Genomic DNA, 43,720 nt, shown 5'->3' with positions numbered 1-43,720 from the left:
GCTCTTTTTATTTCTCTAGCTTCTTTCGTCTGATTAATAAAATCATTTAACTCAGAAATAATGTCCATGTTCATTTTTAAATTTAGACAACAATTAATATTATACCTGTTTTGACCTATTTAGGATTGCTATAGATATCGTAGGCAGTGCGTTGGAATATGGGGAAGTTTTACAAGACGCTGAGGATAGAGTCATTCCTACCATCACAAGAGCAGTTTAATCGCTGGGAATAATTTATGGGGAGACATAACATCAATAGAAATAGGGGAGGGTTCGGAGAAATACCCCGTAGAATGCCACAGGCTGAGGTTCAGTTTGGAGGCTCTCAAACTATTGAGTTAACCCCTAACGGTTTTAAAGTTGATATGCCGACAACAACAGGCACTATCACAAGATATGAACCTAGCTTACAATCACCGCCACACCAATCAGCATTAGGCGGGCCTATCGGTAACGGCAGTAAAAACATAGGGCAATCAACGCAAACTATCAATTTAAGAAGCCAAGAAACTATAGACGGTCAACAAATATATAAACCTATCATCCCAGCCGGTACTAGAGTGAGAGATACGGCGGCGGGAATAGGAAAAAGTCCGAAATTTAAAAACGGTGTAAAAAATATTGTCACTGACGTTATAGAGGAGGGCTACAGAGAAATAAGAGGTAAATCTATAGCAGAAGATATTACGGACTTTATTACAGACAGCACTCAAAAGGAAAGAGACATTACAAGAGAAAAAACCCAGAGAGAGGTAGATAGAATTAATGGAATAGCAAGAGATACCATAATAGAATACGGAAAAGATTTAATAGATGGAATAGGTAAGGGCGTTGGCATAGCCAATGACATCATAAATAGACGTAAACACAGCACACCAACAGCACCACAGCCTACCCCAAGTCCTAACCCAACACCTTCACCAGATCCAACACCTACCCCAAGTCCTAACCCAACACCTACCCCAAGTCCTAACCCAACACCTACCCCAAGTCCTAACCCAACACCTACCCCTACCCCAAGTCCTAACCCAACCCCAAGCCCCGAACCGGCACCTTCCCCAAGTCCTAACCCAACCCCAAGTCCTAACCCAACCCCAAGCCCCGAACCGACACCAACCCCAAGTCCTAACCCAACCCCAAGCCCCGAACCGACACCAACCCCAAGTCCTAACCCAACACCTTCACCAGATCCAACACCTTCACCAGATCCAACACCAACCCCAAGCCCCGAACCAACACCAACCCCAAGCCCCGAACCGGCACCCGGTGATGGACAAAAACCAGGTGAATATCCCCCTAGAGAAGATCCGTTTAGTAATGTAAGCTGCGGAACGGTTACGCTGTTTTTGAGTGCAGCTTCTAAGGCAAGAGTTTGTCGCAATATTGTTCAGTGGTCAGAGTGGATTCTTGAGAATAAAAGCCACTCCTTGGCACCTTGGTTTGGCCTTAGAAACGTATCTGAAATGATGATCGGCGGGATTTCTGTTGGTAGGGTTTACAATGCCGGCACCGATTATTGGGGTCAACTTTATCATCCTTTACCCCCCGGTGATAATGGCAACCTAAGTGCCAACGTTCAAGAAATCACAGTGCACACTATAGCCGTTTACCGACACAAACATACCATTATGGGATGGTACGGATCTAACTGGGTTGATATACCGGGGGGAACTTGGGTTATATACAAAGGCGGTATTCCTAGGGCTATAGAAGGCGGTTTTGCTGGTATTTTTGCAGGCCAAACTCCAGCACATACTCATCAAAATATTTCGTGTTGGGGCCCTGGTAACACTATTTGGTTAGGAGGTTCGGTGATTAGTTGGACGGCAACCGGCTATCACATAGCCTGCACGGATCACCCTTGGACACTGCCATCAATTGACGACATTAACAGAATAACTAACCCCTCTTATCCATTATTAGAAAATGAGGATGACAATATGTGTGAATGCAGCAATGATTCAAACGCAAGATTAAATGAAGGTATCGAGCTAATTAGAAAGTTTTTAGGGGCCGGTGATAAAATTAATATCCCTAAATATATAATTGATACCGATGGCGATGAAGCCGGAATTTTTGATTTTGTTAATCCACAAGAAATGGTGGATTTAGAGTCGTTACCCCAGATGTTTAAGTGGAGTATCGAAAATTTAACGGCAATGTTGGGTGGCTGGGGTCAACAATTAGAAGTTGACACAGCAGTAACAGAGATGGATTCAAGCGGGACACCTCAAACGATAATCAAAAAAGTGCCAATGTTTATACCTGATCTTGCTACTGGCGTATCTCAAATCATCCTTTTATTATCTCAATTGCAAGATGATGAAATGAGTATTAAAAGAATGGTTTGGAATACTTTGCTAGAAAGTCATGTAGGCAGGCAACAGGCAACAAAAGCAAACTTTTCGCTAGAGGCGATTATTGATGCTATGGGAGGGGCTTTTAAAATAGAACCCAAAAAACGCGAAATACCAGCGACTTTCTTTTTGCCAGACGATGCAATGTCAGGCGCTTTAGCTAACGAAGCTAATTCCGATGAAGAATTAGACGCTCTTATGAAGCCATCCAATCTACCAATAGATTTAAATGAATTCTCGAAAGGTTCCGAAACTTTAACAGAAATGTTAAGGCATATTATAGAGGCGGCTATGGTAACAAAAGCTATTCATACCGTGCAATACAACAAAGATGCTACGGATGCTGAAATAGAAGATATCTTGAAACGTTTAGTTAAACAGGACGCACCGGACAAAGAAAAGAATGATAGAGACTTTGATGATTTTATCGACCAAACAGAATTGCAGTTTGGAAATAGCGGTACAACTGATGGTACTGCTGGAAATCCTTACGGCCAAAGCTTTGATAGTAGACCCCGAATTGTTGATTTAGGGCAAGTTAAAGATGACGGGGTTGATTTGTAATTTGTAATTTTATTTGAAACAGTGAGAGGATTAAGACAATGGCAGCACCAGCAATAGTTTTTGCTATAACAATTGCTTCTAATATCGGTAAAAATATTGCTTTAAGATTAGGCGTTAAAGCTTTATCGCTTGCTTTCAAAGCAGGGGGTGTTAAAGGGTTTTTGGTTGCCCTAACAAAACTTGTAGTTACCGCGTTTGTTAAGGCTTTTACCTTTATTGCAGCAATGCAGTTTATTTTCGGTGCTGTGCGTTTCTTGTACACCTTCAACTGGAATATGTCGGATCAAGCCATAGATGCGAGAATAAGAGGCAATTTACTTGCTTTGGCCGGCATGGCTGGGGGCGCCGTTGGGCAAACTTTAGGGTGGATTGTGTGCGGCGGTCTAGGTTCAGCGGTAGTAGCTAAAATCAACCCTTTAGCTTTAGCTTCTGTAACGGCGGCAGTCACAGAGGAGGCGGTGGATGAAGTTGTAGGGGCGTGGGTAGCGTTACTACGAAACACTTTTATCAAGTTAACTCACAACGTTTTTTTGTGGGGCTTTAAAACTGTTAGGTCATTATTGAAAGAAGTTTTTAGGCCGTTATTTGGCAGTAAAGTTGACGATTGGGGCAAAAAAGGCGGGCCGATTATTAGTGCGGCAAAAATAGTAAATGATGTTATAGAATCCTTGCCAGACGGGATAGAGCAGTTTATAGAGGAAGCCTGGGAAGAAACCTGGGAAAGTTGCGCTGAGGCGTTCTTTGTTATTGCGGGTACTATGGATAATTTCAGAGCGCAAACTAATATTCAAAGACAGCAAATCATCGGCACAGATAGAGTTATTGAGGTAATGCCTAATAGAGAGATTTTGACCGAAAGATATGTGTTAGCCGGCCCTACAGAAATAGTAAAAGCTCAAGCAGTGCAACTAATTACTAATGAGCAGTTTATGCGCTCAAAAGATGTTGGGGTTGTTTTCTCAGATACAGTTGACGACAGGGTGTTGAAAAGAATTCCCCCGACAACTGGATGGGAGGCACATATACAGTTTTATAATTTGCCTATGGGTAAAGCCCCGATTCCTAGACGGGGTAAGATTTCAGGTAATTACAAAATACCTGACTTTAACGTTTTGTATCTAAATGATTTCGACAGAATCAAGCGGCTTGCTGGTACAGGAGGTACTAACGGTTATCTTAATGGCATCTATAGAATGAGCGCTGAATTATCGAACAATGGTCAGATGCAAGTATGGTGTGATAGCGAGGCAAGCGGGAAAGAACTTGTTAACAACCTATTACAGTTATCGGATAATGTAACAGTGAGAAGATTTACCCCCGGTCACAAAACAGATGGGGGTAATATTCCAGCGACCGAAATAAGCCTCTCAAATGAAAGAATGTATCCTTACTCAATACTTTTTATTAGGCATAAAAGAAGCAGCGATCCGAACGTGGGTAAAATTCGATCTTATGATGGGCAAAGGGTTGAAATTTTAAAGCAAAAACTATTTTTGTGGCCTGACCAGAAGCCTAGTAATTGGGATGCTCTTGTAGCTCAGATGATGATAGATTAAAACTATGACAATGACCTATCAACAGCATTTAATCCTTGCAAGTCTATCAACACGCAGTAGACGCTCGTTAAGAAAGAATAGGACGCATCGCAGGTCGTACTTTCCCCGGTGCACTCTCATCAAAAAGGTTATGACTGAGTTCGGAGTCAGTGAAGAGAAGGCCATAGAAGATTTGCTGGCAATCGCAAGAGAAACCAGCCAATATTAAAGATTTTTAAAATCGCTCAAAAAATTTTTGTGCAACGTTCTCCCCCAAAGGGGGGGGAGGTTTGGACTTAAGTTCATTACAGCGGTTTTCAGGGATTGACGACAGTTTGCAGCGTGCTAGGGTGTGGAATGTGAGGTTTAAAGGAGAACAAAATGAGTTTAAACAAACAAAACAAAAAACGCTACATTGTAGACGCAGGTTTGGCGGGTACTTACGTCTTTGACAGTACCGCTTTAGATGCTGTGGGGCAAGGCGTAACCACAACGGCTTTAACTGCCATTGGCGTAACTCTATTAGACGTTGCAACTCCACCGGCTAGGGGCTTTATAGGTGCAAACTCTCCAAAGCCTCCAAAATTCAAACTACCGGGTATTGTGATAGGTCAATCCACTACTACCTTTGGTGCAATAGGTACAACATTGGCAAATGCCAGCGCACAAAACTGGAAGATCACTAAAAGGGCTAGATTTAAGCCCGTTACACTTAGAGGTCAAAGCAGATCCGTCTTTGTAATTGTTGGTGGTATTAACTACGCTTGGAATATGCACGTCGACCAATACGAACAATTGTTAGCGTTAGGTGTATTGACAACTTTAGGTATATCTCTGTGCGACCCAGATCAGGTTCAGACTTATGTTTGGGGTTCTACTATTCCCAAGCCTGCAAAGGTTGGCCTCGTTATTGCATCGGTGGGCATTAACGGAGGTGCTGGCTCAGTTGATACAATAACAACTTTCTGCGCACAAGTTCGAGAAAACAACTTGCCAGAAGGCTGGAAAATAATTAAACCACGCCGTGACTGGTCTGCTGCATAATAAACAGTTTGTCGCTGTTTTCGCGCTAATATGCTACTATTCTTGATTACTTTGGAAGGCAACAATAATGGCTTGGCAAGATGTGCAAGGGATTGGTAACATCCCTGTAGTGATAGAGAATTGCGAATCAATAGCTAAAAGAAACAATTTCCCGGTTGAATCGGTAGAGGCTTATCCCCTAGGTTCTTTGCCATTTAGTCAGTATTCGCGCAAATATACGCAAATCGTCTACCGAATCGTCGACATGCGTACAGAAATGGACGTGAAGAAAGATGGGCGATTGAAAGATGCTATTCCTCATGCTTATATTATTTGGTATGGCGGAAAACCATTAAATGAACAAGAATTTTTAGACGTGGTGAGCAAGCCACTTGTATCGGCCGCGCCAAAAGCATCAGAAGTTTTTGCTCAAAAATTAGCAGAAACGCAGTCTGAAACAACGGTACAACCTCCATCACCGGCACCAGTTCCACCCCCAGAAATGCTAACGCCACCAGTGTTAGTACCACCCCCAGAAATGCCGACGGCTTAACTAAATGTGGGCATATATTGGTTCAGTTAACCCCCAAAGCAATTGGCTTCTCTGGCATTCTATGCCCACAATCAACTCAGCTTTAGCAGATAAGGTCATCGTAAAAGTTGAATTTGCATCGGCTAATTTCGATAAGAATTTCTCTAGCTGTCAAATTAGATTTGACGTTGGCGGTCTAAAGTCTGAATTTAAGACTTTTAAAGTAGAGTCAGTGCCTACAATTACAGTTTTTAATCTTTTCCCCGAAATTAACCAAGACATAACTTTTGAGGCTAAGTGGAAAATGAGTAGTAGGTACTCAGCAGAGCAATTGTGGTCTGTCAACTTAAGTTATTGGAGTATTTAACGATGTGATTAACCACCCCTTATTTCTTGCCGATATCCTATCTAAAATGTCGGCAACTGAATTTTTTGCTTTCATTGTAGGTGCGGCTGCTGTTGTAACTATTATCGTGAACATAGTTAATGCTCAACACCGAAACAAGAGAGACTTAGAGAAGAGCATAGATAATCTAGCAACTGAAATCAACAACCTAGAATTTAAGTTAAAGTCCCTAGCATCTATAGCTAAGTTTAAGCAAGCTGAGAATGCAAGCAAAATAGCAGATATTGAAGGTTTCTTATCAGTACATCACGGGTACATCAAAAGGCAGTCCACTAATGATAGCGGTGATGATTTTACAAGGGCGTTCAGCGATTTTACATAGGTAAGCTTATGGCGATTTTTCAAACACGAAACACAGCCTTTAACAGCACGCAATGGTTTCCCGGCACTACAGCCACAACTTCTGTTAGCGTCACAAACATTGCTGCTGGGGTGGAATTGGTGCCCGCTGTGGCAACGCCTACTGTTCCGAGATTGGTGACAATAACCAACGAGGGAACGTCCGCTATTTTTGTCTTGGTTGGCACTGGTAGCGGGGCAACACCAACAAACCCCAGCGCAACTAACAGCACCTTTGGTCTTGACCCCGGTCTTCAGTGGAGTGATTGGATTACAGGGGACAGAGTTGTTGCCGGCACCACAGCGGGAACAGGTCAGGCAGTGAAAGTCGGTATTGCTCCTGGAATTCGTTTATAGAAAACTTTATGCCGCTTCCTAGTGAGGCGGTTTTATATGCTGAGAAGAGTTAGGGGTCCAATCCCTGAGAATCAGATAGATCCGGCGATTGCTAGAGATAGTGAGTTAACGTGGGAAAGAATTGTAAATAAACCTAGTGTTTTTTTTCAAGATTCTGGATGGATTAACCTAAGTCTTAATTCAGGGTGGAGTCTTCCTTCTGTCAATAGACCAGCTAGATGTAGAAAAATTGGCCAAACCGTGCTTGTAGAGGGATATATTAGCGTTTCAGTTAATTTCAGTGATTATGGGTTTCCGTTAGTTTTGCCGACAGGATTTAGACCGGCTCAAATAGCAGGCTTTATTGCGCCTAGATTTTTAACAAACGGGGGTGTAACGACTTGTCATATAGCTATTAACCCTTCCGGTGCTTTAGGTGTCTCTAGTTTGAGTGCTAACGAAGCTGTGCAACTTTCCCTTTCTTTTGTTGCTGTGGATTAATCAATCTTTTATTTTGTCCTGACTTATTATGCGCCCAACCAAACTCGAATTAACCGACGAACTATCAAACAGATAAGCGCCATTGAGAACCTCTACTGCCTTAGTTTGATTAAGAAGGCAGTAGATGCCGAAATTCTCATTACTTCTGACCGGCCAAAATCTGATGATTTGTTTGATGACCTAGAGTAAGCGAGGGTTGATATCTCGACTTCTGGGAGAATCAATTGGCCCGCCGGCATCCATCAAACAAACTTTTATTCTTGTTGGGGATTTATTTTAACCGCAGGGCCGGTGTATAAAGGTTGTTGTGTGGCATCAATTGCCCAAGTTAATCTCGTCTAGTAAAGTGGCTGTCAAACGCCCTCTCACCCTCTAACAATTTTGGATGAGAAATTTATGGAAGATTTTGGCGTCATTGTCATCTTCAAAAAAAACTCACGGGCAAGTATTAATAGTTAGGCCGGTGGTTGATTTATCAAGTTAGCTTACCGCAGCGGCGCTGTTGGGAAACACTCTATCTTTTATCATTAAAAAAGCTGCCTTCTTCTAGGGCGGCTTTTTGTGCTAAAGTGATCACCTAATTGAGCAATTAAGCCGGCCTCTGACGGGGTTCTTTAATTGACAAAGTTTTAGCCAATAATACCCTCATCTATCATCAGGCACTGCATCGAGGAATTATGGAAGATTTTGGCATCATTGTGGCGTGTTGCCCGTCGGATTATTTGTTTGCTAAAGGGTGCTGTGCGAGTATCCGTCATTTTTTAGGCGAGGTTCCTATTTGCTTACTTTTTGATGGAGTTTTTTCTGATCATTCCATTGAAAAAATGTATAAAGTTAAAATTATTGACCACACCACTGTCAAGTTTGATCTACTGCGGCAAAAAAGTTTTGGCTGGGGGAAAACTAAAATGATTGGTTTTTGGGAAAGCCCCTGGAAGCATTTTTTGATGCTGGATGCAGATACAAATATTTGGGGAAATATTCTTCGTTATGCCAATTTTGCCGAGGCCGATATAATTGTAGATAGGCCGGTGTCGGAGTATTCCGATTTTTCTATTTCTCATTTTTTCTTCGAGATAGGCTTAATAAAAAAATATTTTCCCGGTTTTGTGTGGCAAAAATATCGAAACAATTATTTTTGCACCGGCGTTTTTTTTGGTACACGAGGCTGTTTTAGTCTCGAAGAATACGAAGAAATTTTGCAATTTACCGAAGATCACCCCGATGTTTTTAAATATGGAGAAATGGGATTTCTCAATTTTATGATTTTTCGGGCCGATCAAGAACGCCGACTCCGCATTAAACAAAAAGATATTCAAGTGCTAGTCCCAGACTTCGATCAGCAAGAGATAAAAAACCGCTTTCAACTAAGCAAAACTGGGCCGGTTGTACAGGATAGCTATGCTTCTGTCATCCACTGGTGCGGGCCAAAACCAACGCTTTCAACTTCGCGGGTTTATGCTGAACCAATGACCTATTTTCGCCGGCAATACCTCAAAGATACCGGCCTAAAGACCAGCCTAGCGATAGATGCTATTTTAAGGTTAGAAGACTTAGAACGAAATATTAAGGTCTACGCTAAAAAAATCAATAAAAAGCTAATTTTTTTCAAACTTTAAAACAACCCCCAAAGTTTCAAAACTTTAAGTGTTATTATTTAATTACTCATCATTCACCAAATCTCAAAAAAGTGTCAGAACAAAAACCCACCATTTTAGTCACAGGAGGCGCCGGCTACATTGGCTCTCATGCTGTACTAGCCCTCAAAAAAGCCGGTTATCCTGTCATCATTTTAGATAACCTAGTCTACGGCCACCCCGAACTCGTCGAAAGCGTCCTCCAAGTAGAAATGGTTGTCGGAGATACCAATGACCGGCCCCTGTTGGACAAGCTTTTTTCTACCCATAACATTGCCGCCGTCATGCACTTTGCCGCTTATATCAACGTCGGCGAATCAGTTACCGATCCTGCTAAATATTATCGCAACAATTGCGTGGGAACCCTCACCCTTTTAGAAGCAATGGTTGCCCACAAAATTGATAAATTTGTCTTTTCCTCAACCTGCGCCACCTACGGTTATCCCCAACAACCCCTCCTCACCGAAGACCACCCCCAAAACCCCATTAATCCCTACGGAACCTCTAAATTAATGGTCGAGCAAATGCTCACAGACTTTGATATAGCCTACAACTTAAAATCAGTTCGCTTTCGTTATTTTAACGCAGCCGGGGCAAACCCAGAAGGACTACTCGGAGAAGATCACAGCCCCGAAACCCACCTTATCCCCCTCATTTTATTTGCAGCTTTAGGCAAGCGAGACGCCATTTCAATTTATGGCACAGATTACCCCACACCAGACGGAACCTGCATCCGCGATTATATCCATGTATCCGACTTAGCAGATGCCCACGTTTTAGGGCTAGAATATTTGCTAAAAGGCGGAAAAACAGAAGTATTTAACTTAGGCAACGGCAATGGCTTTTCCGTAAAAGAAGTAATAGAAACAGCAAAAATAGTTACCGGCAAAAACATAAAAGCCATAGAATGCGACCGGCGCCCAGGCGACCCCCCACTATTAGTAGGAAGCAGCGCCAAAGCCAAAGAAATTTTAGGCTGGACTCCCCAATATGCAGACATCAAACAAATACTCACGGACGCATGGCGCTGGCACCAAAAACGCCACAAAATAGACTAAAAATAAGTAACGAGTAACGGCAAAAAACCCTTCTCTCCTCTCTTCAAAAAAGGGTAGGAGAGATATCCGGTTCTAAAAGATTAATTCCAAAAAACCACCGGCCATCCTCTGAATTTCAAAAAACTCTAAACTTAACGTCTAACAAGTGTTACAATAAAAAAAATGCAAAAATAAAACCCTTAATATCCTCCAATTTTCGCTCATGGAATGGCAAAAAGCCCAACTGACAAGCACCATCTCAGAACGTTCTGGGCCCGTAGCAGACTTAACATTTAGCCCAGATGGCCGCTTGTTAGCCTGCGGTAGCTGTGACAGCAGCGTAAAACTATGGGATATAGAAACCGGCCAAAGATTACGGAGCGTCTTTGGTTATCCTTTAGGAGTCAATGCCGTTGCTATCAGTCCCGAAGGAAAAACTTTAGCAGTAGGGGCACCCGATGGAAGCGTTGACCTTTGGGGAATAGAAACCGGCCAACATTTATTAACCTTGCGCGGGAAAGGTCGCATCACTTCCCTCGCCTTTACCCCCCAAGGAAAAACTTTAATTTGTGGTAGCGATCCTTCTTTTTCCGATACCCTTTTTGCATCCCCCAGCGCACAATCTTCTAACAGCATTCATCAAAAAGCAGGGAATATTAATATTTGGCATCTAGCCAGCGCTTCACTGCTGCATACTTTAGGTGAATCAGAAGATACGGTAAACGCCCTCTCAATAAGTGCCTGCGGTAAAATTATCGCCACCGGCCACCGCGATAATACCGTTAAAGTGTGGGACATAAAAGCCCCCGCGCAACCACGCTACATTTTTAACGATCATACCGACGCAGTTTATGGAATTGCTATTAGTCCCGACAGCCAAATTATCGCTTCTGGTAGTGGTGATAAAACCATTAAACTCTGGCATTTGAAAACCGGCACTTACTCTTCATTAATTGGTCATGCTGATGCTATTTATGATGTTATATTTAGTCCAGATGGCAACTTTCTTGCCAGCAGTAGCGGCGATGGTACCATAGTTATTTGGCAACTAAAAACCGGCCAAAAAATCTCTACCCTTAGCGGTTACACCCAGCATTTAAACTCAGTCAATACCATTGCCTTTAGCCCTAACGGAAAAAAATTAGCCAGTGGTTGCGGCGATGGTACGATTAAAATTTGGAACCTTAGCTAATTAAAAATTATTGAATTTCTCAGCCCACTCCGCGTTAGAGTCAACCGGCAAAAACAACGCATCTTGTAGTTACTTAATTTTGCTCAAAAAAAACCGCAAAAAAAGAAGAAATCTTCTTGACAAACGCTATTGGGATGGGGTATGATAAAATTGATAAGGAAGAACTATCTCCAATTTAATAGCTGAGTTAGAAAGGCTGCAAAAAGAAAAAGCAAGACAGAACAGCCTGAGAATTATAAACCATCACAGGCTAAAATAGGGGTTTGATCCGTTAAACTCCAGAGTAAGATGGCAGAAACCCTATTTTTCAACGCCCTGCGGGAAGCCATAGACGAAGAAATGGCCCGCGACCCCTCCGTGTTCGTACTCGGAGAAGACGTCGGACACTATGGTGGTTCCTATAAAGTAACAAAAGACCTTTACAAAAAATATGGGGATCTGCGAGTCCTAGACACCCCCATTGCAGAGAACAGCTTCACCGGCATGGCAGTAGGAGCAGCAATGACCGGCTTACGGCCAATCATCGAAGGCATGAACATGGGATTTTTACTACTTGCCTTCAACCAAATAGCCAACAACGCCGGGATGCTGCGCTACACCTCCGGCGGAAACTACAAAATCCCAATGGTGATACGAGGGCCAGGAGGCGTAGGCCGGCAACTCGGAGCCGAACACTCCCAAAGACTAGAAGCCTACTTCCAAGCCGTCCCCGGCTTAAAAATCGTCGCCTGCTCAACACCATACAACGCCAAAGGGTTATTAAAAGCTGCCATCCGCAACGACAACCCCGTGTTATTTTTTGAGCACGTTTTACTCTACAACCTCAAAGAAAACCTCCCCGATCACGAATATTTAGTACCCCTAGACAAAGCCGAAATTGTTCGCAAAGGAAAAGACGTAACAATTCTCACCTACTCGCGGATGCGCCATCACGTTGTCCAAGCAGTAAAACCCTTAGAAAAAGAAGGCTTTGATCCAGAAGTCATCGACTTAATTTCCCTCAAACCGCTCGATATGGAAACAATCGGCGCCTCAATTCGCAAAACCCACCGCGTCATCATCGTTGAAGAATGTATGAAAACCGGCGGCATAGCAGCAGAATTAACCGCCTCAATAAACGAGCGATTTTTTGACGAACTAGACGCCCCCGTATTGCGGTTATCATCCCAAGATATCCCCACCCCATACAACGGCAACCTAGAACGCCTAACCATAGTACAGCCAGAGCAAATAGTCGAAGCCGTGCAAAAAATGGTAGCAATGCGCGTCTAAAAAAAATTAGATTTTAGATCAGCGGAAATTCCCCCAATCTAAAATCTAATCCCAACCCCAGCTTAAAAAACCCACATCAACCCAGAAACAAGCAGACATCCCATCTGCGTTCCTCTGCGTTCATCTGCGGTTTAAAAAATACCCCATCAAACCTTACAAAATCCAATGCCCCTATAAAACCCCACCTCAAATACAAACAAAAAACTATGCAAAAACAAACACCAACCCTAGTATTAATAGCAGTATTACTACTAGCAGCAATAACCATACTGGTAACAATTCCAATTCGCCTAGGACTAGACTTGCAAGGAGGAGCCCAACTCACCATTCAAATCAAAACCACAAACGAAATCAAACAAATTACCCCAGAAATGTTAGAAGCGGTAGAAAGCGTTGTCAGAAACCGCATTGATGCTTTGGGTGTGGCTGAGCCGGTGGTGCAAACCGTCGGAAAAGATCAAATATTAGTACAATTGCCCGGAGTCAACGACCCCAAACAAGCAGAACGGGTGCTTGGTGGCACAGCACAGCTTGATTTCAGAGAAGAAATATCCAATCCTGAAGTTACAGCCCAATTAAATGTTAGGCAACAAGAATTACAGGAATTATTGGCAAAACAAGTAGAACTGGAAAAGAAAAACGAAGCCGAAGCAACTGCTCAAAACGAAGCAGCTATTAGACAAAAAGCCGACCAAATAAACACCCTTTCCGAACAACTTTACAAATCAGTAGGATTAAAAGGAAATAACCTCAAAGAAGCCTACGCCCAACCGGATCAAACCGGCCAAACTTGGAATGTGGGTTTACGGTTTGATACCGAAGGCGGCGAAAAATTTGCCCAAATTACAAAAAACTTGGCCGGTACCGGCAGAAGAATCGGCATTTTTTTGGATGAGAACCTCATTAGTTCTCCAACAGTTCCCGCACAATTTGCCACTACCGGCATCAGCGGCGGACAAGCAATTATTGAAGGACGTTTTACAGTCGAAACAGCCAATGAGTTAGCGGTACAATTGCGCGGTGGTTCCTTGCCGGTGCCGGTAGAAATTGTCGAAAACCGCACCGTCGGTGCTACGCTTGGACGCGATAGTATTCAAAGCAGTATTTACGCCGGTGTGGGTGGGTTATTGCTAGTGCTGATATTCATGGCAGTTTATTATCGTCTCCCCGGATTAATTGCCGATGCTGCTCTAATTATTTACTCTGTGCTAACGATGGCTGCTTTTGCCTTGCTTGGCGTCACCTTGAGTCTGCCAGGAATTGCAGGTTTTGTTCTTAGTATTGGGATGGCAGTTGATGCAAACGTCCTAATTTTTGAACGTACCCGCGAAGAATTGCGAGCCGGCAAAACCCTTTATCGCTCTGTGGAATCTGGGTTTTATCGCGCTTTTTCTAGTATTTTAGATGGCAACGTTACGACTTTAATTGCTTGCGCCGCTTTGTTTTGGTTAGGGAGTGGTTTAGTTAAAGGCTTTGCTCTGACTCTGGCTTTGGGGGTTGCTATTAGTATGTTTACGGCGCTTACTTGTAGCCGCACGTTTATGTTTGTGGCAATTACTTTACCCAAACTGCGAAAACCAGAACTGTTTTGTCCGAATCTTGACAAATCTGCGGTAAAAAGTTAGAAGGTTTCTTGCTTTTCTGAAGCTCTGCACAATCAACTCAAAATAATGAAAAATGAAACTCAACGTTATTAAAAAGCGGTCACTTTGGTGGGGCATTTCCAGCGCGGTTATTATTGCCGGCATCCTTGCCATGATTATTTCTTGTCTCAATCCTGATATCCGTGCTCCCTTGCGTCCCAGCCTTGATTTTATTGGCGGTACACGCTTACAATTTGAGCTTGATTGTAGCAAACCAAATAACTGTGGTAAACCTATTGATACCGCAACTGTTCGAGAAGTTTTGGCAACGCAAAATCTGGCCGGTAGCAGCATTCAAGTTTTGGGAGATGAAAAGCACGCTCTTTCTATTCGCACAAAAACTTTAAATGTTGAACAACGGGATCAGTTAGAAGAAGCCCTCACCCAAAAACTCGGTACTTTTAACCCCCAAGCTACTCAAATTGATAGCGTCGGGCCAACTTTAGGCCGGCAAATTTTCTCGTCTGGGTTGTTGGCTTTGTTTCTTTCTTTTGCGGGTATTACTGTTTACCTGACGTTTCGTTTTCAGCTTGATTATGCCTTTTTTGCCTTTGTGGCTCTCTTTCACGATGTTTTAGTTACGGTGGGCATTTTCTCGATTCTCGGTTTAGTTTTGGGGGTAGAAGTTGATAGTTTATTTATCGTTGCCCTCTTGACAATTATCGGATTTTCTGTTAATGATACGGTGGTTATTTATGACCGAGTTCGAGAAGTTTTGAAACTGCATCCAGAACTACATATAAACCAAGTTGTTGATGATGCCGTTAATCAAACGTTAACTCGTTCTATTAATACCACTTTTACCACTTTGCTGACTTTATTTGCCATTTTCATTTTTGGAGGCGAAACCTTAAAGTTCTTCGCTTTGGCATTAATTATTGGCTTTGCTGCTGGTGCATATTCAAGTATTTTCATTGCCAGTACGCTGTTAGCTTGGTGGCGCGAACGCATCGGCCAAGCTATTCTTAAACCGGAAATGGCTGCTGATAAACAGTAATTGCCGGTGAGCAGTTTGGGGCGGACATGGGGAAACCGCCCCTACATTAACCAACGAAAAATAACTTTTTCACCATTTCAAAAGTTGACCGGCGCTATTAAAAAACTGCCGGCATAAACCCCAGGTTAAAAGTGCAGTTGTAATCAATGTTGTAAAAGCCAACAAAAACATAATTAAAATTTGATAAACAGCCGCATCCAAGGGTGCCACACCGCTTAACATCTGGCCGGTAATAATTCCTGGTAAAGTTACAACTCCCACCACCATCATTGTATTAATTGTGGGAATCATGCCTGCTTTTATGGCTTCTTTGCGATATTGCGCCACAGCTTGATCGGGAGTTGCACCCAAACACAAATGAGTTTCAATTTCAACTTGACTATTATTAATTGTACTAACTAAACGTTCCCCCGCCAGCGCAGCACTATTCATAGCATTGCCTAAAATAATGCCAGCCAAAGGAATTAAATAGCGTGGTAGATACCAAGGATCTGCCTGTACAACCAGCAAATTTGTATAACCTAACGTCAGCGCCGTACTGACTAAAATGGACCCCCAAACCACCGGCAACACAAAAGGAATTTTTTTACTAATACGATTACGAGCTACAATTGCCGCAATTGTCATCATAACAGCCACGACACCCAACACTACCCAAAGATTATTAATTTCAAAAACTGCTTGCAGGAAATACCCCACCACAAGCAACTGTAAAATTGTTCGTCCTGTAGCCATTGCTAATTGAAATTCTAGCCCTAAACTCTGCCATGCCGAAATCCCAATTGCCAAAACCATTAACCCCAAAGCAGTCACAATATTCGGAGTTATTAATTGATTATTCATAGTTCAAAAACCATCCCCCATCGGCCAAAATTCCAAATTATTAAATGCAAGGTTTAAAAAACATTTCTAACCCCATAAATAACCAGACAAACCCAAAGCGTTCATCTGCGTTCATCTGCGTAGCGCTACGCGCGGCTACGCCTAACATCTGCGGTTAAAAAACTCTTTTCTTATCCTCAACAACCGAAGAAAAGAAAAAACCTGTATAAATAGGATGCCCCTATACGCCAGAAATTATACCCATTTTTTAAATCGGTTTAAAGCCCCAAAATTGACAAAAATAATGCCGCCACAGTGGACGGCATTAAAATTTTAAACCTAATTTATGAAATGTGGTAAATCGTTTAAGAAATTACCAAGTTTGAGGAATGATAACAGGTGCCGGTGCGGGGAATTGTGGAGTAACCGGCACAGGACGCGGCACCGGCGCCGGCGGAACCGGACGAGGCGTTACTGCCGGTGCGGCTGTGGGCGGTCGGTTAGGTAAAGAAATCGGGCGAGGAGCCACAACACGAGGAGCCGGCGGCGGAGCTAAAGTAATTCGCTGATTAAAGTTATTGCTCACCACTACATCACGACCGATTAAGTGGCCTATATTCCCACGTTCGCGTTTTGTGAGGGTGGTTCGCGTAATGGAACCATCAGGCCGCTGAATCGTCACAACATCGCCTACAACGCTTCTAACAATGCCTCTGATCGTGCCCGCTGTAGTAGAAGCAGCCGGATTCTGAGCTTCCAGCCGTTGAGCGATTTGGGAAACTGGTCGCTCATTTGCTGATGCTGTTCCTGCACCGAGCAACATTAACACGGTTGCTCCCGTCAATACTGTTGTTAATTTACGCATCCGTTTCACTCTTTCACCAAGAATGAGACTATAATAACATTCAAATTGGCGATCAGCAAGTAATCGGGGCGTACAATTCAAAAATGCCATCTAATTCTGTCGTTAACAAGGGATAAGATATGACATTAATGGTGAGAGGAAAATGGTTAGCGAAAAACTGTGCACTTTTGGGCTTTAGTGCCGCAGTTTTATTGTTTGGTTCTGGCAAACAAGTTTCCGCCGCCGAATCACCGGCCCCGGTAGGAAACAGCAGCGGTGTTGTACCTGGATTATTCCTAGTTCAAGAACCCCAATTACCACCAATTGGTGAGTCCTCAAAATTTATTCCGGCTGAGGATGTTCGTTTAGTAATTAAACTAAGCGAACGTCGCGTTTATTTGTATAAAGATAATCAAGTTAAAAGCAGTTACCCGGTTGCAATTGGCAAACCTGGATGGGAAACGCCGGTGGGAACTTACACAGTTTTTACAATGGAAGTTAACCCCACATTTAAGAGTTTCAAAACAGGAAGAATCATTCCTCCGGGCCCAGACAATCCATTAGGCCCGCGCTGGATTGGCTTTTGGACAGACGGCAAAACCCAACTAGGTTTTCACGGCACCAATGAGCCAGAATTAATTGGAGAAGCCGTCTCGCACGGCTGCGTAAGAATGCACAATAAAGACGTAATGGCTTTGTACGAACAAGTCGGCGTTGGTATGACCGTTGTTGTAGAACCTTAGTTTCACTAAAGAGGGGGGGAAACTATAGTTAGCAGCCATACAATTTTGCCTGATTGTTGCTAAATATAGCCTCCCCGTTTCCCAAATCTTCACTCTGCATTTTTTGCCTACTTAAGTATCAAAAAAAGCTCTCTTTAGAGACTATATAAAAGATTAAAATTTTCTTTCAAATTTCTGTTTAATATATTCAAAATTTAGGTAAATTTAAGATTTTTTGTCATTACAACTAGATTAATAAATTCAAAAATGATTTAACCAAAAACCCTGTTTCTTTGAGGAACCGGGTTTTGAAAATTTAACAACCTCAACTTAACCGCAAGTCATCCCCAGACTCCCAAAACAAAAAACACAAAAAACTTAACCCCAAGACATAAACTTCTTTCTGTGGATCTTTTATTTATCCGTATTGTGCTAGGAATTTTTTGTAAATTTTTTCTGGAGTTGCTATAAAACTCTGTCACCCAGGCAGCATAACCCTTTATGAACCTTAAATTTTTGCTCGCACTCACCGGCCTGCTTTACAGCAGCCTCAGCCCCGCCAGCACCGCTCAAACACCGCCATCCCTTCCCCCTGGAACCCTCGAACCGAAACGGCCAGAACTGTCCCCCCTACCGGCACCCATACCCACACCCATACCCCCACCCACCCTCACCCCACCGGCACCAACACCCTCACCAAAACCCCCCACAGACAGCACAACCATCCAAGTACAGCGCATTGAAATATTAGGAAATACTGTATTTTCGCCAGAAGAAATTGCCGCAGTCGTCGCACCTTTTGAAAACCAAATTGTCAGTTTTGAACAACTGATCGCCCTTCGCGGAGCCATCACCGATCTTTACACCAGCAAAGGATACACCACATCCGGGGCTTTTTTACCCCCGCAAGATATTTCCAGCGGCGTGATAAAAATTCAAGTCGTAGAAGGCGAATTAGAAAACATTGAAATCAAAGGATTAAAACGGTTGCGAGAAAATTATGTGCGATCTCGCATTGCCATAGCCGCAGCTGCGCCGGTCAACCTTCAAAAACTCGAAACTGCCTTACAATTATTACAACTTGATCCCCGCATTTCGCGTGTGAGAGCAGAACTCACCGCCGGCACCAGCCCCGGACGCAGTATTTTAATTTTAGACTTACAAGAATCCCCAGCTTTTGCAGCCACCCTTTCTGTCGATAACCACGACTCGCCAAGCGTCGGTGAAATTCGCTACAGTGCCGGTGTTAGCCACAATAATGTATTAGGATTTGGCGATGTTTTTAGCGCTAACTTTGGCCTCACCGAAGGCGTAAAAACCTATAATCTTAACTACGCAATTCCCCTCAATCCCCGCGATGGAACTTTGAGTTTAAGTTATGCCAACAGTAACAGCCGCGTTATAGAAGACCCCTTTGAGGCTTTAGGAATTAACGGCAATTCTCAAACCTTAGCGATAGGATTTCGTCAGCCGGTGACTCGTACACCCCAAGAAGAATTTACACTCGGTTTATCGGCAGATTTACGCCGTAGCGAAACATTTATTTTAGACGATGTACCCTTTTCCTTTTCTGCCGGCTCAGAAAATGGTGTTTCACAAATAACAGCCCTTAGATTTAGTCAAGATTGGGTAAAACGCAGTTCCAATCGAGTTTTAGCCGCCCGTTCCCAGTTTAATTTAGGTTTAGGAATCTTAGGCGCAACAGTAAATGAAACCGGCCCCGATGGCAGATTTATTAGTTGGGTAGGACAATTTCAATGGGTAGAATCATTAGGAGAAGATAGCATCGCCATTGCCCGAATTGCCACCCAACTTACGCCCCATTCCCTGTTACCTTTAGAGCAATTTACTATCGGCGGAGTAGATACAATTCGAGGCTACCGGCAAAATCAACAAATTGGCGATAACGGCATTGTTGGTTCTGTAGAATTCCGCTTTCCGCTTGTGCGCCAACCCGAAGGTTTAGGATTAATTCAAATAGGGCCTTTTTTTGATCTAGGCACAGTTTGGAACAATCAAACAGAAGTTTCTAACCCCAATACACTTATCAGCACCGGCCTGGGATTACGCTGGCAAAACAATCGTTTTTCTGCCCGTTTAGATTGGGGAATTCCTCTAAAAGACGTCGAAAATCAAGGCAATTCTTTACAAGATCAAGGCTTATCTTTTTCTATTCAAGTGCAGCCTTTTTAGGTTATTATCATAAGTCATTTAAAAACCCGCAGATGAACGCAGATAAACGCTGATAAAACCCTCTTAAAAAACCTTAGCCATAGAGAATAACCCATCTACTTCTGCGTAGCGCTACGCGCGGCTACGCCTAACATCAGTGGGGCAGGCATCTTGCCTGCCTTACCGAAGCGGTTTTTTATTCTTAAACCGGCAACAAAACCGGCTCACTGGCTACTCGCTTGCTAGAGACAGCTTCCAAATCAGAAGCATAAATTTCACAAGAATTATTAGCACTTTCAATCAACTTAATCTTGTGCAACTCGGCCCCCAATTCTTGAATCGGGTTTTGTAACAACTGACCAATATAAACGGCGATATTTTCAGCCGTAGGAACCACTTCAGCAAAATGGGGAATATCTTTATTTAAGAATGTGTGATCGAAAGGTTCCACCACATAATCTTCAATTGCTTTTTGCAGCGCAACCAAATCAACAATCATGCCGGTGCGCGAGTCAATTTCACCTTTAACCGTCACTTCTAATTGATAGTTGTGCCCGTGACCGTGCGGGCGAGCGCACTTGCCATATATCTCGGTATTTTCTTCAAAACTGAGATCGGGACGAGCGAGCCGGTGAGCAGCGCTAAAGTGAGTACCAACTGTGAGATAAGCTTCCATACCGTTACCTAAATATTCTGCCGAGAGTTCGGGATGTTCAAAAAGTTGAATGCGGACAAGCGGGAGGTGGGGAGAGAGTTTTTGCCAGATCACCCGTGCAATGTTTTCGGTGGTTGGCAGAGTTTGCTGAAATTCTGGCCACACATCGTTAAGGAAGGAAAAATCTAGCTGGCCGGTGACTTCCCGCTTGATAACGTGCTTGACATCAGACAAATTCAAGACCATGCCGTACTCATCGATTTGACCGGCCATCAACACATACAAAGTATAATTATGGCCGTGTCCGGGCGCATTGGCACAGAGGCCAAAAGTAGACCGGTTTTCCGCTTCGCTGAGTTCAGGGAGCCAGTAGCGGTGACTGGCCGAAAACTCAGCCCTGCGATTGATTATGCACTGCATGAGTAATTGTAAAGTTAAGTAAACCTTCTTTCATTCTATCGGGTTTGGGCGGGTTTTTAATCTGGGATATTTTTTATATTTGCCATTGCTTCTCGCCGCAAACCGGCAGCGATGCGAAACATTTCTTGGCCGGTGTGCAAATAGTGCTCATCGTAGTTTAGGGTAAAGGTTTCTAGTTCATCCAAAGCATCGCCTAGTTGATTTAAACAGTAGTAGAGATTGGCAGCTACACCGGCAACCGGTCTGGGGTTTGGCATAGATCGAAAACAAAGATGTGCTCCTTTGAGAAGTTCACGACAGTGGTTAATATAACTTTGAAAGGCTTCGAGCAATTCATCATCAAAAGGATCGGCAGAAAGTTCGTCAATTTGACTTTTGAGGGGATTAAGAATGCTCGCCAGTTTTTGATTAACCGGCCTATAAACTTGTCGCATCCACTGTTGTAATTGTTTATCGGTATCTTGTTCAGTTTCTCGCTGTTGTTGATAGTGTCTTTGTGCGTTGGCGGTGCGTTGTTGGCGGTGAGTCGTGGCTGCAAAAAGTTGCCGGTCGTAAGATTGCCGGTTTTGGCTATCCCCTAATATTTCATAAGCTGCATTCAGGCGTACAATATGCTCGTGGCTGGCTGTGTCTTGGTTACTGTCGGGGTGGAATTGTTTTGCCAGGCGTCGATAAGCTTGTTTGATTTCTGTTTGAGTGGCTTTGGGGCTAACTTGCAGTATTTGATAATGATTTGAGTCTGCCATAATTTTTCAATTCTTGAGGGAAATTTCTAATGGTTGGGTAGCGGTGTCGCCTTTGACGCTCAAATTTTCCATTTCCTTTTTTTTGGAAATAGTTTTTATTCATATTTCGGGGAGATTTGTCAACCTCTCCGACAGAAATATTTAATTAGCAACGGGCCGAGCGTGGTAACATAAAAAGTTGACCTTCGGGTGGAAAGCAACCACGAACCATCAGGTATAAATTCCCATCAAGGATGTGAGGGACTGGCTGGACGCTGGCATCGAGGCGATCAGGACTGAAATGTATTATAACCTCCTCCACCGGTTCGGGTTATCGCCGCAGAATTTCTCTGAGAGGACACATTTTCTCAGCGACTATATCAAAAAGTTTTAGCTGTTTGCCAGTAATTTCGGCACAAATTAGAATATCTAACTTTTGGCTATAGTATATAGGTATGGGTGGCGACAGCGTGAATGCCGGCAACGGTGATATTTTCTCCCATTAAACAAAGGGGAATTTCTAAAACCCCTACATGAGAAACAACTTGATTTTTCTGAAAAAATATAAAAGGAGTTGATGCAGTTTCCCAAGCAGCGCCTGCCTTTCTTGCTGGTTCGGCAATTTCTGAGAAACCCAATTCAGGAAAAACGATTTGGAGGAGATTAAAAAGTTGATAACTTAAGCGCGGATCGTCTTGAAAAGATTTTTGAAAGCGCGCTGACATGATGATATTTACCTCTAAAATAAGAAATGGGTTATAATTGTTTTTTATCCGTTGGATTGAGAGAAAGCAGAAGAAAATGTTGTTTTTTCAGAACGTAAGAGGTTGGAAAGTAGAGCCGCTGTGATAATATTTAATTTAGCCTTGGTGGTATGATCAGCAATGAACTTTAAAACCACATCATTAAAGCCTCTTGCCTCAAACAATCTCTAACGCTTCAAAATAAAGAAAGACAATATAAAAAAATAAACCCCATCGGCAAAACACCCTGTAACACTCGTTTTTTCAGGGCAAGAGGCCGGTATCACCCACCTTACAAAAATAACTGCTGTGTTTGACAACCACCCCACCCTTCAATTTACCCTCACCGGCCACATCGAAACCACCGAAACCGGCCAATACCTGATTACCAAAGACTCCATCCGCCTGCGGATCACCAGTACCGGCGGCAAAGAAATACCCACCGGTATTCATCTCTGGAACGTGGTGCCAAGCATCGACTCCACCGGCATCATCGCCACCGTCTCCATCCAAGACGTCCAACCGCTACCCCCCAACTATAATCTACCGGATCAATGCCGGCTCATTGGCCGCGTCACCCTCATTGGCAAGCGTAATAGCTTCATCCAACTCAAAGTTAGCCGTCCGGGCCAAAAAACCCTCCGCCCCACTCTACTCAGCCCCCGGCCTGAAATGAAAGTGGGTACTCTGTGGCGAGTTTTGGCAGTTAGACAGGGAAACGAACTATACATTCAACAAGCCATTCCCTATGTGGATGAAGCTTTAGACGAAAACGAACCCTTCGAGAACAAGCCTGCCGGTCTATCTGAAGCCGAATTGCAAAAACTGAAAATCTCTACAAGAGAAGGTGCACCGCCAAACGAAATGGCGGAAGCGGTACTGGCAGAGCACACCGGCCTAACGGGGTGGCAGTTGGGTGTGCCGATTAAACGCAACTTCACTAACTGGGAATGGGAAGCGGATCATCTACCCACCAAACAACGAGCGAGAATTAGAATTTTTTCTAAAGGAAGTCAAGGAGAAGTTTATCTATTTCCAAGAGCCACAGCCAAAGTAGAAAACCCCGAAGAAGAAAAAGAAGCTAACAAACATCGTTTAAGTGTCACTCCTTTAGGGGCTGCAAAAGGCATTGGGGCATCATGTTTTAGGGTATTAATTGGGCAGTATGAAGTAATTTTAGACTGCGGAACACGCCCGAAAGGTTGGGAGCCTTTACCGGCTTTAGAATATCTCCAAAACCCAGATTTATTAATTATTTCTCATGGTCATCAAGATCATTTAGGCGCCGTGCCGGTGTTCCACAAACAATTTCCGGGGACGCGGATGATTTGCACAGCAGGCACCCGTGAAATTGCCCACGTTATGCTGAGAGATTGTTTAAAAATTCAGCAGCGGGAAGATTCACCAGAATTATTTGATGAAGAAGATTTGCAAAGCACTCTTTTCCGCTTAGAAACGCAACCGATAGGCGTAGATTTTGAACCGTTACCCGGTTTAATTGTCCGCTTTATTAATGCCGGTCATATTTTGGGCGCGGCGTGTATTTATTTGCGTTATGGCAAACGTTCTTTATTTTACACCGGCGACTATAACACCGCTTCTTCTCGGACTACTGAAGGTTTAAAATTAAGCGATTTACCCGAAGCCGATATTTTAATTACTGAATCTACCTATGGCGCGGATTGTCACCCCAGCAGAAAAACCCAAGAAACCGCTTTAATGAATGCTATTGCCGAAGTAGTTGAAGCGGGGGGAAATGTGTTAATACCGGCCTTTGCTTTGGGACGAGCTCAAGAAATTTTGCTGGCAATTCGTACCAGTCATTTATTCCAAAAAAATCAGGTGCCGGTGTATGTTGATGGGTTGGTGAGAGCGGTTACAGAAACTTTTCGAGACAATTTACATTTAATGCCGGCATCGGTGCAAAATTTGGTTCGTAATAGCAATACTGAGCCGTTTTGTGATGAAAAAGGCATTCCTCCCATTATTGCGATTGCTAATCCCAGGGAACGACCTTTAGCCATAGCAAAACCGAGTATTGTTGTTGCCAGTTCGGGAATGTTAACTGGGGGGGCAAGTGTTTATTATGCCTCGGTTTTGTTGGAAAGAGACAATGCGGCAATTTTTATTTCTGGCTATACAGACGAAGAAAGTCCGGGGCGATTATTGCAGAATTTGGAAACAGGAGATACGATAGAATTAGATGGCAAACAAGTAACTGTAAAAGCAGAAGTGCGCCGGTTTAATTTATCGGCTCATGCAGATAGAACGGGTATTTGCCAAGTTATAAGTCGCGTCAATCCTAAACATTTAGTTTTAATTCACGGTTCCAGAGAAGCGCTACGGGAATTAGCAAACGCAGGAGATTTAAAGGATAAACTTTATGTTCATATTCCCGAAGTGGGGGAGATAATTGAATACGGAGAAGCGCCGGAGCACCTGAGTGATCAACAAATTGCTAAGATAGAATTGCCGGCGGAATTTGAGATAAATATTGAGGCAGAAGTAGAGGGAGCTTGGTTAAAAATACCCGCTCATATTGTCGAGGAAGATCCGCGCTGGAAGGCTCTATCTGCCAATGGAATTTTGCGGGCAAAATGGGATGGAATTCATTTAAGGATTACTCCTTTAACGACTTATCATATCGCCCTTGAAGCAGCTATGGAATCGGGGAAAGATTGCTGTGCTGTGTGTAAGTTTTTTGAGAAAGGTACTTGCCGGTGTGAGGAAAGTCCGCTGCATACTTTGCAAGTGGCACCCAGTGCTGATTGTCCTGAATTTATGCGCCGGCAAGAACAATTAATTGAACCGCAGATATAGGCGCAATTCTGGGCGTACATCTGCCTTTAAAAAAGTTTTTAATCAATCAGGAGAAAAGCCAATGAATTTTTTAAGGGTAAAAAAATATCCCTGGGTGCGGTTAGTAATAATTGCTTTGATTTTGTGGTTGGGTTTGATGTTAAGTGGGGCCGGTGTTGTTACAAATGGCAATATTTATGAGCAAAGAACGCTGCATAGTCCTGATGGAATTGGCAAGTTTTATATGGGAAGAGAAATTGCTCAAGTGATGGGACATTTGGGTGCATCTTGGCTGGAACGTCCGAGTCGAGAATGGGAAGAACAACCGGCTTTATTAGTGGAAAGTTTAGGGTTAAAACCTGCCGATGTGGTAGCAGATATTGGGGCCGGTACGGGTTATATTAGTTTGATGATGGCCCAAAAAGTTCCGCAAGGTAAGGTTTTGGCGGTGGATGTACAGCCAGAAATGATTGAGATGTTGGAGAATTTTAAAAAGCGATATAACTTTGAAAACGTCGAGACAATATTAGGCACAGAAAGCAATCCCAACTTGCCCGAAAATAGCGTTGATTTAGCAATTATGGTGGATGCTTATCACGAGTTTGCTTACCCCAGGGAAATGATGGAAGGAATTGTTAGGGGTTTGAAGGCTAGGGGAAGGGTGGTTTTAGTGGAATATCGCGGTGAAAATCCGTTTATTGCGATTAAGGCGTTACACAAAATGACACAAAAGCAAGTGAAGAAAGAAATGGCTGCGGTTGGGTTAGTTTGGAAGGAAACTATAGGGGTTTTACCGCAGCAGCATATTTTGGTTTTTGAGAAGGGTAAAAATGTTGAGGGTTAATTGGAGAAACCAGAAACAAGAAGCCACCGGTTAAAACCGGCATCTACATGAAATAAGTCCTAACGGACTAATGAATTGTTCTAACCTCCTTTGGAGGTTTTTTTCCTGTAGACACAGATTTTAACCGGCGACTTAATGTTATCCTTATCAACAAGTCCCTTATTTTTTCCTGCCAAACTTCGCCTTTAAATCATCAATACTTGCTTGTTTGTTAGGTTCTTCTTTTATCGCCGGACGAACACCGGCCTGCCTTTCTTGAGTTCGCATTGTTAAACTAATCCGATTTAACTTTTCATTCACTTCTAACACTCGCACTTTCACAACTTGACCAACTTTAACAACCGTGTTCGGATCAGAAACAAAGCGATCTGCTAATTGGGAAATATGCACCAAACCATCTTGATGCACCCCAATATCAACAAACGCCCCAAAGTTAGCAACGTTGGTAATAATGCCTTCTAATTCCATCCCCACTTGCAAATCTTTAACTTCCTTAATTCCTTCCTTAAAGGTGGCATATTTAAACTCTGCGCGGGGGTCTCGACCTGGTTTTTCCAATTCACTGATAATATCTTTCAGCGTCGGTAAACCTACCGTTTCTGTGACGTATTTTTTCAAGTCAATGCTTTTAATTTTCCCCGCTATTTCGCTGATATTATCCACCGGCACTTTTAAATCAGCCACAATTTTCTCTACCACCCCATAACTTTCGGGGTGAACTCCCGTATTATCTAGGGGATTTTGGCCGCCACGAATGCGTAAGAAACCCGCCGCTTGTTCATAAGCTTTTGGCCCCAATTTCGGCACTTTTAACAGTTGCCGGCGATTTTTAAAGGCTCCATTTTCGTTGCGATAAGCTACAATATTTTTGGCAACGGCTGGGGTTAATCCTGATACAAAAGTCAGCAATTCTTTTGAGGCTGTGTTGAGGTCAACTCCTACATAGTTAACGCAACTTTCGACAGTTTCATCAAGTTTTTTCTTGAGTAATTTTTGGTCTACGTCGTGCTGATATTGTCCGACTCCAATTGATTTGGGGTCAATTTTTACCAGTTCGGCGAGGGGGTCTTGCAACCGGCGCCCGATACTAACTGCACCGCGTACTGTAATATCTAAATCGGGGAATTCTTCAATGGCTACCGGCGATGCTGAATAGATAGAAGCACCGGACTCATTGACAATTACTTTTACCGGCTTACGGTCGAGATTTTTTAACACTTCGCCTACAAATTCATCAGTTTCGCGGGAAGCGGTGCCGTTTCCAATAGCAATGAGTTCAATTTTGTGTTTTTGAATTAGTTTTTTGAGAGTTTCTGCGGCTTGTGCTCGTTGACCGGCGCCGGTGTGTGGGAAAATGGCTTGATATTCGATAAATTTGCCGGTTTCACTAAGTACAGAAACTTTGCAGCCGGTGCGAAAACCAGGGTCAACAGCGAGGGTGGGTTTCATTCCTGCCGGTGCCGAAAGTAACAACTCTCGGAGGTTGGTTTCAAAGGTTTGAATTGATCCGATATCTGCTTCTAATTTTTTGGCAGATCGTACTTCTGTAATTAGGGAATTTTTGATGAGCCGGTTAAAGGCATCTTTGAGCATTGTTTGATAAAATTGTCTGATGGCCGGCACTTTGGTTTTGATTTCTTGGGTTTCTAAATATCCTAAAACTACGTCTTCATCGTAGGATAAATCTACTTCTAGGACTTTTTCGGTTTCTCCCCGGAATAAAGCCAGCAAGTTATGGGGTGCAATGTCTTGTAATTTGCACTTATAATTGCGGTACATTTCAAATTTTGTGCTGCCTTCTGGGAATTCTTCTTTTATCTGGGAGACAAAGACTCCAGATTCCATAAAGTAATCGCGTAAATAGGCTCTAATTTCTGCTTTTTCGGAAATTTCTTCTGCCAAAATGTCGGCAGCGCCTTTGAGGGCTTCTTCGGCAGTTTTGACGGCTTTTTCTTCGGAGATATATTTGGCGGCTTCGGTTTCTATGGAAACAGCGGCGGCGGTTTTGTTGTTGAGGGATTTAATAAAATCTGCGAGGGGTTGTAAGCCTTTTTCGCGGGCGGTTGTGGCGCGGGTGCGGCGTTTGGTTTTGTAGGGTAAATAAAGGTCTTCTAGTTCGGTTTTTTGCAGGGTTGTTTCGATTTTTTGTTTTAATTCTGGGGTGAGTTTTCCTTGTTCTTCAATTGCTTTTAAAATGGATTTTTTGCGGTCTTGCAGTTCGGTTAAATAGGTGTGCCGGTCTAATATATCGCGCAATTGTGTTTCGTTGAGTGTGCCGGTGCGTTCTTTGCGGTATCGTGCAATAAAGGGGATGGTGGCGCCTTCGCTGAAGAGTTCGAGGGCGTTTTTGACTTGATCAGGTGTGATGGATAGTTCTTGTGCGATGAATTGTTCTAGGTTGGTCATAGATGCTGGTTTTGGAGTCTACTTTTTCTATTATAATTAGGTTTTCCGCCTAGGGGTTAAGAAACCGGCTTTTTTCATCAGTATTTATAGCTGAAATCGAATAGTTTGCAATTAAAAGCCGTTTTTTTATGAAGCCTGCTTTCGGTTTTAATATCCTTATTTCAGCCGCCAAATTTTGATAGTTGCGTCATTACTACCACTGACTAAAGTCTGCCCATCCGGGCTGATGGCAACAGAATCAACCCAGTCGGAATGACTAGAAAGAGTGCGGATTAAATTGCCGGTTTGCAGATTCCATATTTTGATAGTTTTGTCCTTACTCCCACTGACTAAAGTCTGCCCATCCGGGCTGATGGCGACAGAATCAACCGAGTCGGAATGACCAACAAAATAACCAGAAAGAGTGCGGATTAAATTGCCAGTTTGCAGATTCCATATTTTGATAGTTTTGTCATCACTGCTACTGACTAAAGTCTGCCCATCTGGGCTGATGGCAACAGAATAAACCCAGTAGGAATGACCAGAAAGAGTGCGAATTAAATCGCCGGTTTGCAGATTCCATATTTTGATAGTACTGTCAGCACTCCCATTACCACTGAATAAAGTCTGCCCATCCGGACTGATGGCGACACAATTAACCCCGTTGTAATGAGCAGGAATAGTGCGGATTAAATTGCCAGTTTGCAGATTCCATATTTTGATAGTACTGTCAGCACTCCCACTGAATAAAGTTTGCCCATCCGGGCTGATGGCGACAGAATTAACCGAGTCGGAATGACCAATAAAATAACTAGAAAGAGTGCGGATTACATTGCCGGTTTGCAGATTCCATATTTTGATAGTTTTGTCCTTACTCCCACTGACTAAAGTCTGCCCATCCGGGCTGATGGCAACAGAATCAACCCAGTCGGAATGACCAGAAAGAGTACGGATTACATTGCCGGTTTGCAGATTCCATATTTTGATAGTTTTGTCGCAACTTCCGCTGACAATAGTGTGCCCATCTGGGCTGATGGCGACAGAATTAACCCCAAGGGAATGGCCAGAAAGAGTGCGGATTACATTGCCGATTTGTAGATTTGATAATGTACCTGCGAAGAAATCAAGCAAATTACGGCGCTGCTGAGGTTTAGTTACAGGTGGTTTAACAACTGGAGTTAACTTGCATTCAATTTCCCCAATTCGCTCTAATAAAACCTGAGCATTCAAAGGTCGCTGGCTGGGCTTTGCAGCCATTAACTCATCAATAAAATTCAATAAAACAGAAGATACCCCAGAAACATGATCACGCCATAGCAAATTATCCTTATTAGGATCATAAAATTTCAAAGGATACCGGCCAGTTAATAAATGTACAAAAGTCCGCCCCAAGGCAAAAAAATCTGATTGGGGGACTGCTTGACCATTTTGCTGTTCTGGTGGCGTATATCCTGCGGAAATAACAGCGGTAATGCCTCCTCTCATACCCACCTTTGCCAAATAAGTATAAGTTGCTTGCCTCGCTGTGCCAAAATCAATTAACACCAACCGGCCATCAGACCGTATCATAATATTTGGCGGCTTAATATCCCGATGAAAAAACTCTTTTTCATGCACAAGCTGCAAAATTTCTGCTAACTCTTTTAACCACTTAATTGCAAGTTCTTGATTAATGCCTTTATTTCCCTGTTGCTGTAACCACTCTTCTAAATTTAGCCCCTCGATTTTTTCCATGACAATGCAATGCACCAGCCCGCCATTTTTTGTCAAATGTTGGTAATACCCCTCGACTTTAGGAATCCCAGGATGATTTAATTGCCCTAAAACTTCCGCTTCTTTTTGAAAAAGTTCTACAGCTTTGGCATTATTATTATGGTTTTGTTTCAAAACTTTAAGGATTTTGGTTGAGCCTGTCTCGTAGGCTTCATAAATATCCCCAAAGCCGCTGTTATTATTCAATAATCGTAGCACCCGATACCGTTTTTCTAGGAGTAAATCAGAGCCACATTTTTCACAGTAGCGATTAAAACCGTTTTGCGGGTGGTTTGGTTGCGGGCAAGTCGGATTGATGCAGAGACTCATAGAAACTTGGGGTAGGCGGCATTTTGATCATACAGGATTTATGCCGCAAGACTTGTCTAGTTTTTGTTAAATAGCAGTGGTAGCTTAGGAGTTGTTGAGGCTTTTTAATGAAAAAATAATGCAAAACTTACCATCACACACCATACCATCAGGAAAAACCGGCAGAATACCCACCGGCACACCGGCAGAAATTAGAAGTAACGACGATGCAGAAACAAAGCGAGCACTTTTGCGAGAAAACGAAGCCGCAATAACTCTCGCCCAAGCCGGCTATAATGTCGAGCAAAGACCCTCGGTAAGTCACACCAGAAAACGCCCCGACTACCGAATAGAAGGACAAATTTTTGATTGTTATGCACCGGCCTCTCGAACAACAGCCTATAATATTATTGACACCCTCGCTAGAAAAGTTGCCCTCGGACAAACACAACGAATTATTTTAAACCTAAACGATAGCCTTCTATCTATTGAAGAAATTAAACAGCAATTAACAGCTAACCCCATTTCTGATCTCCTAGAAATCATCGCCATAAAAGAGCAAACAATTATCCCAATTTTTCCCTAATCTTTAAAACTTAAAGGAGCGACAAATGTCCTTAGACTATGATTTAAGAATAGCCACTAATCTCCAACCTAAGCAAACCTTAGAACTATTGGCAAAACAACTTAACTTTGAGTGGGAAAAAAACCAAACATTGTACAGCCCTGGCATTGTTATATCGGCAATTGCAGAAAACGAAAACCGACAAACTTTTATGCAATCCCTCTTTGGATTTACCCCCACAGTAAATATCTGGTTTTGGCTAGATTCAAATCAAGATTATGAGCAAGGTAAACACAGCCTTCTTTTAGCAACAACCACACTTTTAAATAGCCTCCCAGGTGATGCCGTCTTACTCTTTAACGGCGAAAGTATTGTCTTAGAAAAAATTGCCGGTGCCTTAATTTTTAACAAAGACTTAGCAACCTGGTCAGAAACTCAACTCGCCGAAATCCAACAACCCTTTTATATTGAATCTTTACCCTCACCCCTGCTATCCCATGAACCCCCCAGCCTTAACATCAGTAACGCCACACACACCCGCCTAAAATCAATCGCCATTCGTCAAGGAATATCCCTCACAGAACTAGCAAACCAAGCCATAGAAGCCTACATAAACACTCAAATAGCAGAACTTTCTCAAAACTAAATTCGGTGTCGGTTAGTAAATGATAGGTTAGGAGTTGTTCAAAGTAGGTTGTAGGTTGGGTAGAGGTACGAAACCCAACCAATCCTAATTTTGGTAGTTGGGTTTCGCAAGCTCTACCCAACCTACAATAAATTACCTAGATGCTAAACAAATTACCACTAAACAAACCTAATTATGTATAACAATGGCAATATAAAAGCATCCCTATCGATGTTTTCTTACTCAATTAAAAACCTCCCCCCCAAAAAAACTCAAACTTCTATACTAGAAATTAAACCCCTCACAAGAAACACCCATGCAAACCGAACCCAACATCATGCAAGCCGTTGAGCAACTCGGCTACCGCGTCACCGTCGGCGACGTCGCCACAAAAGCCGGCCTCAACATCAACCTCGCCGAAAAAGGACTCCTCACCCTCGCCTCCGAAGCCGGTGGACACCTGCAAGTCGCAGAAACCGGCGATGTCGTTTACCAGTTCCCCCAAAACTTCCGCGACATCCTCCGCAACAAATATATCCAACTGCAAATACAAGAATGGTGGCAAAAAATATGGCGAGTTTTATTTTACCTCATCCGCATATCCTTCGGCCTAATATTAATACTTTCCATCGTCCTAATATTCGTCGCCATCTTCGCCATCCTCACCGCCATCAACTCCAGCAATGACGACAGAGGCGATAGCGGATCATCAAGTGGTGGAGGCATATTTTACCCCCGATTTTGGTTTGGCCCCGATTGGTTTTGGTTCTTTTATTGGGACTACGATAACCGGCCCTACCGCCGCTATTCTCCCGAAGAAAAACGCGAATTTAACTTTTTAGAAGCCGTTTTTTCCTTCATCTTTGGCGATGGCAACCCCAACGCCAACCTCGATGAAAGACGCTGGCAAATTATCGGCAGAGTTATCCGCAACAACAAAGGCGCAGTCATCGCCGAACAAATCGCACCATACCTCGATGAAATTGCCAAAGGCTACGCCAGCGAATATGAAGAATATATGTTGCCCGTACTTACCCGCTTCAATGGCAGGCCAGAAGTCAGCAACGAAGGACAATTAATCTACCACTTCCCAGAACTGCAAACCACCGCCCGCGAACACACAGAAGAAACCCCCCTCCCCGCCTACCTCCGCGAATGGTTATGGCGGTTTAGCAAAGCCACATCAGGACAGATATTCTTAGCAGGCGGTTTAGGAGTTGTTAACCTAGCCGGTGCCGTGTTTCTCGGCTACCTATTACGCAACCCCGAAATAGTAGAAGAAATTGGCGGGATAGCTGCTTTTGCTGCCTCTATTTATGGCCTATTACTTGCCTACGGAGTTGGATTTCTTGCCATTCCAACTGCGCGATATTTTTGGATAAAATTCCAAAACCAAAAAATCGACAAACGCAACCAATTACGACAAGAACGCGCCAACCTATTAACTCAACCCGATCAACAATTACAGCACAAATTAACCTTTGCCAAACAATTTGCCGGTCAAAACATCATCACCACAGAAAACCTCGCCTACACCACAGAAACCGGCCTCGAAGAACAAGAATTTAAGAAAATCGAAAAAGGCGAAGACGACTGGATGCGCCGGCTAAATAGCAACGACGATTAACCCTGAAAATTTAGGTTTTTAAAAACCCGGTTTCTTCAAGAAACCGGGCTTTTAATTGCTTCACAAACGACAAAAAACTATTGCATCTTTGCCAAAATTGCCCCTTGATAATAATGAGTCAAAATCGCTTGATAATTCCAACCTTGACGCGCCAAATTATAAGCACCCCACTGACTCAAACCCAAACCATGACCAAAACCGGCCCCTTGAAACACAAAACCTGTCGGCACCGGCTTACTATTCGCCTTATCTGACGTTCCCCCTTGAGGAATCACTTTAAACAAGCTACTATTCAACCCTAAGTTTTGCCGCAACTCCTCCCCATCAATAACCTTAGTCCCCGCATCCCCGATCACCTTCATTTTGATAATTCTGCCAGTTTTTTCTATCGTCTTTTCAGGCACAAAAGCCACCACATTCCCTACCCCCGGAATTTTGCGGCTGAGGTCTTCCCGTGAAAGCGTTTGAGACCACCGGCACCCAGGCGCCCCCTCATCATAATCTTGCACACTTCGCAAATACGGCAGCGGATCAACCCAAACATCCTCAACATTCTCAGTACGTCCGCCAGAACAAGAATGAAACGCCGCCAAAATTACCTGATTGTTATAAGCCATAAACAGCCCTTTTGTAGCATTCACAGCCGCATAAGTACCCTGAGACTCCGTTTCCACCCCTTTATAAACCTGCCATCCCTGCGTATCTCCCACATCAGAAATGCCATTAAAATTGTTAATTTGCTCATACAAAGCATAGGAACGAGCCGCCACAGCTTGCGCTTTCAAAGCCTCTTGGGGCCAAGTGCCATCCATTTCCGCCCCCAGCACACTGTATAGATAATTGTCGATATCCACATGATTTACAGCCGTGAGAGCTTTGCCTGTGGAAACAATGCGAATACTACCGCGATACCAGCGATCTCCTATATAAACATACCCCTCGCCGGTCGGTTGAATTTTAATTTCTCCAGCTTGCCAACGGTCGAGCGCCACCATACCATTTTTCAATTGCGCCGCAAACCCATTCATCCCCGCAAGCTGGCCCAAAACCTTGCCGGTGCCATCCGTCACCGTCGCATTCGTCGAACTACCGAGCTTTACCTGACTAACCCCTTCTTCAATAGCCACCCGCAACTCCCGCGCCGCTGCTGGAAAAGCCAAAATAAACCAAACGAGCAAAGACAGCCACCAGTGCCGGCCCCGCATATTTTTCAATTGCATTACCATAAAATCGAAAAAAAATCTAGTCTTCATCAGGAAAAATTCCTCACAGGGAAACAAATAATTTGACTTGTGGTAGAACATTTAATTGTCTGGTATCGCGGTAGTAAAGCCCCGCCACCCTTGTGATTGCCAGAGACTAGCATCCTGCCGGCCTCCTCTGCTAAAAAATTAAAGGATGCAAGAGAGATGAAAGACAGCCAAAACGGGCCGGTCTAACAGACTTTGATATCATATTTGTGGGACAAAAGACGGCTGTGGGAAAAATTTTGTCCAAAAAAATTTTAAATGAGTAGATAGCCATCAAAGCATAACCCAAAGCTTTATAACAAAACACAAAACAACTTGAGCGAAAAACAAACCGGATCGATACAATAAACCCAAACCCCCTAACCCAACCAAAAGCTCAACTTTTAAGGGTAGGCATCACCCCAGGTAAAAACTATGATACAAACGGCAACCCAAAATCGAGGCGCAACTGTTAGCGACAAAAACCTCGACGTAGAACTCCGCAAAGTCTTTAAAGTTTATAACGGCGAAACCGCAGTGCGTGGTGTAGACCTCGACATTCACCAGGGAGAATTTTTCAGCATCCTTGGCCCGTCTGGATGTGGGAAAACCACCACCCTCCGCATGATTGCCGGTTTTGAAATGCCCTCCGCCGGCGAATTGTACATACGCGGACAGTCGATGACCCAAGTTCCCCCATACCGCCGGCCGGTCAACACCGTATTTCAAAGCTACGCCCTTTTTAATCACCTCAGCGTTTCAGAAAATATCGCCTTTGGACTGCGGATCAAACGTCTGGGAAAAGCCGAAATCGAAACCAGAGTCCGAGAAGCCCTCAAACTCGTCAAAATGGAAGCCTACGCCAACCGCTACCCGGCCCAACTTTCCGGCGGACAACAGCAACGAGTCGCCTTAGCCAGAGCCTTAGTTAACCGGCCCGCCGTACTCCTCCTCGATGAACCCCTCGGCGCCCTCGACTTAAAACTGCGTAAAGAAATGCAGGTAGAACTTTCAAACCTGCATAAAGATTTGGGTTTAACCTTTGTCATGGTTACTCACGACCAAGAAGAAGCCCTATCATTATCTGACCGCATCGCCGTAATGAATTATGGTCGCATCGAGCAAATTGGCAACCCGGTTGAAATTTACGAAAAACCAGGCACCCCCTTTGTTGCCGATTTTATTGGAGATACAAATTTGTTTAAAGGACGCATCGAAACTCAAGACGCTTCCAGCCTACAAATTATCACCGATAAAAAACTAAAAATTATTGTCCAACCACAACAAGATGTTAACTATGCCACCGGCGCAGATGTGGTATTGAGTGTGCGGCCTGAAAAAATTCAACTCAGCCTTTATCCCCCCAGCGTTGAGGTAAATTCCTTTGAAGGCCGGCTCAAGCACGTTATGTTTATGGGAACTCATGTACACTATGTCGTTGAGTTAGCATCAGGAGATTTAATCACCGTTATGCAGCCCAATACCCTCGGAAATTCACCCTCAAGCGACACCCCCATTTATGCCTCTTGGTCGGCAGGTGATTGCATTGCTTTATCCGTGTAGGAAACAATGTTTTATCCTGGGTAAAAAACACGCAAAAAAGGTAAATTTAATGAAAAATAATGGCTTATATCACAGTTTAGATGAGATAGAATCTCATTTCTATTTCACAGCCATTGCAACTTTGAAAGCCACTGATGGCGCCTCATTTGTAGTTGACCTACAACACCAATGCCAAAAAAGTGCCTATGGCTATCAACAGGGGATCAAAAAGTGGTTTATGGCCCATTTAATCACCTTTTTCTTCCAAAAAATTTCCCCTACAATCATGTTGGCCTGCCAAAATACCGATGCCAAAACAGGAGAAATTTAGCCATTAGAGCAATCAGTAAGATATTGTTAATAAAGCCTTGATTTAGTCAGAAATAAGCGGGAAAAAAGACAGTGCCACCGACTGATTTACAGAGATTTCGTCTGCCTCGTGGGCTGCAAAAAAAAGCCCAAACCAAACCAACTGAAAACAAGGGAATAACCCGACGCCAATTTTTGCAAACATCAGGGGCCGCACTTTCGGGAATGGCCCTATCTAGCTGTGGCTGGCGTCTGGCTGAGGTGCAGTCGTCTCCGGGCCCTTTACCACCCAATAAAATGTATATGTTTACTTGGGCGGGATATACAGATCAAGAGTTACTCGATAGCTTTGCAGAACAAACCGGGATCGAAGTAATTGCCGATGTGTTTGATTCTAATGAAGCCATGTTAGCAAAAATTCAGGCCAGCGGGGGAGGAGCTTACAGCCTCATTTATCCCTCTGATTATACCGTAAAAAAAATGGCTGAATTAGGCATTATCAGCGAAATTGATCACTCTCGTTTACCGGGTTTAGCTAACTTAATTCCCCAATTCCAAAACCCCGGCTATGACCCAAATAATCGCTACAGTGTACCGATAAGCTGGGGAACCACCGGCCTAATTTATAACAGCGAAAAAATCAAACAAGCCCCCGATGACTGGAATTATCTTTGGAAATTTCAGCAAACGCTTTATCGGCGTCTGACCCTCCTCAATGACCCCAGAGAAGTCATGGGGGCAACATTGCGAATGTTAGGATATTCTTACAACTCAACAAATCCTGAACAACTCAAAGAAGCCTATCAAAAATTAGTTTCCCTCAAACCTGCCATCGCCTCTTTTACTACCGATGGCTGGCGCCCGCAAATTTTAAGCGGGGACATGAATATGGCGATGTGTTACTCTGCGGATGCCAATGAGATGATGTCCGAAGACGAAAACTTGCGCTACGCATTGCCAAAAAGTGGATCTTCTTTGTGGACAGATACAATGGTAATTCCGAAATTTGCTCCTAACGTTGATGCAGCTTATGCGTGGATTAACTTCGTATATCAACCAAGCATCGCTGCCAAAATTTGCCAACGATTGAGTTTTGCAACTCCCAACAAAAAAGCGATGGAATTATTACCCGAAGAGGTACGCAATAATACTAGCTTATTTCCCCCAGAAGCCGCCCTCGAAAAATGCGAACGCATCTTGCCGGTGTCCCCAGACATCACAGAACTCTATGAGCGTTTCTGGACGCAATTAACCAGCGGTTAGTAATTAGTAATTAGTAATTAGTAATTCGTCTAATTGCTGATTAATAATTAAGGAATTTTCGCCATAACTCTTGACAAAACGAAGGTTAAATCAGTGTCCGTATCTACCAAAAACCCTACCCCAACAAACCCCCAATCTCAGCTAGATATCCGCCGGCTGGGTTCAAATATCATAGGGCCCGCTGTTTTACTTGGCCCCGCCGGCCTGTGGTTATTTTTGTTGTTGGTATTACCAACCTTAATCATTTTTCAACTTAGTTTAGTCCCCAACATCAAACCCGGAGATTTAGTCATTCCTTCCGGAATTGAGAACTACCTGCGAGTTTTTGAACCCATCAAACTGCAAGTCATGGGGAGGTCACTTTTCTTTTCAATTGGCACCACAATTTTTTGCTTAGGTTTAGGCTTTCCAGTTGCTTACTGGCTCGCCCAAATGAGCCCCAAACGCTGGAGAAATTTGCTATTGTTAGGCTTTGTTTTGCCCCTATGGACATCATCCTTATTGCGTTCTTATGCTTGGATTACCATCTTGCGGCGCACCGGCCTACTTAACACCGTACTCACAGCCATCGGACTGCCGGCCCTCGATTTACTCAACCGAAGCTCAGCCGTTTTAATTGGCATGACCTACAGTTATTTACCCTACATGGTACTCATTCTTTACGCTTCCCTAGAAAAGCTAGATAAACGTTTATTAGAAGCCTCAGCCGACTTAGGAGCAAAACCCCTAGAAAGCTTCTGGAAAATCACCGTCCCCCAAACAATGCCCGGAATTGCAGCCGGTTCTTTACTCGTTTTTATTAGCTGTATGGGCGATTTTGTAGATCCAGAATTACTTGGGGGGGCAAGCAGCATGACCGCAGCCCGGTTAATTTACAATCAATTTTTAGGAGCCACACAAAACTGGGGATTTGGTTCAGCAATGAGCATGGTATTAATCATGTTTGTCACCGTAGGAATTGCCCTCTTACTCAAATATGGCGACCGGGATGTTGCTCGCTAAAAATCCCCAATTGCAGCGGCTTTACCATCCAAAATTCCACCTCAAAAACACCCTACGGATATCGAAAATCCAAAATCTAAAATCAGTATGTCAGACAAACTAAGCCAACAACAGGAGGAAATTCCGGCAGATATGTTGAATAAACCTAAAATTCAGGTTTCCTGGCAGGTTATCTTTTCCGTAGTCATGTATCTATTCATGTATCTGCCCATCTTCGTCCTCAGCCTTTACAGTTTCAACCAATCTGCCTATAGTGCCACTTGGGAAGGCTTTACCCTACAGTGGTACGGCAAACTCTTTAGCGATAGACGAATATTAAGCGCTTTTCAAAATAGCTTAACCGTCGCCTTCAGCGCTGTGTTAATTTCTGCCTTGTTTGGTACATTGTTGGCAGTGGGTTTATCGCGTTACAAGTTTCCTGGAAAAAATTTATTTTTGGGTGTTTCTTACTTGCCTTTGATTGTCCCTGATATTGCAATTGCAGTGGCAACGCTAGTATTTTTAGCAGCAGTGCAAATTCGACTGAGTTTGTGGACAATTGTAGCCGCTCATATCGTGTTTTGCTTGGCTTATATTGCCTTAGCCGTATCAACGCGGCTGGCAGATTTAAACCCCTTTTTAGAAGAAGCGGCTCTTGATTTAGGTGCAAGCCCAACCCAAGCCTTTATTAAAGTTTTGCTTCCTCAATTACTGCCAGGAATTGTATCTGGTTGTTTAATTGCTTTTGTGTTAAGTATGGATGATTTTCTGATTGCCAGTTTCACCGCCGGCACCGGCTCCACCACCTTACCAATGGAAGTTTTTAGCCGCATTAGAACAGGAGTAAAACCAGACATCAATGCCTTAAGTGTGATCTTAATTCTGGCATCGGGCACCCTGGCATTTATAGGCCAATATTTAAGCAATAAAAGCCAAGAAAAAAAAGGTTAAAAAATACTCGTTCTCCACAGGTTCGCTTTTGCACAAATTTTTAGAATTGATATAAGAGCCTAGTAACGCAAAAAAAAGGCTCCGCCTCCTGTTATTTTAGAAGAGGCAGAGCCTTTTGGAAATCTTACCAGACGCTCACACGAGGCAGAGCCTCTTAGCGCAGTTCCCAGGCTTAGTCTGAGAACAAGAAATTTTTAAACAAGTTTGAGATGTGGATATTCAGCGAGAATATCATCAGAAGAAAGCGTATCTCCAGAAGCTTGAGGAGTCCAGAGAATTTCAATCGCCATCAGCCGATCACTTGAAATACCACCAATTTGACGTAAAGCTTGCAGCAAATCTTCAGAACTATTAATTGCCGGCAACTGCATTTTACCTTCCATTGCTGCCAAAAGCGTCACAACAATATACTCACTTGCTCCATCATTAATCGCCAAATCTCCGCCTTTTCCAGGCAAAGATTTATTACTTTCAGAACCGCGCAGAATATTGTTGTAATTCGAGAGAGTTTCTTCAGTAAACTTACTGCGCTCAGTTAAAGCAAGCTGATAAAATTTCGCTTCCGCAGCCGGTAAAGCAGCTTGTTGAGATTCAACAGAGCCATAGTACCAAAATTCAGGATGACGCAATAAAGCAAGACTAGCTTCTTGCAAAACATGAGCGCGTCCAGCGGGGGTGCCGGTGTCGGCTTTTTCTGCCAAAGCATCAAGTTCCGGTTGTAAACCACGCGCTTCTGCTAATAAACCAACTTGCACTTTAGCTATCGAAATTGTCGGGTTATCGTAGTCAATTTCTGAGCCGGCGCTGCGACGAAAAGCTTGGACTAAAAAACTAGCAACCGCCATAAAAATCAAAATCGAAAATAAACCGCCACCGCCACCCCAAACAAAGGGAATTAAAAACGGAAAACCAAAACCACCGCCACCGGGGTAATAGCCACCGCCATATCCGCCACCGGGGGAATAGCTACGGGGTGCAGAGTAGGTACGGCTAGGGGCGCTAAAAGAGCCGCCGCCAATACGTCCGCCGGAGCGAGCCGCCAAGGCACCCTCAGCGTGAGAAAAGGCTAAGGAGATAACTAGCCCAAGGGCGAACAGGGATTTTAAGAGCGGTTTAATGGAGGAAAGGAATTTTTTACGCATATAGATGTGCCTTTTGTTTTTATTAAAGCTTAACCGGCTTTTATGGGTGCCGGTGGCCGATACGTGGCTTGTTTTCACGTTGCACACATTTATAATTTATCGTTTTCTCTCAAGTTTAGGCACTAAGCTTTGGGTAGATTGCAGGGGGAGATATCCGTACTGTCATAAAAAAGGCCGGTTGCCTTTGATGAGGGTTTACGGTAAACACGAAATTATTAAATTTTTATTGAAATTTTCAATGGTGAAAGCTTTTGTTTTAATCAGATTAAAATGTTAGATTAAGGTCAGAAAAATTAATAGTTAGAATTTAAGTATTAGTAAAATTTGTTAGATCCAGCTTGGTAAGTGGCGACAAGGCTTCCAAAAAATATCTAGGAATTTAAATCTTCCATAGTCACGGTTTCAATGTCTTTTGTAGGGATAAAATTAGAGAATTTTGATATGATTTAATTACGCAAAAACAGATTTATTCAGCCTTAAACACAAGAGAAATGCCACCAGAGAGGCAAAGCCCGGCGGGGATGGCCTAATGTGGGCCGTAGGCCATCTGCCAAAAAGGTGCTAAGGGAATTTACAGATCCTGTAACAAAGAGGAATTCTGCTCAAAGAAACTAGACTTTTTCTAACTGAAGCGTTGGGTAATCGGTGTAACCTTTTTCATCTCCTCCATAAAAGGTAGAGCGGTCATAGGGATTTAAAGGTGCATTCACAGCAAAGCGCTCGGCTAAATCTGGGTTGGCGATATAAAGTCTACCAAAAGCAATTAAATCTGCATTTCCTGCCGCAATAGTGGCTTCTGCAAGTTCTTGATTATAGCCACCGGCAGAGATAATTGTCCCCTTAAAAATCGAGCGAAAATAGTCGCAAGTTAAGGGAGAGTGCTCTGAGTCCTCACTAACGGAATTTTCATCGGGTCTTGGCTCAATTAAATGCAAATAAGCTAATCCATAAGGGTTAAGTGCTTCTGCAACGTAACTAAAGAGAGCTTGAGGATTAGAATCAGACATACTGTTAAAAGTGCCGGCAGGAGACAGGCGCACACCAACTTTATTCGCACCCCAAACGCTGGTTACTGCTTCGACGATTTCCATTAAAAAGCGAGCGCGGTTTTCTAGGTCACCACCGTAGCGATCTGTGCGGTGGTTGGTGCTATCTTCAAGAAATTGATCGATCAGGTAGCCATTGGCGGCGTGAATTTCTACGCCATCAAACCCGGCAGCCATTGCATTTTCAGCGGCTAAACGGTAGTTTTCAACAATAGCAGGGATCTCAGCAGTTTCTAAGGCGCGGGGGGTGACGAAAGGCTGTGGCCCTGACAATGTAGATGCGTCTCCTTCGGGTGCAATGGCGCTCGGTGCCACCGGCAAACCTCCTCCGGGTTGCAAGGAAGGGTGAGAAATGCGCCCGACGTGCCACAGTTGCAAAAAGATGTGACCGCCCTTCGCGTGAACTGCGTCTGTAACCAACCGCCAGCCTGCAACTTGTTCGGCGTTGTGAATGCCCGGAGTGTAGGGATAACCTTGTCCTTCAGGGCAAATTTGTGTGGCTTCACTGATGATTAATCCTGCGGATGCCCGTTGTGAGTAATAGGTTGCGTTGAGTGTTACGGGGACGTTGCCATCGCCTGCCCGGTTGCGCGTTAACGGTGCCATTACAAGGCGATTTGGCAGGGTATAAGGGCCAAGCTGAACCGATGAAAGAAGATGTCTAGTGTTATTCATTGTTAACTTTCGGTATTTGGCTGACAAATTGTACAGTTTCTCTCGATCTGCCTTAGATTTACAACCCTCTGCGGGTAGAAACAAGCCAACGTTCGCGCAAACGTGACTGGTGCGGCTGAGAAAAGAAGAATTGCCTGAAGCGGGATTTACTGGCTTTTTGTGTAGGAAGTTTTAAAGGGCGGGTTGTCAATCCGACATAAAAGCAATGGGGTTTAACTTCTAAAATAGGAAATGTCAAAGCACGAGAGAAATTATATGCCCATGTTAGCTTTCACGATAAAAGCTTTTGTGACTTTATTTGTTGTAATAGATCCGGTTGGTTTAGTCCCAATTTTTATTGCTTTAGCTGGTAATTATTCCGAGGAAGAGCAAGCGAGTATTCTCCGGCAAGCTATTTTGATTGCGGGGATCATTTTGCTTGTGTTTTCGCTTGGGGGAAATTTTCTGCTGCATTATTTGGGAATCACAATTGAGGCGTTTCAGGTGACCGCAGGGCTGTTGCTGTTAAAATTGGGTCTGGATATGGTATTTGGGGAGAGCGAAGGGGAGACAAAAGAGGAAGATAAACAAATCGTATTGAAACGAGATATTAGTGTGTTTCCGCTTGCTATTCCTTTGATTGCCGGCCCCGGAACACTAGCAAGTACACTAATTTTGCTGGATGAGGCAAGTACGTTTACGTTTGCTGTGGGTTTAGCAATTGTCTTAACAATTAATGTGATTTTGCTTGGCGTTTGCTATGGCTTTTTGTCTTGTTCTAAATATTTAGCGTCCGTTTTAGGTGCAACAGGAATTAATGCTGTAACCCGAATTTTGGGAGTGTTGCTGTCTGCTTTAGGTGTGCAGTACATGGCGGATGGTCTAGTGGTTCTGCTCAAGCTTGGCTCGTGATTATAATGGTGTGGTTAAGAAAAAAATTAATTGCTGGAGAGGCGTACATTCAACGCATTCAACAAAAAGGTCGGCCACATACCACGCTCTACACAAAACCGGCTCTATATAGGTGGTTGCTCATAAAGAATTTGGAAAAAGAATAAAGGAATTTTTTTATGAGTAAAAGAGAAGTGAATGAAAAAAAAAGAAAAAAAGTCGAAAAAACAGAAACCCCTACCATTGTGAAGTGGAAGGGGTTTGTGTTTGTTAAAAGAGCCCAGGCACCGAGCTATTGTTCCAGACGGCTACCCGTCAAGTATCTTGGCCGC

36 protein-coding genes are annotated in these 43,720 nt (G+C 43.5%); 26 read left to right on the top strand and 10 right to left on the bottom strand.

The genetic code is table 11. The features are described 5' to 3' along the window. Positions 1 to 293: 293 nt before the first annotated feature. From NG798_RS23000 to secF, 13 genes are all read left to right on the top strand, one after another. Entirely contained in the window at positions 294 to 2,921 is a 2,628-nt protein-coding gene (locus NG798_RS23000) for a hypothetical protein (RefSeq protein ID WP_261226050.1), read from the top strand. Between the two features lie 38 nt (positions 2,922 to 2,959). Continuing rightward, positions 2,960 to 4,477, top strand: coding sequence for a hypothetical protein (locus NG798_RS22995; protein WP_261226049.1), 1,518 nt, complete (start codon positions 2,960 to 2,962; stop codon positions 4,475 to 4,477). Between the two features lie 360 nt (positions 4,478 to 4,837). Then, positions 4,838 to 5,500, top strand: coding sequence for a hypothetical protein (locus NG798_RS22990; protein ID WP_261226048.1), 663 nt, complete (start codon positions 4,838 to 4,840; stop codon positions 5,498 to 5,500). A 67-nt stretch (positions 5,501 to 5,567) separates the two neighbouring features. Next, entirely contained in the window at positions 5,568 to 6,032 is a 465-nt protein-coding gene (locus NG798_RS22985; RefSeq protein WP_261226047.1) for a hypothetical protein, read from the top strand. A 392-nt stretch (positions 6,033 to 6,424) separates the two neighbouring features. Then, positions 6,425 to 6,739 (top strand): hypothetical protein, encoded by a 315-nt coding sequence (locus NG798_RS22980; protein WP_261219841.1) that lies wholly within the window; start codon positions 6,425 to 6,427, stop codon positions 6,737 to 6,739. A gap of 8 nt (positions 6,740 to 6,747) precedes the next feature. After that, positions 6,748 to 7,113 carry a hypothetical protein gene (locus NG798_RS22975; protein WP_261226046.1) on the top strand — a complete coding sequence of 122 codons (366 nt, stop codon included), beginning with the start codon at positions 6,748 to 6,750 and terminating at the stop codon, positions 7,111 to 7,113. 36 nt (positions 7,114 to 7,149) lie between these two features. Further along, complete coding sequence (locus NG798_RS22970; protein WP_261226045.1) at positions 7,150 to 7,593, top strand: hypothetical protein; 444 nt, start codon at positions 7,150 to 7,152, stop codon at positions 7,591 to 7,593. 677 nt (positions 7,594 to 8,270) lie between these two features. After that, a complete protein-coding gene (locus NG798_RS22965; RefSeq protein WP_261226044.1) occupies positions 8,271 to 9,212 on the top strand; it encodes a hypothetical protein in 942 nt (313 codons plus the stop codon). Between the two features lie 71 nt (positions 9,213 to 9,283). Next, positions 9,284 to 10,288: a UDP-glucose 4-epimerase GalE gene (gene galE / locus NG798_RS22960; protein WP_261226043.1), complete on the top strand. Its 1,005-nt coding sequence runs from the start codon at positions 9,284 to 9,286 to the stop codon at positions 10,286 to 10,288. Between the two features lie 202 nt (positions 10,289 to 10,490). Then, positions 10,491 to 11,459: a WD40 repeat domain-containing protein gene (locus NG798_RS22955; protein WP_261226042.1), complete on the top strand. Its 969-nt coding sequence runs from the start codon at positions 10,491 to 10,493 to the stop codon at positions 11,457 to 11,459. Positions 11,460 to 11,747: 288 nt separating this feature from the next. Continuing rightward, a complete protein-coding gene (locus NG798_RS22950) occupies positions 11,748 to 12,731 on the top strand; it encodes an alpha-ketoacid dehydrogenase subunit beta (RefSeq protein ID WP_261226041.1) in 984 nt (327 codons plus the stop codon). 206 nt (positions 12,732 to 12,937) lie between these two features. Next, on the top strand, positions 12,938 to 14,356 hold the full coding sequence (secD, locus tag NG798_RS22945; RefSeq protein WP_261226040.1) for a protein translocase subunit SecD: 1,419 nt from the start codon (positions 12,938 to 12,940) through the stop codon (positions 14,354 to 14,356). Between the two features lie 52 nt (positions 14,357 to 14,408). After that, positions 14,409 to 15,371, top strand: a complete 963-nt coding sequence (gene secF, locus NG798_RS22940) for a protein translocase subunit SecF (RefSeq protein WP_261226039.1) — start codon at positions 14,409 to 14,411, stop codon at positions 15,369 to 15,371. Positions 15,372 to 15,440: 69 nt separating this feature from the next. Here the strand turns inward: secF and fetB are convergent, their stop codons facing one another. Both fetB and NG798_RS22930 read right to left on the bottom strand, forming a co-directional pair. Next, on the bottom strand, positions 15,441 to 16,214 hold the full coding sequence (gene fetB, locus NG798_RS22935) for an ABC transporter permease (RefSeq protein ID WP_261226038.1): 774 nt from the start codon (positions 16,212 to 16,214) through the stop codon (positions 15,441 to 15,443). A 352-nt stretch (positions 16,215 to 16,566) separates the two neighbouring features. Continuing rightward, positions 16,567 to 17,058 carry a hypothetical protein gene (locus NG798_RS22930; RefSeq protein WP_261226037.1) on the bottom strand — a complete coding sequence of 164 codons (492 nt, stop codon included), beginning with the start codon at positions 17,056 to 17,058 and terminating at the stop codon, positions 16,567 to 16,569. Positions 17,059 to 17,177: 119 nt separating this feature from the next. Here NG798_RS22930 and NG798_RS22925 point away from each other — a divergent pair, with 119 nt between their 5' ends. Together NG798_RS22925 and NG798_RS22920 are read left to right on the top strand one after the other, a co-directional pair. Beyond that, positions 17,178 to 17,780, top strand: a complete 603-nt coding sequence (locus NG798_RS22925; protein WP_317619627.1) for a L,D-transpeptidase — start codon at positions 17,178 to 17,180, stop codon at positions 17,778 to 17,780. Between the two features lie 480 nt (positions 17,781 to 18,260). Beyond that, complete coding sequence (locus NG798_RS22920) at positions 18,261 to 19,952, top strand: ShlB/FhaC/HecB family hemolysin secretion/activation protein (RefSeq protein WP_261226036.1); 1,692 nt, start codon at positions 18,261 to 18,263, stop codon at positions 19,950 to 19,952. A gap of 181 nt (positions 19,953 to 20,133) precedes the next feature. Here NG798_RS22920 and NG798_RS22915 read toward each other — a convergent pair whose 3' ends face one another. From NG798_RS22915 to NG798_RS22905, 3 genes are all read right to left on the bottom strand, one after another. Next, positions 20,134 to 21,006: a 6-carboxytetrahydropterin synthase gene (locus NG798_RS22915; RefSeq protein ID WP_261226035.1), complete on the bottom strand. Its 873-nt coding sequence runs from the start codon at positions 21,004 to 21,006 to the stop codon at positions 20,134 to 20,136. Positions 21,007 to 21,062: 56 nt separating this feature from the next. Further along, positions 21,063 to 21,752, bottom strand: a complete 690-nt coding sequence (locus NG798_RS22910; RefSeq protein WP_261226034.1) for a J domain-containing protein — start codon at positions 21,750 to 21,752, stop codon at positions 21,063 to 21,065. 419 nt (positions 21,753 to 22,171) lie between these two features. Continuing rightward, positions 22,172 to 22,456, bottom strand: coding sequence for a hypothetical protein (locus NG798_RS22905; protein WP_261226033.1), 285 nt, complete (start codon positions 22,454 to 22,456; stop codon positions 22,172 to 22,174). A gap of 327 nt (positions 22,457 to 22,783) precedes the next feature. On the opposite strand from NG798_RS22905, the gene NG798_RS22900 reads away from it, so the two are divergent. Both NG798_RS22900 and NG798_RS22895 read left to right on the top strand, forming a co-directional pair. Beyond that, the gene (locus NG798_RS22900; RefSeq protein WP_261226032.1) at positions 22,784 to 25,294 is read left to right on the top strand and encodes an MBL fold metallo-hydrolase; all 2,511 of its coding nucleotides are present in this window, start codon (positions 22,784 to 22,786) and stop codon (positions 25,292 to 25,294) included. A gap of 61 nt (positions 25,295 to 25,355) precedes the next feature. Further along, positions 25,356 to 26,117, top strand: a complete 762-nt coding sequence (locus NG798_RS22895) for a class I SAM-dependent methyltransferase (protein WP_261226031.1) — start codon at positions 25,356 to 25,358, stop codon at positions 26,115 to 26,117. A gap of 159 nt (positions 26,118 to 26,276) precedes the next feature. Here the strand turns inward: NG798_RS22895 and NG798_RS22890 are convergent, their stop codons facing one another. Together NG798_RS22890 and NG798_RS22885 are read right to left on the bottom strand one after the other, a co-directional pair. Continuing rightward, positions 26,277 to 28,523, bottom strand: coding sequence for a Tex family protein (locus tag NG798_RS22890; RefSeq protein ID WP_261226030.1), 2,247 nt, complete (start codon positions 28,521 to 28,523; stop codon positions 26,277 to 26,279). 156 nt (positions 28,524 to 28,679) lie between these two features. After that, positions 28,680 to 30,584, bottom strand: coding sequence for a serine/threonine-protein kinase (locus tag NG798_RS22885; RefSeq protein WP_261226029.1), 1,905 nt, complete (start codon positions 30,582 to 30,584; stop codon positions 28,680 to 28,682). A gap of 118 nt (positions 30,585 to 30,702) precedes the next feature. Between NG798_RS22885 and NG798_RS22880 the strand changes: the two genes are divergently transcribed. The 3 genes from NG798_RS22880 to NG798_RS22870 all read left to right on the top strand — a co-directional run bounded on the left by NG798_RS22880 (position 30,703) and on the right by NG798_RS22870 (position 33,380). Continuing rightward, entirely contained in the window at positions 30,703 to 31,149 is a 447-nt protein-coding gene (locus NG798_RS22880) for a hypothetical protein (protein WP_261226028.1), read from the top strand. Between the two features lie 25 nt (positions 31,150 to 31,174). Beyond that, complete coding sequence (locus NG798_RS22875) at positions 31,175 to 31,774, top strand: SitI3 family protein (RefSeq protein ID WP_261226027.1); 600 nt, start codon at positions 31,175 to 31,177, stop codon at positions 31,772 to 31,774. A 295-nt stretch (positions 31,775 to 32,069) separates the two neighbouring features. Beyond that, positions 32,070 to 33,380 carry a hypothetical protein gene (locus NG798_RS22870; protein WP_261226026.1) on the top strand — a complete coding sequence of 437 codons (1,311 nt, stop codon included), beginning with the start codon at positions 32,070 to 32,072 and terminating at the stop codon, positions 33,378 to 33,380. A gap of 77 nt (positions 33,381 to 33,457) precedes the next feature. Here the strand turns inward: NG798_RS22870 and NG798_RS22865 are convergent, their stop codons facing one another. Further along, entirely contained in the window at positions 33,458 to 34,633 is a 1,176-nt protein-coding gene (locus NG798_RS22865; protein ID WP_261226025.1) for a SpoIID/LytB domain-containing protein, read from the bottom strand. Between the two features lie 411 nt (positions 34,634 to 35,044). On the opposite strand from NG798_RS22865, the gene NG798_RS22860 reads away from it, so the two are divergent. The 5 genes from NG798_RS22860 (at position 35,045) to NG798_RS22840 (ending at position 39,655) form a co-directional block, all read left to right on the top strand. Next, positions 35,045 to 36,172, top strand: coding sequence for an ABC transporter ATP-binding protein (locus NG798_RS22860; protein ID WP_261226024.1), 1,128 nt, complete (start codon positions 35,045 to 35,047; stop codon positions 36,170 to 36,172). A gap of 49 nt (positions 36,173 to 36,221) precedes the next feature. Continuing rightward, complete coding sequence (locus NG798_RS22855; protein ID WP_261226023.1) at positions 36,222 to 36,482, top strand: hypothetical protein; 261 nt, start codon at positions 36,222 to 36,224, stop codon at positions 36,480 to 36,482. Positions 36,483 to 36,685: 203 nt separating this feature from the next. Next, positions 36,686 to 37,723: a spermidine/putrescine ABC transporter substrate-binding protein gene (locus tag NG798_RS22850; RefSeq protein WP_317619628.1), complete on the top strand. Its 1,038-nt coding sequence runs from the start codon at positions 36,686 to 36,688 to the stop codon at positions 37,721 to 37,723. Between the two features lie 93 nt (positions 37,724 to 37,816). Continuing rightward, positions 37,817 to 38,725: an ABC transporter permease gene (locus tag NG798_RS22845; RefSeq protein ID WP_375338996.1), complete on the top strand. Its 909-nt coding sequence runs from the start codon at positions 37,817 to 37,819 to the stop codon at positions 38,723 to 38,725. Positions 38,726 to 38,812: 87 nt separating this feature from the next. Continuing rightward, positions 38,813 to 39,655, top strand: a complete 843-nt coding sequence (locus NG798_RS22840; protein ID WP_261226022.1) for an ABC transporter permease — start codon at positions 38,813 to 38,815, stop codon at positions 39,653 to 39,655. 194 nt (positions 39,656 to 39,849) lie between these two features. Here the strand turns inward: NG798_RS22840 and NG798_RS22835 are convergent, their stop codons facing one another. Together NG798_RS22835 and NG798_RS22830 are read right to left on the bottom strand one after the other, a co-directional pair. Next, positions 39,850 to 40,797 (bottom strand): DUF1517 domain-containing protein, encoded by a 948-nt coding sequence (locus NG798_RS22835; protein WP_261226021.1) that lies wholly within the window; start codon positions 40,795 to 40,797, stop codon positions 39,850 to 39,852. Between the two features lie 611 nt (positions 40,798 to 41,408). Then, complete coding sequence (locus NG798_RS22830) at positions 41,409 to 42,518, bottom strand: alkene reductase (RefSeq protein WP_261226020.1); 1,110 nt, start codon at positions 42,516 to 42,518, stop codon at positions 41,409 to 41,411. 255 nt (positions 42,519 to 42,773) lie between these two features. Here NG798_RS22830 and NG798_RS22825 point away from each other — a divergent pair, with 255 nt between their 5' ends. After that, entirely contained in the window at positions 42,774 to 43,409 is a 636-nt protein-coding gene (locus NG798_RS22825; RefSeq protein ID WP_261226019.1) for a MarC family protein, read from the top strand. Positions 43,410 to 43,720 lie beyond the last annotated feature (311 nt).

The organism is Ancylothrix sp. D3o (assembly GCF_025370775.1).
Lineage (GTDB): Bacteria > Cyanobacteriota > Cyanobacteriia > Cyanobacteriales > Oscillatoriaceae > Ancylothrix.
Note: the sequence above shows the minus strand (reverse complement) of the source record. Positions and strands in the feature narration are given on the sequence as shown.

What these genes read in the sequence shown, in the direction of transcription:
- NG798_RS22995 (WP_261226049.1), top strand. Translation starts at nt 2,960, where the DNA reads ATGGCAGCACCAGCAATAGTTTTTGCTATAACAATTGCTTCTAATATC.
- fetB (WP_261226038.1), bottom strand. Translation starts at nt 16,214, where the DNA reads ATGAATAATCAATTAATAACTCCGAATATTGTGACTGCTTTGGGGTTA.
- NG798_RS22825 (WP_261226019.1), top strand. Translation starts at nt 42,774, where the DNA reads ATGCCCATGTTAGCTTTCACGATAAAAGCTTTTGTGACTTTATTTGTT.
- NG798_RS22930 (WP_261226037.1), bottom strand. Translation starts at nt 17,058, where the DNA reads ATGCGTAAATTAACAACAGTATTGACGGGAGCAACCGTGTTAATGTTG.
- NG798_RS22985 (WP_261226047.1), top strand. Translation starts at nt 5,568, where the DNA reads ATGGCTTGGCAAGATGTGCAAGGGATTGGTAACATCCCTGTAGTGATA.
- NG798_RS22830 (WP_261226020.1), bottom strand. Translation starts at nt 42,518, where the DNA reads ATGAATAACACTAGACATCTTCTTTCATCGGTTCAGCTTGGCCCTTAT.
- NG798_RS22905 (WP_261226033.1), bottom strand. Translation starts at nt 22,456, where the DNA reads ATGTCAGCGCGCTTTCAAAAATCTTTTCAAGACGATCCGCGCTTAAGT.
- NG798_RS22840 (WP_261226022.1), top strand. Translation starts at nt 38,813, where the DNA reads ATGTCAGACAAACTAAGCCAACAACAGGAGGAAATTCCGGCAGATATG.
- NG798_RS22885 (WP_261226029.1), bottom strand. Translation starts at nt 30,584, where the DNA reads ATGAGTCTCTGCATCAATCCGACTTGCCCGCAACCAAACCACCCGCAA.
- NG798_RS22955 (WP_261226042.1), top strand. Translation starts at nt 10,491, where the DNA reads ATGGAATGGCAAAAAGCCCAACTGACAAGCACCATCTCAGAACGTTCT.
- secF (WP_261226039.1), top strand. Translation starts at nt 14,409, where the DNA reads ATGAAACTCAACGTTATTAAAAAGCGGTCACTTTGGTGGGGCATTTCC.
- NG798_RS22870 (WP_261226026.1), top strand. Translation starts at nt 32,070, where the DNA reads ATGCAAACCGAACCCAACATCATGCAAGCCGTTGAGCAACTCGGCTAC.
- NG798_RS22875 (WP_261226027.1), top strand. Translation starts at nt 31,175, where the DNA reads ATGTCCTTAGACTATGATTTAAGAATAGCCACTAATCTCCAACCTAAG.
- NG798_RS22915 (WP_261226035.1), bottom strand. Translation starts at nt 21,006, where the DNA reads ATGCAGTGCATAATCAATCGCAGGGCTGAGTTTTCGGCCAGTCACCGC.
- NG798_RS22865 (WP_261226025.1), bottom strand. Translation starts at nt 34,633, where the DNA reads ATGAAGACTAGATTTTTTTTCGATTTTATGGTAATGCAATTGAAAAAT.
- NG798_RS22860 (WP_261226024.1), top strand. Translation starts at nt 35,045, where the DNA reads ATGATACAAACGGCAACCCAAAATCGAGGCGCAACTGTTAGCGACAAA.
- NG798_RS22855 (WP_261226023.1), top strand. Translation starts at nt 36,222, where the DNA reads ATGAAAAATAATGGCTTATATCACAGTTTAGATGAGATAGAATCTCAT.
- NG798_RS22990 (WP_261226048.1), top strand. Translation starts at nt 4,838, where the DNA reads ATGAGTTTAAACAAACAAAACAAAAAACGCTACATTGTAGACGCAGGT.
- NG798_RS22895 (WP_261226031.1), top strand. Translation starts at nt 25,356, where the DNA reads ATGAATTTTTTAAGGGTAAAAAAATATCCCTGGGTGCGGTTAGTAATA.
- NG798_RS22950 (WP_261226041.1), top strand. Translation starts at nt 11,748, where the DNA reads ATGGCAGAAACCCTATTTTTCAACGCCCTGCGGGAAGCCATAGACGAA.
- NG798_RS22835 (WP_261226021.1), bottom strand. Translation starts at nt 40,797, where the DNA reads ATGCGTAAAAAATTCCTTTCCTCCATTAAACCGCTCTTAAAATCCCTG.
- NG798_RS22965 (WP_261226044.1), top strand. Translation starts at nt 8,271, where the DNA reads ATGGAAGATTTTGGCATCATTGTGGCGTGTTGCCCGTCGGATTATTTG.
- NG798_RS23000 (WP_261226050.1), top strand. Translation starts at nt 294, where the DNA reads ATGCCACAGGCTGAGGTTCAGTTTGGAGGCTCTCAAACTATTGAGTTA.
- NG798_RS22920 (WP_261226036.1), top strand. Translation starts at nt 18,261, where the DNA reads ATGAACCTTAAATTTTTGCTCGCACTCACCGGCCTGCTTTACAGCAGC.
- NG798_RS22980 (WP_261219841.1), top strand. Translation starts at nt 6,425, where the DNA reads ATGTCGGCAACTGAATTTTTTGCTTTCATTGTAGGTGCGGCTGCTGTT.
- NG798_RS22970 (WP_261226045.1), top strand. Translation starts at nt 7,150, where the DNA reads ATGCTGAGAAGAGTTAGGGGTCCAATCCCTGAGAATCAGATAGATCCG.
- secD (WP_261226040.1), top strand. Translation starts at nt 12,938, where the DNA reads ATGCAAAAACAAACACCAACCCTAGTATTAATAGCAGTATTACTACTA.
- NG798_RS22975 (WP_261226046.1), top strand. Translation starts at nt 6,748, where the DNA reads ATGGCGATTTTTCAAACACGAAACACAGCCTTTAACAGCACGCAATGG.
- NG798_RS22910 (WP_261226034.1), bottom strand. Translation starts at nt 21,752, where the DNA reads ATGGCAGACTCAAATCATTATCAAATACTGCAAGTTAGCCCCAAAGCC.
- NG798_RS22880 (WP_261226028.1), top strand. Translation starts at nt 30,703, where the DNA reads ATGCAAAACTTACCATCACACACCATACCATCAGGAAAAACCGGCAGA.
- NG798_RS22890 (WP_261226030.1), bottom strand. Translation starts at nt 28,523, where the DNA reads ATGACCAACCTAGAACAATTCATCGCACAAGAACTATCCATCACACCT.
- NG798_RS22925 (WP_317619627.1), top strand. Translation starts at nt 17,178, where the DNA reads ATGACATTAATGGTGAGAGGAAAATGGTTAGCGAAAAACTGTGCACTT.
- NG798_RS22850 (WP_317619628.1), top strand. Translation starts at nt 36,686, where the DNA reads ATGGCCCTATCTAGCTGTGGCTGGCGTCTGGCTGAGGTGCAGTCGTCT.